52 protein-coding genes and 1 tRNA gene (1 of these 53 running past the window's edge) are annotated in these 57,671 nt (G+C 71.2%); 45 read left to right on the top strand and 8 right to left on the bottom strand.

Features of this window, described 5'->3' with window-relative positions; all coding sequences use genetic code 11:
* A protein-coding gene (gene nusB / locus ABC304_RS13975; RefSeq protein WP_127095430.1) for a transcription antitermination factor NusB crosses the window boundary here: on the top strand, window positions 1-150 show its final stretch. The gene continues 258 nt to the left of window position 1, outside the view; the window shows 150 of its 408 coding nt (coding positions 259-408); its start codon lies off the left edge, out of view; it ends in the stop codon at window positions 148-150.
* A gap of 103 nt (window positions 151-253) precedes the next feature.
* Here the strand turns inward: nusB and ABC304_RS13980 are convergent, their stop codons facing one another.
* On the bottom strand, window positions 254-535 hold the full coding sequence (locus ABC304_RS13980) for a GlsB/YeaQ/YmgE family stress response membrane protein (protein ID WP_412931505.1): 282 nt from the start codon (window positions 533-535) through the stop codon (window positions 254-256).
* Between the two features lie 126 nt (window positions 536-661).
* Between ABC304_RS13980 and ABC304_RS13985 the strand changes: the two genes are divergently transcribed.
* The 10 genes from ABC304_RS13985 to gmk all read left to right on the top strand — a co-directional run bounded on the left by ABC304_RS13985 (window position 662) and on the right by gmk (window position 12,677).
* Window positions 662-1,327, top strand: a complete 666-nt coding sequence (locus tag ABC304_RS13985; RefSeq protein WP_412931506.1) for a response regulator transcription factor — start codon at window positions 662-664, stop codon at window positions 1,325-1,327.
* Window positions 1,328-1,408: 81 nt separating this feature from the next.
* A complete protein-coding gene (locus ABC304_RS13990; RefSeq protein WP_412931507.1) occupies window positions 1,409-2,986 on the top strand; it encodes a Rieske 2Fe-2S domain-containing protein in 1,578 nt (525 codons plus the stop codon).
* 132 nt (window positions 2,987-3,118) lie between these two features.
* Window positions 3,119-3,679: a bifunctional pyr operon transcriptional regulator/uracil phosphoribosyltransferase PyrR gene (pyrR, locus tag ABC304_RS13995; RefSeq protein ID WP_412931508.1), complete on the top strand. Its 561-nt coding sequence runs from the start codon at window positions 3,119-3,121 to the stop codon at window positions 3,677-3,679.
* A complete protein-coding gene (locus ABC304_RS14000; protein WP_412931510.1) occupies window positions 3,676-4,656 on the top strand; it encodes an aspartate carbamoyltransferase catalytic subunit in 981 nt (326 codons plus the stop codon). Before pyrR ends, ABC304_RS14000 begins: the two co-directional genes overlap by 4 nt.
* Window positions 4,653-5,978: a dihydroorotase gene (locus tag ABC304_RS14005; RefSeq protein WP_412931512.1), complete on the top strand. Its 1,326-nt coding sequence runs from the start codon at window positions 4,653-4,655 to the stop codon at window positions 5,976-5,978. The genes ABC304_RS14000 and ABC304_RS14005 overlap by 4 nt, the downstream gene beginning before the upstream one ends.
* Window positions 5,975-6,484, top strand: coding sequence for a PH-like domain-containing protein (locus ABC304_RS14010; protein ID WP_412931513.1), 510 nt, complete (start codon window positions 5,975-5,977; stop codon window positions 6,482-6,484). The genes ABC304_RS14005 and ABC304_RS14010 overlap by 4 nt, the downstream gene beginning before the upstream one ends.
* Window positions 6,481-7,632: a glutamine-hydrolyzing carbamoyl-phosphate synthase small subunit gene (gene carA, locus ABC304_RS14015; protein WP_412931515.1), complete on the top strand. Its 1,152-nt coding sequence runs from the start codon at window positions 6,481-6,483 to the stop codon at window positions 7,630-7,632. Before ABC304_RS14010 ends, carA begins: the two co-directional genes overlap by 4 nt.
* Window positions 7,632-10,919 (top strand): carbamoyl-phosphate synthase large subunit, encoded by a 3,288-nt coding sequence (carB, locus tag ABC304_RS14020; protein ID WP_412931517.1) that lies wholly within the window; start codon window positions 7,632-7,634, stop codon window positions 10,917-10,919. Before carA ends, carB begins: the two co-directional genes overlap by 1 nt.
* Entirely contained in the window at window positions 10,916-11,767 is an 852-nt protein-coding gene (gene pyrF, locus ABC304_RS14025; RefSeq protein WP_412931518.1) for an orotidine-5'-phosphate decarboxylase, read from the top strand. Before carB ends, pyrF begins: the two co-directional genes overlap by 4 nt.
* Complete coding sequence (gene gmk / locus ABC304_RS14030) at window positions 11,760-12,677, top strand: guanylate kinase (RefSeq protein ID WP_412931519.1); 918 nt, start codon at window positions 11,760-11,762, stop codon at window positions 12,675-12,677. Before pyrF ends, gmk begins: the two co-directional genes overlap by 8 nt.
* A 136-nt stretch (window positions 12,678-12,813) precedes the next feature.
* On the opposite strand, the gene ABC304_RS14035 is transcribed toward gmk, so the two are convergent.
* Complete coding sequence (locus ABC304_RS14035; protein WP_412931520.1) at window positions 12,814-13,686, bottom strand: endonuclease domain-containing protein; 873 nt, start codon at window positions 13,684-13,686, stop codon at window positions 12,814-12,816.
* A gap of 308 nt (window positions 13,687-13,994) precedes the next feature.
* Between ABC304_RS14035 and rpoZ the strand changes: the two genes are divergently transcribed.
* From rpoZ to pyk, 19 genes are all read left to right on the top strand, one after another.
* Window positions 13,995-14,249, top strand: a complete 255-nt coding sequence (gene rpoZ / locus ABC304_RS14040; RefSeq protein WP_127095418.1) for a DNA-directed RNA polymerase subunit omega — start codon at window positions 13,995-13,997, stop codon at window positions 14,247-14,249.
* A gap of 107 nt (window positions 14,250-14,356) precedes the next feature.
* Window positions 14,357-15,550 (top strand): methionine adenosyltransferase, encoded by a 1,194-nt coding sequence (gene metK, locus ABC304_RS14045; protein WP_412931522.1) that lies wholly within the window; start codon window positions 14,357-14,359, stop codon window positions 15,548-15,550.
* A 41-nt stretch (window positions 15,551-15,591) separates the two neighbouring features.
* Window positions 15,592-17,634 carry a primosomal protein N' family DNA-binding protein gene (locus tag ABC304_RS14050; RefSeq protein ID WP_412932955.1) on the top strand — a complete coding sequence of 681 codons (2,043 nt, stop codon included), beginning with the start codon at window positions 15,592-15,594 and terminating at the stop codon, window positions 17,632-17,634.
* A gap of 11 nt (window positions 17,635-17,645) precedes the next feature.
* The gene (gene fmt / locus ABC304_RS14055) at window positions 17,646-18,566 is read left to right on the top strand and encodes a methionyl-tRNA formyltransferase (RefSeq protein WP_412931524.1); all 921 of its coding nucleotides are present in this window, start codon (window positions 17,646-17,648) and stop codon (window positions 18,564-18,566) included.
* Entirely contained in the window at window positions 18,563-19,954 is a 1,392-nt protein-coding gene (locus ABC304_RS14060; RefSeq protein ID WP_412931526.1) for an RsmB/NOP family class I SAM-dependent RNA methyltransferase, read from the top strand. The genes fmt and ABC304_RS14060 overlap by 4 nt, the downstream gene beginning before the upstream one ends.
* Before the next feature lie 57 nt (window positions 19,955-20,011).
* The gene (rpe, locus tag ABC304_RS14065; protein ID WP_412932957.1) at window positions 20,012-20,677 is read left to right on the top strand and encodes a ribulose-phosphate 3-epimerase; all 666 of its coding nucleotides are present in this window, start codon (window positions 20,012-20,014) and stop codon (window positions 20,675-20,677) included.
* A 45-nt stretch (window positions 20,678-20,722) separates the two neighbouring features.
* Window positions 20,723-20,986 carry a phosphoribosyl-ATP diphosphatase gene (locus tag ABC304_RS14070; protein WP_412931528.1) on the top strand — a complete coding sequence of 88 codons (264 nt, stop codon included), beginning with the start codon at window positions 20,723-20,725 and terminating at the stop codon, window positions 20,984-20,986.
* A gap of 43 nt (window positions 20,987-21,029) precedes the next feature.
* On the top strand, window positions 21,030-21,872 hold the full coding sequence (hisG, locus tag ABC304_RS14075; RefSeq protein ID WP_412931529.1) for an ATP phosphoribosyltransferase: 843 nt from the start codon (window positions 21,030-21,032) through the stop codon (window positions 21,870-21,872).
* Between the two features lie 2 nt (window positions 21,873-21,874).
* Window positions 21,875-22,639, top strand: a complete 765-nt coding sequence (gene hisF, locus ABC304_RS14080; protein ID WP_412931530.1) for an imidazole glycerol phosphate synthase subunit HisF — start codon at window positions 21,875-21,877, stop codon at window positions 22,637-22,639.
* Window positions 22,636-22,995 (top strand): phosphoribosyl-AMP cyclohydrolase, encoded by a 360-nt coding sequence (gene hisI, locus ABC304_RS14085; protein WP_412931531.1) that lies wholly within the window; start codon window positions 22,636-22,638, stop codon window positions 22,993-22,995. The genes hisF and hisI overlap by 4 nt, the downstream gene beginning before the upstream one ends.
* Window positions 22,992-23,576 (top strand): Trp biosynthesis-associated membrane protein, encoded by a 585-nt coding sequence (locus ABC304_RS14090; RefSeq protein WP_412931532.1) that lies wholly within the window; start codon window positions 22,992-22,994, stop codon window positions 23,574-23,576. Before hisI ends, ABC304_RS14090 begins: the two co-directional genes overlap by 4 nt.
* Before the next feature lie 64 nt (window positions 23,577-23,640).
* Window positions 23,641-23,871 (top strand): DUF6704 family protein, encoded by a 231-nt coding sequence (locus ABC304_RS14095; protein ID WP_127095409.1) that lies wholly within the window; start codon window positions 23,641-23,643, stop codon window positions 23,869-23,871.
* Between the two features lies 1 nt (window position 23,872).
* A complete protein-coding gene (gene trpC, locus ABC304_RS14100) occupies window positions 23,873-24,682 on the top strand; it encodes an indole-3-glycerol phosphate synthase TrpC (RefSeq protein ID WP_412931533.1) in 810 nt (269 codons plus the stop codon).
* The gene (gene trpB / locus ABC304_RS14105; RefSeq protein ID WP_412931535.1) at window positions 24,679-25,941 is read left to right on the top strand and encodes a tryptophan synthase subunit beta; all 1,263 of its coding nucleotides are present in this window, start codon (window positions 24,679-24,681) and stop codon (window positions 25,939-25,941) included. The genes trpC and trpB overlap by 4 nt, the downstream gene beginning before the upstream one ends.
* Window positions 25,938-26,792 carry a tryptophan synthase subunit alpha gene (gene trpA, locus ABC304_RS14110; RefSeq protein WP_412931537.1) on the top strand — a complete coding sequence of 285 codons (855 nt, stop codon included), beginning with the start codon at window positions 25,938-25,940 and terminating at the stop codon, window positions 26,790-26,792. Before trpB ends, trpA begins: the two co-directional genes overlap by 4 nt.
* On the top strand, window positions 26,789-27,793 hold the full coding sequence (lgt, locus tag ABC304_RS14115; RefSeq protein WP_412931539.1) for a prolipoprotein diacylglyceryl transferase: 1,005 nt from the start codon (window positions 26,789-26,791) through the stop codon (window positions 27,791-27,793). Before trpA ends, lgt begins: the two co-directional genes overlap by 4 nt.
* Window positions 27,794-27,860: 67 nt before the next feature.
* Window positions 27,861-32,447: a glutamate synthase large subunit gene (gltB, locus tag ABC304_RS14120; RefSeq protein WP_412931541.1), complete on the top strand. Its 4,587-nt coding sequence runs from the start codon at window positions 27,861-27,863 to the stop codon at window positions 32,445-32,447.
* A complete protein-coding gene (locus ABC304_RS14125; protein WP_412931543.1) occupies window positions 32,440-33,906 on the top strand; it encodes a glutamate synthase subunit beta in 1,467 nt (488 codons plus the stop codon). Before gltB ends, ABC304_RS14125 begins: the two co-directional genes overlap by 8 nt.
* A gap of 57 nt (window positions 33,907-33,963) precedes the next feature.
* A complete protein-coding gene (pyk, locus tag ABC304_RS14130) occupies window positions 33,964-35,415 on the top strand; it encodes a pyruvate kinase (RefSeq protein ID WP_412931545.1) in 1,452 nt (483 codons plus the stop codon).
* A 61-nt stretch (window positions 35,416-35,476) separates the two neighbouring features.
* Here pyk and ABC304_RS14135 read toward each other — a convergent pair whose 3' ends face one another.
* Together ABC304_RS14135 and ABC304_RS14140 are read right to left on the bottom strand one after the other, a co-directional pair.
* Window positions 35,477-37,108, bottom strand: coding sequence for a RecQ family ATP-dependent DNA helicase (locus ABC304_RS14135; protein ID WP_412931547.1), 1,632 nt, complete (start codon window positions 37,106-37,108; stop codon window positions 35,477-35,479).
* Window positions 37,109-37,201: 93 nt separating this feature from the next.
* Window positions 37,202-37,287, bottom strand: a tRNA-Leu gene (locus ABC304_RS14140).
* 168 nt (window positions 37,288-37,455) lie between these two features.
* On the opposite strand from ABC304_RS14140, the gene ABC304_RS14145 reads away from it, so the two are divergent.
* Window positions 37,456-38,076 (top strand): ANTAR domain-containing response regulator, encoded by a 621-nt coding sequence (locus tag ABC304_RS14145; RefSeq protein WP_412931548.1) that lies wholly within the window; start codon window positions 37,456-37,458, stop codon window positions 38,074-38,076.
* Window positions 38,077-38,109: 33 nt separating this feature from the next.
* On the opposite strand, the gene ABC304_RS14150 is transcribed toward ABC304_RS14145, so the two are convergent.
* Entirely contained in the window at window positions 38,110-38,541 is a 432-nt protein-coding gene (locus tag ABC304_RS14150) for a hotdog fold thioesterase (RefSeq protein ID WP_412931549.1), read from the bottom strand.
* Window positions 38,542-38,594: 53 nt separating this feature from the next.
* Here ABC304_RS14150 and polA point away from each other — a divergent pair, with 53 nt between their 5' ends.
* The 12 genes from polA (at window position 38,595) to ABC304_RS14210 (ending at window position 53,107) form a co-directional block, all read left to right on the top strand.
* Entirely contained in the window at window positions 38,595-41,234 is a 2,640-nt protein-coding gene (polA, locus tag ABC304_RS14155) for a DNA polymerase I (RefSeq protein WP_412931551.1), read from the top strand.
* A gap of 40 nt (window positions 41,235-41,274) precedes the next feature.
* The gene (locus tag ABC304_RS14160; protein WP_412931553.1) at window positions 41,275-42,954 is read left to right on the top strand and encodes a DUF885 domain-containing protein; all 1,680 of its coding nucleotides are present in this window, start codon (window positions 41,275-41,277) and stop codon (window positions 42,952-42,954) included.
* A gap of 112 nt (window positions 42,955-43,066) precedes the next feature.
* Window positions 43,067-44,110: an LLM class flavin-dependent oxidoreductase gene (locus ABC304_RS14165; protein WP_412931555.1), complete on the top strand. Its 1,044-nt coding sequence runs from the start codon at window positions 43,067-43,069 to the stop codon at window positions 44,108-44,110.
* A gap of 30 nt (window positions 44,111-44,140) precedes the next feature.
* Window positions 44,141-45,529, top strand: a complete 1,389-nt coding sequence (locus tag ABC304_RS14170; protein ID WP_412931557.1) for an MFS transporter — start codon at window positions 44,141-44,143, stop codon at window positions 45,527-45,529.
* Between the two features lie 15 nt (window positions 45,530-45,544).
* Window positions 45,545-46,306 (top strand): SGNH/GDSL hydrolase family protein, encoded by a 762-nt coding sequence (locus tag ABC304_RS14175; RefSeq protein ID WP_412931559.1) that lies wholly within the window; start codon window positions 45,545-45,547, stop codon window positions 46,304-46,306.
* 92 nt (window positions 46,307-46,398) lie between these two features.
* Window positions 46,399-47,367, top strand: coding sequence for an alpha/beta fold hydrolase (locus ABC304_RS14180; RefSeq protein ID WP_412931562.1), 969 nt, complete (start codon window positions 46,399-46,401; stop codon window positions 47,365-47,367).
* A 91-nt stretch (window positions 47,368-47,458) separates the two neighbouring features.
* Window positions 47,459-47,908 carry an SRPBCC family protein gene (locus ABC304_RS14185; protein ID WP_412931564.1) on the top strand — a complete coding sequence of 150 codons (450 nt, stop codon included), beginning with the start codon at window positions 47,459-47,461 and terminating at the stop codon, window positions 47,906-47,908.
* 68 nt (window positions 47,909-47,976) lie between these two features.
* On the top strand, window positions 47,977-48,876 hold the full coding sequence (locus tag ABC304_RS14190) for an SDR family oxidoreductase (RefSeq protein ID WP_412931567.1): 900 nt from the start codon (window positions 47,977-47,979) through the stop codon (window positions 48,874-48,876).
* Complete coding sequence (locus tag ABC304_RS14195) at window positions 48,873-50,255, top strand: alpha/beta fold hydrolase (protein ID WP_412931570.1); 1,383 nt, start codon at window positions 48,873-48,875, stop codon at window positions 50,253-50,255. Before ABC304_RS14190 ends, ABC304_RS14195 begins: the two co-directional genes overlap by 4 nt.
* Window positions 50,252-51,799, top strand: coding sequence for a GMC oxidoreductase (locus ABC304_RS14200; RefSeq protein WP_412931572.1), 1,548 nt, complete (start codon window positions 50,252-50,254; stop codon window positions 51,797-51,799). Before ABC304_RS14195 ends, ABC304_RS14200 begins: the two co-directional genes overlap by 4 nt.
* 192 nt (window positions 51,800-51,991) lie before the next feature.
* The gene (locus ABC304_RS14205) at window positions 51,992-52,684 is read left to right on the top strand and encodes an alpha/beta fold hydrolase (RefSeq protein WP_412931574.1); all 693 of its coding nucleotides are present in this window, start codon (window positions 51,992-51,994) and stop codon (window positions 52,682-52,684) included.
* 9 nt (window positions 52,685-52,693) lie between these two features.
* The gene (locus ABC304_RS14210) at window positions 52,694-53,107 is read left to right on the top strand and encodes a hypothetical protein (protein WP_412931576.1); all 414 of its coding nucleotides are present in this window, start codon (window positions 52,694-52,696) and stop codon (window positions 53,105-53,107) included.
* A gap of 7 nt (window positions 53,108-53,114) precedes the next feature.
* Here the strand turns inward: ABC304_RS14210 and ABC304_RS14215 are convergent, their stop codons facing one another.
* Window positions 53,115-53,765 (bottom strand): hypothetical protein, encoded by a 651-nt coding sequence (locus tag ABC304_RS14215; protein ID WP_412931578.1) that lies wholly within the window; start codon window positions 53,763-53,765, stop codon window positions 53,115-53,117.
* A gap of 358 nt (window positions 53,766-54,123) precedes the next feature.
* A complete protein-coding gene (locus ABC304_RS14220) occupies window positions 54,124-55,074 on the bottom strand; it encodes an epimerase (protein ID WP_412931580.1) in 951 nt (316 codons plus the stop codon).
* A 91-nt stretch (window positions 55,075-55,165) separates the two neighbouring features.
* Here ABC304_RS14220 and ABC304_RS14225 point away from each other — a divergent pair, with 91 nt between their 5' ends.
* Both ABC304_RS14225 and ABC304_RS14230 read left to right on the top strand, forming a co-directional pair.
* Complete coding sequence (locus tag ABC304_RS14225; RefSeq protein WP_412931581.1) at window positions 55,166-56,086, top strand: AEC family transporter; 921 nt, start codon at window positions 55,166-55,168, stop codon at window positions 56,084-56,086.
* 119 nt (window positions 56,087-56,205) lie between these two features.
* Window positions 56,206-56,772 (top strand): HdeD family acid-resistance protein, encoded by a 567-nt coding sequence (locus ABC304_RS14230; protein WP_412931583.1) that lies wholly within the window; start codon window positions 56,206-56,208, stop codon window positions 56,770-56,772.
* Window positions 56,773-56,853: 81 nt separating this feature from the next.
* On the opposite strand, the gene ABC304_RS14235 is transcribed toward ABC304_RS14230, so the two are convergent.
* The gene (locus ABC304_RS14235) at window positions 56,854-57,618 is read right to left on the bottom strand and encodes an SDR family oxidoreductase (protein ID WP_412931585.1); all 765 of its coding nucleotides are present in this window, start codon (window positions 57,616-57,618) and stop codon (window positions 56,854-56,856) included.
* Window positions 57,619-57,671 lie beyond the last annotated feature (53 nt).

Consider the following 57,671-nt stretch of genomic DNA (forward strand, 5'->3'; position numbering starts at 1 on the left):
CTGCGCATCGGCGTGTGGGAGCTGCTCTACAACGACGAGGTTCCCGCCGGCGTCGCGATCGACGAGGCCGTGGAGCTCGCCAAGGAGTTCAGCACCGACGACTCCGGGTCGTTCGTGCACGGCGTACTCGCCCGCGTGGCCCGCTCCTAGGAGCGGCGACGACGAAGGGCCGGAGGGGTGGATGCCCCGCCGGCCCTTCGTCGTACCGTGCTGCTGTCGCGGGCGGGAGATGACCCCGCCCGTCAGCAGCTGATCAGGAGCGTCCGGCGCCGCGGCGACGGGTGACGGCCACGTAGATGCCGAGGACGATGATCGCGCCGATGATGGAGCCGACGATGCCGGCGGGCTGGAAGAAGCCCTCGGCGGCGTCGCGCTGGAAGATCAGGAACCCGAGGAATCCACCGACGAACGAGCCGACGATTCCCAGGACGATCGTCATGAGGATGCTCATGCTCTGCTTGCCGGGGATGACTGCACGGGCGATGAAGCCGGCGATCAGACCGACGACGATGAGACTGATGATGAGACCGAGCATGGTGTCCTCCTATGGTTGCGCCCGTCGGGTGGGGGTGCCCGATGATGGGCGCTGCGACGGGCAGTGATGCCATACAACCACCCCTGCGGGTGTGCCATCACACCCCTGGGGGTGAAAAGCTGAAGCATGCCCGCGAACGAGCGCCCCATCACCGTGTGCCTGGTCGACGATTACGACGTGGTGCTGAAGGGCCTCGCGCACATGTTCGACGAGTACCGCGACCGTGTCATCGTCGCGGAGATCGATGCGAACGCCGAGATGAGCGACGAGGTCGACGTGGTGCTCTACGACTCCTTCGCGCAGCCCGAGTCCGACCATGTCGAGATCGCGGCGCTGGTGAAGAACCCCCGCGCACGGCACGTGGTCGTCTACACCTGGAACTTCGCTCCGCAGCTCGTGGAGACGGCCCGGGAGCTCGGCGTGCACGGCTACCTCTCGAAGACGCTCACCGCCCGCGAGCTCGTCGAGGCGATCGAGGCGGTGCACGCGGGGGAGGTCGTCTTCACCCCGCAGCAGCGGCGGGCGGCGAGCGCTCCCGGCCTGGACTGGCCCGGCAAGCGCGAGGGCATCACCGACCGCGAGTCGGAGATCCTCGCCCTCATCACACAGGGCAAGAGCAACGCCGAGGTCGCCACGCTCACGTACCTGAGCCCCAACACCGTCAAGTCGTACATCCGCTCCGTCTACCGGAAGATCGGCGTCAGCAGCCGCACCCAGGCGGTGCTCTACGGCACGCAGCACGGTTTCGCCCCCGACACCCACCGCATCGACCACTGGATGGGCGGTCCCTGAGCTCGCCGATCGCCGCCGGGGCGGGTGCGGCTCAGGGCCGTCGCAGGCGCGGCGCGTAGACTCGATCGGGAAGGAGAACGCATGCGGATCACAGGGCTCGGCCACGCCGGGATGTTCATCGAGACGATCGGCGGAAGCATCCTCTGCGACCCCGTGATCGGTCCGAGCTTCTTCGGATCGTGGTTCCCGTTCCCCGACAACCGCGCCCTCGACTGGGAGCGCTTCGGCGCCGCCGACTTCCTCTACATCTCCCACCGCCACCGCGACCACTTCGATCCGGCGCTGCTGGAGCGGTACGTCCGCAAGGACATCCGGGTGCTGCTGCCGGAGTACCCGACCGACGACCTCGAATCCGACCTGCGGGCGCTCGGCTACGAGAACATCATCGCCACGCAGGCCGGCGTGCCCCTGGAGTTCGGCGATCTGAAGCTCATGGTGACGCCCCTGCGGGCGCCCAGCGACGGCCCCATCGGCGACTCCTCGCTGAGCGTCGACGACGGCACCGCGAGCGTCCTGAACCAGAACGACTCGCACCCGCTCGACCTCGAGGCGCTGATGGCGTTCTCCAAGCCCGACGCGTACTTCACCCAGGTGTCGGGCGCGATCTGGTGGCCCATGGTCTACGACCTGCCGCAGGACTCGAAGCAGAACTTCGCCCGCCTCAAGCGCGAGGCGCAGAACAAGCGCGCGATGTACTACATCGAGAAGGTCGACGCGGAGCACGTGTTCCCGATGGCCGGGCCGCCGATGTTCCTGCGCGAGGAGCTCTTCCGCTACAACGGCACGGGCCTGGAGAACGACTCGATCTTCACCGACCAGCGCGAGTTCCTCGCGCACATGGCCGAGGAGCGACCCGATCAGAAGGGCTACCTGTTCCTCCCCGGGACGCAGGTCGACGTCGACCATCAGAACGTCACGGTCACGCAGACCCTCTACACCGACGCCGAGATCGAGCGCGTCTTCGGCGACAAGTGGAACTACCTCGCCGAGCAGCGCGACAGCCGCCAGGACGCGATCGCGGCCGAGGAGGCCTCGCGCGCCGAGGTGCTCGCGCCCGAGCAGATGCTCGCGGCGATCAAGGAGTGGTGGGAGCCCCTGCTGCGCCGCGCGCGCACCATCCGCAACGGCGTCGGCGGCGCCGTGCGCTTCCGCATCGGCGAGCTCGACATGGTCGTGGACTTCCCGAAGGCGAAGGTGCGGGCGTACGAGGGGGAGGAGTGCATCTACTGGTACACGATCCCCGCCGACCTGGTCTCCACCAACATCCGCGACCACGAGATCGACTGGTCGAACTCGATCTTCCTCTCGATGCAGTTCGAGGTCGGCCGCAGCGGCAAGTTCAACGAGTTCCTCACGACCTTCCTCAAGTGCCTCTCGCGCGACCGCATCGAGTACGTCGAGAACTGGTACGCCGAACAGTCCGACCAGACCGAGGACGTGCAGCTGGAGGACTGGGTCGTCCAGCGCCGATGCCCGCACCTCCGCGCCGACCTCACCAAGACCGGCAAGATCGAGGACGGCGTGCTCACGTGCAGCCTCCACGACTGGAAGTGGGACCTCGCGACCGGCCGCTGCCTGACCACCACCGGCCACCCGATGCGCTCGAGCCGCGTCGAGCCGGCCCGGGCCGACGAGCCCGTCGAGGCGCCCGCCGCCTGACCCGCGCGTCACCGTCGCCGCGGCATCCGTCCGAGGCGACCCGGGATGCCGCGGCCTCCGGCTCCGGTAGGCTGGACCGAGCACCACAGCAACCTTTAACACCGTCCCGTGAGGCGGAGAAGGGAGCGGCGGATGAGCACGCCCTCTGCGGTCCCCGGTGTCGGGACCGCCCGTGTCGTCATGACCGGCGCCGACATCACCCGGGCCCTGACTCGGATTTCGCACGAGATCCTCGAGTCCAACCGCGGCCCCGACGGCCTCGTCATCCTGGGCATCCCCACGCGCGGCGTCACGCTGGCCGAGCGGATCGGGGCCCTGCTGTCGCAGTTCTCCGGCACGCCCGTGCCCACAGGAGCGCTGGACGTGACGATGTACCGCGATGACCTGCACCGTCACCCCACCCGCACGCCGCGGCCGACCCAGATCCCGCCGGGCGGCATCGACGGGCGCACCGTCGTGCTGGTGGACGACGTGCTGTTCTCTGGCCGCAGCATCCGCTCCGCCCTCGACGCCCTGCAGGACATCGGCCGCCCCGCGGCCGTGCGCCTCGCGATCCTCGTCGACCGCGGACACCGCGAGCTGCCCATCCGTCCCGACTTCGTCGGCAAGAACCTCCCGAGCTCGCGCGACGAGCGGGTGAACGTGCGCGTGACCGAGGTCGACGGGGCCGAAGAGGTGACGATCGAGTCATGAGGAACCTCCTGGACACCGCGTCCCTCACGCGGGCGGACGCCATCCGCATCCTCGACGTCGCCGAGGACATGGCCGACACGCAGCAGCGCGAGGTCAAGAAGCTCCCGACCCTCCGCGGCAAGACGGTCGTGAACCTCTTCTTCGAAGATTCCACGCGCACCCGCATCTCCTTCGAGGCCGCGGCGAAGCGCCTCAGCGCCGACGTCATCAACTTCTCGGCGAAGGGGTCCAGCGTCTCGAAGGGCGAGTCGCTGCAGGACACCGCGCAGACCCTGCAGGCCATGGGCGCGGACGCGGTGGTGATTCGCCACGGAGCCTCGGGCGCCCCGCGGACGCTCGCGAGCAGCGGCTGGATCACCGCGGGGGTCGTCAACGCCGGCGACGGCACGCACGAGCATCCGACCCAGGCGCTGCTGGACGCGTTCACGATCCGCAAGCGCCGGTTCGGCGACGACAGCCGCGGCCGCGGCCTCGATGGACTGCGCGTCACGATCGTCGGCGATGTGCTGCACTCCCGCGTCGCGCGCTCGAACGTCTGGCTGCTGACGACGCTCGGCGCATCCGTCACCCTCGTCTCGCCGCCGACGCTCGTCCCGCAGGACGTCTCGGGCTGGCCGGTCACGATCCGCTACGACCTCGACGAGGCCATCGCGCACGAGCCGGACGCGCTCATGGTGCTCCGCATCCAGCTGGAGCGCATGAACGCGGCGTATTTCCCCACTGAACGGGAGTATTCCCGGCGCTGGGGTCTCGACGCCGAACGGTTGGCGGCCCTCGCGCCGGGTAGCATGGTGATGCACCCCGGGCCCATGAACCGGGGGCTGGAGATCTCCGCCGACGCCGCCGATTCCCCGCGATCGACCGTGCTCGAGCAGGTCGCCAACGGCGTCTCGGTGCGCATGGCCGTGCTCTACCTGCTGCTGGCGGGGGAGCGGACCGGCGACGACGACCGCGAGACGAAGGACGACGCACGATGAGCCCCGCTTCCGAGTCCCCGGTCCTCCTGCTCCGCGGCGCGCGCCTCGAGGGAGGCGACGCGGCCGACATCCTCATCGACGGCGGACGGATCGCCGAGGTGGGCTCCGGCCTCAGCCGTGCCGGCGCCACGGTCGTGGACGCCGACGGGCTCGTCGCACTCCCCGGTCTGGTCGATCTGCACACGCACCTCCGCGAACCCGGCTACGAGGCATCCGAGACGATCCTCACCGGTTCCCGGGCCGCCGCCGCGGGCGGCTTCACCGCCGTGTTCGCGATGCCGAACACCTCGCCCGTGGCCGACACCGCCGGCGTGGTGGAGCAGGAGCTGGCCCTCGGCGAGGCCGCCGGGTACGTCACCGTGCAGCCCATCGGCGCCGTGACCGTCGGGCAGAAGGGCGACCGCCTCGCCGAGCTCGGCGCCATGGCGTCGTCGCGAGCCCGCGTGCGGGTCTTCAGCGACGACGGGTTCTGCGTCTTCGACCCGCTGATCATGCGCCGCGCGCTGGAGTACGTGAAGGCGTTCGACGGCGTCGTCGCCCAGCACGCCCAGGACCCGCGACTCACCGAAGGGGCGCAGCTCAACGAGGGCGCCGTCTCGGCCGAGCTCGGACTCGCCGGCTGGCCCGCCGTCGCGGAGGAGTCGATCATCGCCCGCGACGTGCTCCTCGCGCAGCACGTCGGCTCGCGTCTGCACGTGTGCCACCTGTCCACCGCCGGCTCGGTCGACATCATCCGCTGGGCCAAGAAGCGCGGCGTGAACGTCACCGCCGAGGTGACGCCCCACCACCTGCTGCTGACCGACGAGCTGGCGCGCGGGTACGACGCGCGCTTCAAGGTCAATCCGCCGCTGCGACGCGAGGAGGACGTGCTCGCCGTCCGCGAGGGCCTCGCCGACGGAACGATCGACATCGTCGCGACCGATCACGCCCCGCACCCGGCCGAGGCGAAGGCGTGCGAATGGCAGGCGGCAGCCAACGGCATGGTCGGGCTCGAGAGCGCCCTCCGCGTCGTGCAGCTCGCGATGGTCGACACCGGACTGCTGCAGTGGGCGGATGTCGCGCGCGTCCTCTCGCGGACGCCCGCCCGCATCGGTCGACTCGAGAGCCACGGCACGCCGCTCGAGGCCGGTCAGCCCGCCTCGGTGACGCTGTACGACCCGGCGCCGGTGCGGACCTTCTCGGCCGACGACCTGCACGGTCGCAGCCGGAACTCGCCGTACCTCGGTCGCGAGCTGCCCGGCGAGGTGCGCTGGACGATCCACCGCGGCCGCGCGACGGTCGCCGACGGCTTGCTGAAGGATGCCGCGGAGGTGTCCGCGTGAGCCGCGAAGGCGCCCTGCTTGTCACCATCCTGTTCGCGCTCGCGGTCCTGGGCGTGCTCGCCTGGGCGTGGTGGCGCCGCACCCGACGCGACGCGGGCCTGGCCGCACCTGTCGGCGAAGCCCCCGCCGGCGCGCAGGTGCTCGCGGAGTTCTCCGGGCTCTACGTGGCGACGACCGTCCACGACGACCCGCTCGAGCGCCTCGCGATCCGCCGCCTCGGCTTCCGCTCGAAGGCCGATCTGACGGTGACCGACGCCGGCGTCGCCCTCGACCTCACCGGGTCGCCGCGGATCTTCCTCCCCGCCGACCGCCTCACCGGCGTCGGCCAGAGCACCGTGGCGATCGACCGCGTGGTCGAGCGCGACGGCCTGGCCCGCCTGTCGTGGCTCATCGACGACGACCGCATCGTCGACACCTACTTCCGCCCGCAGAACGACTCCGCCCGCGCGATCGTCGACGCGGTGCGCCCCCTGGTTCCCTCGACTCCCACAGGAAGCGACGCATGACCGCCCTGATCACGAAAGACCCCGCCGTCCTCGTCCTCGAAGACGGCACCCGCCACCTCGGACGCGCCTACGGCGCCCGCGGCACGACCCTCGGGGAGGTGGTCTTCTCCACCGGCATGACCGGCTACCAGGAGACCCTGACCGACCCGTCGTACGCCGGTCAGATCGTGCTGCAGACCGCACCGCACATCGGCAACACCGGCATGAACGGCGAAGACGTTGAGTCGCGCCGCATCTGGGTGGCCGGCTACATCGTCCGCGACCCCGCGCGCGTCGTGTCGAACTGGCGCTCCGAGCAGTCGCTCGACGACGCGCTGGACGCCGACGGCATCGTCGGCATCAGCGGCATCGACACCCGTTCGATCACCCGCCACATCCGCTCCGCCGGCAGCATGCGCGGGGGGATCTTCTCGGGGGATGCCGCGGCCCTTCCCGTCGACGAGCAGCTGCGCATCGTGCGCGAGGCGCCGCAGATGGCGGGGCAGAACCTGTCGGCCGAGGTGTCGGTGGACTCCGTGCAGGTCACCCCGGCGACGGGGGAGCGGATCGGCAACCTCGCCGTGCTCGACCTGGGCGTCAAGCAGGCGACGATCGACAACCTCGCCGCCCGCGGCTTCGACGTGCACGTGCTGCCGCAGGACGTCACGATCGACGACATCCGGGCGATCGACCCCGTCGCGGTGTTCTACTCCAACGGACCGGGCGACCCCGCGGCATCCGGCGATCACGTCGAGCTGCTGCGCGCGGTGCTCGATGACCGCCTGCCCTTCTTCGGGATCTGCTTCGGCAACCAGCTGCTCGGACGCGCCCTGGGCCTGGGCACCTACAAGCTGCCGTTCGGCCACCGCGGCATCAACCAGCCGGTGCTCGACAAGACCACCGGCCGGGTGGAGATCACCGCGCACAACCACGGCTTCGCCGTCGAAGCGCCCCTGGAGGGCAGCTTCGAGAGCCCGAACGGCTACGGCGCGGTCGAGGTCAGCCACGTCGGCCTCAACGACCAGGTCGTCGAGGGACTCCGCGCCCTGGACATCCCCGCCTTCTCGGTGCAGTACCACCCCGAGGCGGCGGCCGGTCCGCACGACGCCAACTACCTCTTCGACCGCTTCCGCGACCTCGTCGTGACCACCCTGGAGGAAAAGAAGTAATGCCGAAGCGCGACGACATCCACTCCGTCCTGGTGATCGGCTCCGGCCCGATCGTCATCGGCCAGGCCTGCGAGTTCGACTACTCCGGCACCCAGGCGTGCCGTGTGCTGCGCGAGGAGGGCGTGCGCGTCATCCTCGTCAACTCGAACCCTGCGACGATCATGACCGACCCCGACTTCGCCGACGCGACCTACATCGAGCCCATCAACTGGCAGGTGATCGAGACGATCATCGCCAAGGAGAAGCCCGACGCGATCCTCCCGACGCTGGGCGGTCAGACCGCGCTCAACGCGGCGATCGACCTCCACAAGAACGGCATCCTCGAGAAGTACGACGTCGAGCTCATCGGCGCCGACTTCGAGGCGATCAACCGCGGCGAGGACCGGCAGATCTTCAAGCAGCTCGTGCTGGACGCGGGGGCGGACGTCGCGGCATCCGTCATCTGCCACTCGATGACCGAGCTCATCGAGGGCGCCGAGAAGCTGGGCTACCCCCTCGTCGTGCGCCCCTCGTTCACGATGGGCGGCCTCGGATCGGGCTTCGCCTACGACGAGGACGACCTCCGCCGCATCGGCGGCGCCGGCCTGCACGACTCGCCGACGCACGAGGTTCTGCTCGAGGAGTCCATCCTCGGGTGGAAGGAGTACGAGCTCGAGCTCATGCGCGACACGGCGGACAACACCGTCGTGGTGTGCTCGATCGAGAACGTCGACCCCGTCGGCGTGCACACCGGCGACTCGATCACCGTCGCCCCGGCGCTCACGCTGACCGACCGCGAATACCAGAAGCTGCGCGACATCGGCATCGACATCATCCGCGCCGTGGGCGTGGACACCGGCGGCTGCAACATCCAGTTCGCCGTCGACCCCGCCACCGGCCGCATCATCGTCATCGAGATGAACCCGCGCGTCTCGCGGTCCTCGGCGCTGGCCTCCAAGGCCACGGGCTTTCCGATCGCGAAGATCGCCGCGAAGCTCGCCATCGGCTACCGCCTCGACGAGATCCCCAACGACATCACCGGCGTGACGCCGGCGAGCTTCGAGCCGACGCTCGACTACGTCGTGGTGAAGGTGCCGCGCTTCAACTTCGAGAAGTTCCCGGCCGCCGACACGACCCTGACGACGACCATGAAGTCGGTCGGTGAGGCGATGGCCATCGGCCGCAACTACTCCACCGCCCTCCAGAAGGCGCTGCGCTCGCTCGAGAAGCGCGGATCGAGCTTCCACTGGGGCGAGGAGGACCGCTCGGTCGACGAGCTGCTGCGCATCGCCGCCGTGCCCACCGACGGCCGCATCGTGGTGCTCCAGCAGGCCCTCCGCCTCGGCGCCACCCCGGAGCAGGCCTTCGAGTCGACCAAGATCGACCCCTGGTTCATCGACCAGATCGTGCTCATCAACGAGGTCGCCGACACCGTCCGCGCCGCCGACGAGCTCGACGCCGACACGCTACTGCTGGCCAAGGAGCACGGCTTCAGCGACGTGCAGATCGGGCAGCTGCGGGGCATCCCCGAGACCGAGGTCCGCGGCATCCGCACGGCCATGCGGCTGCGTCCCGTCTACAAGACGGTCGACACGTGCGCGGGGGAGTTCCCGGCGCTGACGCCCTACCACTACTCGAGCTACGACTTCGAGACCGAGGTCACGCCCTCCGACCGCTCGAAGGTGGTGATCATCGGCTCGGGCCCCAACCGCATCGGGCAGGGCGTCGAGTTCGACTACTCCTGCGTGCACGCCTCGTTCGCGCTGGCGGATGCCGGATACGAGACCGTCATGGTCAACTGCAACCCCGAGACCGTCTCGACCGACTACGACACCAGCGACCGGCTGTACTTCGAGCCGCTCACCCTGGAGGACGTGCTCGAGGTGCTCCACGCGGAGTCGCAGTCGGGGGAGATCCTCGGTGTGATCTGCCAGCTGGGCGGCCAGACGCCGCTGGGGCTCGCGAAGGGCATCGAGGAGGCGGGCTACCGCATCCTCGGCACCAGCCCCGCCGCCATCGACCTCGCCGAGGAGCGCGAGCTGTTCTCGCGCCTGCTCGACACCGCCGGGCTCGTCGCCCCGCGCAACGGCACGGCGATCGACGTGGACGGCGCCGTCGCGGTGGCCGAGGAGATCGGCTACCCGGTGCTCGTGCGGCCGAGCTTCGTGCTCGGCGGACGCGGCATGGAGATCGTCTACTCGACCGAGGCGCTGCGCGACTACTTCGTGCGCATCGCCGACCAGGCCATCATCGGCCCCGGCCTGCCGCTCCTGGTCGACCGCTTCCTCGACGACGCGATCGAGATCGACGTCGACGCGCTGTACGACGGCGAGCAGCTCTACATCGGCGGCGTCATGGAGCACCTCGAGGAGGCCGGCATCCACTCCGGCGACTCCAGCTGCACCCTGCCGCCCGTGAGCCTCGGCCGCAGCGACATCGACCGCGTGCGCGAGGCCACAGAGCTCATCGCCGCGGGCGTGGGCGTGCGCGGACTCCTCAACGTGCAGTTCGCCATCAGCGCCGGCGTGCTCTACGTCATCGAGGCGAACCCCCGCGCGAGCCGCACGGTGCCCTTCGTCTCGAAGGCCCTGGGCATCCCGCTCGCGAAGGCCGCCAGCCGCATCATGACCGGTGCGCGCATCGCCGATCTGGTCGCGGAGGGCCTCCTGCCCGAGCGCGACGGCTCGCGCGTGCCGCTGGGCGCACCCGTCGCCGTCAAGGAGGCCGTGCTGCCCTTCAAGCGCTTCCGCACCCGCGAAGGCGACACGGTCGATTCCGTGCTCGGTCCGGAGATGCGCTCCACCGGCGAGGTCATGGGCATCGACCGCGACTTCCCGACCGCGTTCGCCAAGAGCCAGTCGGCGGCGTACGGCGGCATGCCCCTGTCGGGCACCGTGTTCATCTCGGTCGCCGACAGCGACAAGCGCGCCGTCATCCTGCCCGCCCACCGTCTGCAGCAGCTCGGCTTCACGCTGGTCGCGACCGAGGGCACCGCGGAGATCCTCAGCCGCAACGGCATCGACGTGACCGTGGTGAGCAAGTACAGCGAGACGCAGGACAGCGGCGAGCGCAACATCGTCGACCTGATCAACGCGGGGGAGATCGACATCGTCGTGAACACCCCGTCGGGCGGCTCGGCGCGTGCGGACGGCTACGAGATCCGCGCGGCGGCCGTGGCCGGCGACAAGGCGCTGTTCACCACGATGGCCGTGCTCGGTGCGGCGGTGAGCGCGATGGACGCGATGCACGACGGCTTCAAGGTGCGCAGCCTGCAGGAGTACGCGCTGGACCGGGCGGAGCGCGGATGACGACATTCGGGCAGCGCCTGAGCGCCGCACTCGACGAGCACGGTCCGCTCTGCGTCGGGATCGACCCGCATCAGGGCCTGCTGGACTCCTGGAGACTGGATGCCTCGGCCTCCGGTGTGCGGGAGTTCGGGCTGCGCGTGGTCGAGGCCGCCGCCGGGCGTGTCGGGATCGTCAAGCCGCAGGTGGCGTTCTTCGAGCGCTGGGGCTCCGCGGGCTTCGCGGCGCTCGAAGACGTCCAGACGGCCGCGCGCGAGGCCGGGCTGCTCGTGATCGCCGACGCGAAGCGCGGCGACATCGGCACGACGATGGAGGGCTACACGGCCGCCTGGCTCATGCCCGGCGCGCCGCTCGAGGCCGACGCCGTCACGCTCTCGCCCTACCTCGGCCCCGACTCCCTGCACGGAGCGCTCACCGCGGCGCTCCGGCACGGGAAAGGCGCGTTCGTGCTCACCGCGACGAGCAACCCCGAGGCATCCGTCCTCCAGTCCGCCGCCGTCTCCGACGCGGAAGGCGACGGCGAGTCCGTCGCCGAGCGCGTCGCGCGCGACGTCGGCTCGCACAACGTCGGGCTGCCGGGGGCCCTCGGCTCGATCGGCCTGGTCGTCGGCGCGACCGTCGATCGCCGCTCCTACGGTCTGAGCGACGTCGTGCTGGCCGGGACGCCCGTGCTCGCTCCGGGATTCGGGGCGCAGGGCGCCGAGCCGCGCGATCTGAAGCGCCTGTTCGGGTACGTCGCGTCGGGCGTCGTCGCCAACGAGAGCCGCAGCATCCTCGCCGTCGGCCCCGACCGCGTCGCCGCGCGCATTCAGGAGCGCGCCGAGCTGTACCGGGAGGCCCTGCGTGGCTGACGAGACACCCCGACCGGCCACGAGCACGCGGCCTCCCGAGGTCGACCGCGCCGCGGCATCCCGTCGCGCCGTCGCCGCCCGCCGGGAGCGCGCCGCACTCAAGCGCGACGTGACGATGCGCGTCATCGCGCCGCAGGAGCTGCTGCGCCGGGCGCTCGAGCACCCGGAGTCGCCCGCCGGAGCGATGCGCGTCACGGAGTTCCTCACCGCGATCCCCGCGATCGGCGAGGGCAAGCGCGACCGCATCCTGACCCAGCTCGCCATCTCGCCGGTCAAGCGCCTCGGCGGCCTCGGCATCCGCCAGCGCGACGCCCTGCTGCACTTCCTCGACGAGCGGATGCCGCAGCCCGCCCCCCGCGAGGGCCGCAGCAACCTCGTGGTGCTGGCCGGACCCACCGCCGTCGGCAAGGGGACGGTGGCCGCGCACATCCGCGAGCACCACCCGGAGATCCTGCTGTCGGTGTCGGCGACGACGCGCGCGCCGCGCCCCGGGGAGGTCGACGGCGAGCACTACTACTTCGTCGACGACGCCGAGTTCGACCGCATGGTCGCGGACGGCGAGCTGCTCGAGCACGCCACGGTGCACAACCGGTTCCGATACGGCACACCGCGCGGTCCGATCGACGCCGCGCTCGCCGAGGGACGCACGGTGCTGCTGGAGATCGACCTGCAGGGCGCCCGCCAGGTGCTCGCGGCCGAGCCGAGCGCGACGCTGGTGTTCCTCCTCCCCCCGAGCTGGGACGAGCTCGTCCACCGTCTCGTCGGCCGGGGGACCGAAGACGCGGAGGAGCGCGCCCGGCGCCTGCGCACCGCGAAGGTGGAGCTCGCCGCTCAGGGGGAGTTCGACTACCGCGTGGTGAACGACGACGTGGCGCGAGCCGCGGCCGAGGTCGTGTCGCTCGCGGGCTGAGCTGCGCGGGGTGTTCTCCGAGGGCGTCGTCGTCGGCGGCGTCGTGCCGTCTGAGCGCAGGATCGCGCGTGAGCGAAGGACCGAATCGGGGCATCTCATCCTTTCCTCACGCGAGACCCTCTGCTCGACCGCGTCGTCACCGGCCTGAGCGGGCCTGGTCCCGGCGGTGGAACCCCTGGGCGACGGCTCGCATGATCACGTCCTGCACAGCTGGCCAGTCGTCGACGACCTGGTGGTAGCCCACGCGGACGACGCGGTATCCCATGAGCAGGAGCTGCGCGTCGTGACGGACGTCCTGCTCGCGCTGCGCCCCCACATGCGTGCCTCCGTCGATCTGGAGGACGAGCCGGTCACCGATCAGGAAGTCCACCCGGCGGCCGGCGATCAAGGCCTGCGGAACGATGCGGACCCGCATCCATGCGAGCCTCATCGGGACGAATGTCTCAAGACCCGAATCGGCGAACGGATTCGCCTGCTCGAGCAGCCTGAGCGCTCTTCTCGGCAGAGGGAGACCGCGGAGGACGAGCGGATCGACCAGGCGCTTGTTCAGCGCCGACTCCCACACTGCCAGCGCCGCCTCGAACGGCTGACACATCGCGACGTTCACGAGCGTGTTCTCGAGCGCATCGAACAGAGCATCCGGATGCCGCGGCACGAGCGGGCGACGCCAGTGCACGACAGATCCCGGGTCGAGCTGGGGCGTCGCGGAGTGCACGTGCGCCGCGACGTGAAGGCCCGACGGCGACAGCACCCACAGCCCGCGTCGCCGCGCGTCCGTGACGCAGGTGATGAGCACCCCGCGCGCAGCCGCCTGGGCGGCGAGAAGATCCGCGTCGGCCGCGGCGACCCACGTGCGGCGGATCCTCGACAGCGTCCCGTCCCGCACGAGCTCGGCGATGACGTGCGGGCTGTGACCGTCGCGCACGAGCCGCTGCCGGCGCACGACGCCCCCGCCCGCGCGCACGGCGACGAGAACGGCCGAGCGGCGGGAGTCTTTCAGAGAGTGCACGGTCGAACTCTGCCGCCGCGCGCCGGCCCGGGGCCGCAGCATCCCCGAATTCGCCGTCCCGGCGCCGAGAACTGAGCCTGGGGAGGAACCGTGACCGGCCGGAAGCGCGACCGAGCGCAGGATCTTGCATGAGAAGAGGACGGATGCCGCGGGTGCGGTCCTGCGCCCGCGCCAGATCCTGCGTTCAAGCAGACGATCAAGGCGTCGGCACGGGGAGGGCGGGCTCGCAACCGGGACGCGCTAGAATGGGGAAATTGCGTGCCTGCGCCTCGCGCGGCCGCTCATCGACACCGAACCAGGAGGTTCCCATGGCCGGAACGAATCAGGGCATCATCGACCCGCCCATCGACAGCCTGCTCGACAAGGTCGACTCCAAGTACCAGCTCGTGATCTACGCATCCAAGCGCGCGCGTCAGATCAACGACTACTACTCCGACCTGCACGAGGGGAACCTCTTCGACAACGTGGGCCCGCTCGTGGACTCCACCGTCGAGGACAAGCCCCTCACCATCGCGATGCACGAGATCCACGAGGACAAGCTGCGCCTGCGCAGCGCCGAGTGAGTCGACCCCTTTTGTGACGGACCGTTGCGGTCCGTCCTGATGCCCCGGACGGCTGTCGGCTGTCCGGGGCATACTCGTGCCCACCCCCGTTCCGACCTGGAGACCCGATGACCGAGCTGCGTCTGTTCACCTCCGAATCCGTCACCGAGGGGCATCCCGACAAGATCTGCGACCAGATCTCCGACAGCATCCTCGACGCGATCCTCACCGAGGACCCGAACGGACGCGTCGCGGTCGAGACCCTCGTCACCACCGGCCTCGTGCACGTCGCGGGGGAGGTCTCCACGTCGGCCTACGTCGAGATCCCGGCGATCGTCCGCTCTGTGGTGAACCGCATCGGCTACACCTCCAGCGACACCGGCTTCGACGGCGACTCGTGCGGGGTGAGCGTGTCGATCGGCGCGCAGTCCTCCGACATCGCCGCCGGCGTCGACCGCGCATTCGAGCGGCGCGAGGGCGGCTCCGTCGACCCCCGCGACGAGCAGGGCGCCGGCGACCAGGGCATCATGTTCGGCTACGCCACCACCGAGACGCCGCAGCTCATGCCGATGGCCGCGTGGACCGCGCACCGGATGGCCGAGCGCCTCGCCGAGGTGCGCCGCAGCGGCGAGCTGCCGTTCCTGCGGCCGGACGGGAAGACGCAGGTGACCCTCGGGTACGAGGGCGCGATCCCGCGCACCGTGGAGTCGGTGGTGCTGTCGACCCAGCATCAGCCCGACATCTCGCAGAAGGCCCTCCGCGCGGCCGTGCGGGCCGAGGTCATCGAACCCGTGCTCGAAGCCACCGGGCTCGAGCACGGCGACGTCAAGTTCTACATCAACCCCGCCGGGCCCTTCGTCATCGGCGGACCCAAGGGCGATGCCGGCCTGACCGGCCGGAAGATCATCATCGACACCTACGGCGGCGCGGCGCGCCACGGCGGCGGCGCGTTCAGCGGCAAGGACCCGTCGAAGGTCGACCGCTCCGCGGCGTACGCCATGCGCTGGGTCGCGAAGAACGCCGTCGCGGCCGGCCTCGCCGAGCGCGTCGAGGTGCAGGTCGCCTACGCGATCGGCAAGGCCAAGCCCGTCGGCATCTATGTCGAGACGTTCGGCACCGGCACTGTGTCGGACGAGGTCATCACCGCCGCGATCCGCGACGTCTTCGACCTGCGCCCGAAGGCCATCATCGACAGCCTCGACCTGCTGCGTCCGATCTACGCGAAGACCGCGGCCTACGGGCACTTCGGCCGCGAGCTCGACGAGTTCACCTGGGAGCGACTCGACCGCGTCGACGAGCTGCGCGCCGCCGCCGGCCTGTGACGCCACCGCCGGAGCCGACGGACGGCGGGCGGATCCCCGACATCCCGGCGACCGCTCCGGCGCCGCCCGCCGGCACCCGACGCCGTGTCGCGCGCGTGCTCCTGGACTCGCCGCTGCCGCAGCTCGACCGGCTGTTCGACTACGCGGTGCCCGCACAGTGGCACGCGGATGCCGCACCCGGCGTCCGCGTGAAGGTGCCGCTGCGCTCGGCCGGGCGCACGGTCGAGGGCTTCATCGTCGAGCTCGCCGACGAGGAGCCGAGCGACCGGCCGCTGTCGGAGCTCGACACCGTCGTCTCACCGATGCCCGTGCTCACGCCCGGCCTCTACCGCCTCGCACGCCGTGCGGCCGATCGGGCCGCCGGCGGAGCATCCGACATCCTCCGCCTCGCCATCCCCAAGCGCATGGTCCGCGTCGAGAAAGTCTGGACGGCGGCGGCCCCGCCCGCCGTCCCCGTCATCGCGCCCGACACGCAGGCGTGGGCCGACGACGTGCTCGGCGTCTTCCCGCGGCTCGCACCCGCCCTGGCCGCGAACGAGCGGGTGGCGGTGGACGCCCCGCCGCACACCGGGCCGGCCGCGCGCCGGCCGACCGAGGGCGAAGAACCCGTTGAGGTCGGCGCCTGGGCGCATCTGCTCGTCGCGGCGGCCGCCCGCACGCTCGCCGACGGCCGCAGCGCCATCATCGTCGTGCCCGACCACCGCGATCAGGCGCAGGTGCAGCACGTCATCGACGCGCAGGGACTGACGGATGCCGCGGTGCCCGTCGACGCGCGCCGCAGCGGCCCCGAGCGCTACGCCTCGTTCCTGCGCACGCTCGCCGCCGCGCCCTGCATCGTCGTCGGCAACCGCTCGGCCGTCTACGCCCCCGTCGCGCGGCTCGGGCTCATCGCGATGTGGGACGACGGCGACGCCCTGCTCGCCGAGCCGCTCAGCCCCGGGGTGCACGCGCGCGACGCCGCGCTCATCCGACAGGAGCTCGACGACTGCGCGCTGCTGTTCGCCGGCCACACGCGCTCCGCCGACGTCGAGCGGCTGGTCGGACTGGGCTGGGTGCACGAGGTGACCTCCGCCCGGCGCGAGTCGCCGCGCGTGGTGCTGAGCGCCACGCGCGAGGGGGAAGCGCGCTCCGCCCGCGTGCCGTCCGCCGCCTTCGCCTCCGCGCGCGAAGCGCTCGCCCTCGGCCCCGTGCTCGTGCAGGTGTCGCGTCCGGGCTACGCCCCCGTGCTGGTCTGCGCGGAGTGCCGCAAGCCGGCGCGCTGCCTGCACTGCGCCGGGCCGCTGCACGCCACACGGCCGGGAGCGGTCCCCGAGTGCGGCTGGTGCGGTCGCGCCGCCGTCGGGTGGCACTGCATCCACTGCGAGTCCACACGCGTGCGCATGGCCTCGTCCGGAAGCGAGCGCACCGCCGACGAGCTGGGCCGTGCGTTCCCCGGCGTGCGGGTCATCGTCGCCGACGGTCAGCACCCGGTCACGCAGGTCGACGCGCGTCCGGCGCTGGTGGTGGCCACCCGCGGGGCCGAGCCCCTCGCCGTCGGCGGCTACCGCGCCGTCGTGCTGCTGGACGGCGACCGGATGCTGATGGCCGACGATCTGCGCATCGGCGAGGCATGCCTGCGCTGGTGGTCCAATGCCGCCGCCCTCGCCGCGCCCGGGGCGCCCGTGCACCTCGTCGGTGTCACGGGCGGCGTCGCGCGCGCCCTCGCGACCTGGACGCAGCCCGCCTACGCGCGCGCGGAGCTCGCCGACCGCGCACCGCTGCGGATGCCGCCGTCGGTGCGGGTCGCCGCCGTCGAGGGCACGGTCGCCGCGGTCGACACCGCGCTCGCCACGCTGCGCACCGACGTGCCCGCTCTCGACGACGAGGCGGTGCTCGGCCCGCTCACGGGGCCCGCCGACACCGACGGCCCCGCCTCCCGCGCCTTCGTCCGCTTCGACTACTCCCACGGCGGCGCCGTCACCGCAAGCCTCCGCGCCTCCGTCGTCGCGGAGGCCCTGCGCTCGCGCCGCCCGGTGAAAGGGCGCCCGCCCGGACCCCGCAATACACTCAGAGTCCGGGTCGACGTGCCCGACCTCGACCTGTGAGGAACCCGTCCATGCGTCTCGTCTTCGCCGGCACCCCCGATGCCGCCGTCCCCTCCCTGCGCGCCCTCGCTGCCTCCGCGCACGTCGTCGTCGGCGTCGTCACGCGCAGCGACGCGCCGCTCGGCCGCAAGCGCGTCCTGACCCCGTCGCCCGTCGCGCAGGCCGCGGAGGAGCTGGGTCTGCCGGTCATCAAGGCCGACCGATTGGATGCCGCGGCCACCGCCGCGATCACCGCCCTGGAGCCGGAGCTCGGCGTGATCGTCGCCTACGGCGGACTGGTCCGCGAGCCCCTCCTGTCGGCCCCCGACCACGGCTGGATCAATCTCCACTTCTCGCTGCTCCCGGCCTGGCGTGGCGCCGCGCCCGTGCAGCGCGCGCTCATCGCCGGCGACCGCGTCACCGGCGCGAGCGTGTTCCAGCTCGTGCCCGAACTGGACGCGGGCGACGTATACGGCGAGCTGCAGCATCCGATCGCCGACGGCACCACGGCCGGCGACCTTCTGGCAGCACTGTCCGTCTCCGGCGCGACGCTGCTGGAGGAGGTGGTCGACGCGATCGCGGCGGGCACCGCCACCGCCATGCCGCAGCAGGGCGAGCCCACTCTCGCGCCCAAGCTGGTGCTGGAGGACGGCCGCATCCCCTGGACCGACGACGCCGAGGCCGTGCTCGCGCGGATCCACGGCGTCACCCCCGAGCCGGGCGCGTGGACGATCCTGGACGGCGCCCGTCTCAAGGTGCACCGCGCCCGACGCCAGCAGGTCGCGGAGGTGCTCCCACCCGGGCGCTTCGCCGCACCGGGGGGCGATGTGCTCGTCGGCACCGGCACCGACCCCGTGGTGCTCGAGACCGTGCAGCCGGCCGGTCGCGGCACGATGTCGGCGGCGGACTGGTGGCGGGGCCTGCGGATCGAGTCGCTGGAGGCGGACGCGTGAGCGCCGTCCAGCCGGCACGGATCGTCGCATACGAGACCCTGCGTGCGGTGCACGAGTCGGATGCCTACGCCAACCTGCTGCTCCCGCGTGCGATCGAGCGCGCGCGACTGAACACCGCCGACGCGGGTCTCGCGACGGAGCTGACGTACGGCACCCTGCGCCGCCAGGGCACCTATGACGCGATCATCACCGTCGCCGCCGACCGCGCCGCCGCCGACATCGATCCGCCGGTGCGCGACGCCCTGCGCCTCGGCGTGCATCAGCTGCTCTCGACCCGCGTCGCCTCGCACGCGGCCGTCAACGAGTCGGTGCAGCTGGCACGGGATGCCGCGGGCCGGGGCGCGGCGGGATTCGTCAACGCCGTGCTCCGCCGCGTGTCCCGCGACACCCCGGAGGAGTGGATGGCCCGCGTCGAGCAGCAGGCCCGCTCCGATGACGAGCGCCTCGGACTCGTCACGTCCCACCCGGTGTGGGTGGTGCGCGCCTTCCGTCGCGCGCTGGCCGCCGAGGGCCGGGCCGACGAGCTGGCCGCCCTGCTGGAGTCCGACAACGCCTCGCCGAGCGTCACGATGGCCGCCCTGCCGGGACTCGCCGAGCCGCCGGCCGACGCGCGCCGCACGCCGTTCTCGCCCATCGGATTCCGGCTCGGCGGCGGAGACCCGGAGGGCGCGATCGTCGCCTCCGAGGGCCGTGTGCGGGTGCAGGACGAGGGCTCGCAGCTGGCCGCCCTCGCCCTCAGCCGCGCCGTGCCGGTGCGCGACGGCGAGCGCTGGCTCGACCTGTGCGCCGGCCCCGGCGGCAAGACCGCGATCCTGGCCGCGGAGGCCCTCGCGGGCGGCGCGCACCTCGACGCCAACGAGATCTCCCCGACCCGCGCCGGACTGGTGCGCCGGTCCATCGCCGGGGTGCCCGGCGAGGTCGACGTCCGGGAGGAGGACGGCCGCGCGCTGGCGTCCGAGAACCCGGGCCGCTACGACCGCATCCTCGTGGACGCCCCGTGCACGGGGCTGGGGGCGCTGCGGCGTCGCCCCGAGGCGCGCTGGCGCAAGTCGCCCGCCGACGTGCCGGAGCTGACGCAGCTGCAGCGCGAGCTGCTGGAATCGGCCGTCGTGGCCCTCCGGCCGGGTGGCATCGTCGCCTACGTGACGTGCTCGCCGCATCTCGCCGAGACGGCCGGCGTGGTCGCCGAGGTGCGCCGCGCGTTCGGCGACCGACTCGAGGAGCTCGACACCCGCGAGGTGCTCCGCCGCGTCGCCCAGCGCGACATCGACCTGCCGGAGCCGGTCCGCTCGCCGGGGGAGACCGGAGCCCCCTCCGGCCGGGCGCAGCTGTGGCCGCACCGCCACGGCACCGACGCGATGTCGATCACCCTCCTGCGCCGGCGCTGAGACGGCCGCGACCATAATGGAGCCGTGACCCCCTCCGACGCGGCCGGCGCCAGCGACATGCGCATCAACCCCAGCATCCTCGCGGCGGATTTCGTGAACATGCAGTCCGAACTGGCGCGCATAGCCTCCGCGGACTTCGTGCACGTCGACGTCATGGACAACCACTTCGTGCCGAACCTCACGTTCGGTCCGCAGATGGTCGAGCGCATCCAGGCCACCAGCCCGGTGCCGCTGGACGTGCACCTGATGATCGAGGACCCCGAGCGCTGGGCCCCCGGCTACGCCGAGCTCGGCGCGGCATCCGTCACGTTCCATCTCGAGGCCTCGACCGAGCCGGTCTCGCTCGCCCGGCGCCTCCGGTCGATCGGGGCCCGCGCGGGCGTCGCCATCAAGCCCGACACCCCGGTCGAGTCGCTCTTCGAGGTGCTCAACGAGTTCGACCAGATCCTCATCATGACCGTCGAGCCCGGCTTCGGCGGCCAGTCGTTCCGCCACGACACCGTCCCGAAGATCGCCGCGCTGTCGGCCGAGGCCCGCCGGCGCGGCAGCAGCGTCTGGCTGCAGGTCGACGGGGGAGTGAGCGCCTCGACGCTGGAGCACGCCGCGCGGGCGGGCGCCGACACGTTCGTCGCCGGATCCGCGGTCTTCGGCGCCGACGACCCCGACGAGGCCATCGCGACGCTGCGGGCCCTCGCGCACCGTCACTCCCACGCCCACCGCTGAACCGCCCGTCACCGTGAGCACGGCGATGCCCGGTACCCTGGCAGGGTGAAGACGTTCGACTCCCTGTTCGCCGAGCTCACCGCGAAGGCGGCCGAGCGACCCGAGGGGTCGAAGACCATCGCCGAGCTCGACGCCGGCGTCCACGCCATCGGCAAGAAGGTCGTCGAAGAGGCCGCCGAGGTCTGGATGGCCGCGGAGTACGAGCCCGACGAGGCCGCGGCGGAGGAGATCTCCCAGCTGCTGTACCACCTGCAGGTGCTCATGCTCGCGAAGGGGCTGTCGCTGGAGGATGTCTACCGACATCTGTGAGCGCGCCTCCACCGCCCCGCCCACGACCCTGAAAGCCCCTCCCATGCTGCGTATCGCCGTGCCCAACAAGGGCTCGCTCGCCGAGACCGCGACCGAGATGCTCGCCGAAGCCGGCTACGTCGGCCGCCGCGACCCCAAAGACCTGCACGTCATCGACCCGGTCAACGAGGTCGAGTTCTTCTACCTGCGCCCGAAGGACATCGCCACCTACGTCGGCTCGGGCGCGCTGGACGTCGGCATCACCGGCCGTGACCTTCTCAAGGACGCGCGGATGCCGGGGGCACAGGAGGTCGAGGCGCTCGGCTTCGGCGGCTCGACGTTCCGCTTCGCGGGCCGGCCCGGTCGCTTCTCCGATCTCGCCGACCTCGACGGCGTGCGCGTGGCGACCTCCTACCCGGGGCTCGTCGACGCCTTCCTCGACGCGCACGGCGTCGCGGTCGACCTCGTGCCGCTGGACGGCGCCGTCGAGTCGGCCGTCCAGCTCGGCGTCGCCGACGCGGTGGCCGACGTGGTCTCCACCGGGACGACCCTGCGCCAGGCCGGCCTGGAGATCTTCGGTCCCGTGATCCTGCAGTCCGAGGCCGTCCTCATCACCGGCCCGTCGCCGGCCGAGGGCGCGGACACCCTGCTCCGCCGTCTCCGCGGCATCATGGTGGCCCGCCGCTACGTGATGGTCGACTACGACCTCCCCGCCGACCTCGTCGACGCGGCGGTCGCCATCGCCGGCGGCGTGGAGTCGCCCACGATCTCGCCGCTGCGCGACCCCGCCTGGGTCGCCGTGCGCGTCATGGTCGCCCGCGGCGAGGTCAACCAGGTCATGGACGCCCTCTACGCGCTCGGCGCCCGGGCCATCCTCGTCACGGCGATCCACAACGCGAGGCTGTAGCGATGAGCCTCGCCTGCCGCGTCATCCCGTGCCTGGACGTCGCCGCCGGTCGCGTGGTGAAGGGCGTCAACTTCCAGAACCTCCGCGACATGGGCGACCCCGTCGAGCTCGCCCGCCTGTACTTCGAGCAGGGCGCCGACGAGCTGACCTTCCTCGACGTCACCGCGACCGTCCAAGCGCGCGACACGACCTACGACGTCGTGCGGCGCACCGCTGAGCAGGTCTTCATCCCGCTCACGGTCGGCGGCGGTGTGCGCAGCGCCGAGGACGTCGCGCGGCTGCTGGCCGTCGGCGCCGACAAGGCCGGCGTGAACTCGGCGGCGATCGCCCGGCCCGCGCTCATCGACGAGATCGCCGACCGCTTCGGCGCGCAGGTGCTGGTGCTGTCGCTCGACGTGAAGCGCTCCGACACCACCCCCTCCGGCTTCGTCGTCACCACGCACGGCGGACGCACCGAGACGACCCTCGACGCCCTCGCGTGGGCGCGGGAGGCCATCGAGCGCGGTGCGGGGGAGCTGCTGGTCAACTCCATCGACGCCGACGGCACGAAGGAGGGCTTCGACCTCGAGCTCGTCGGCCTCATGCGCGAGATCTCCCACGCGCCCGTGATCGCCTCCGGCGGCGCGGGCGCCGTGACGGACTTCGCCCCCGCCATCCGGGCCGGCGCGGACGCGGTGCTCGCGGCATCCGTCTTCCACTCCGGGCAGCTCACCATCGGCGACGTCAAGGCCGCCATGATCGCCGACGGACTGGACGTGCGCGCATGAGCGACACCGTGGAGGAGCGCATCGCGCGCGTCACCTTCGACGACCGCGGACTCGTCGCCGCCGTCATCCAGCAGTGGGACACGCGCGAGGTGCACATGCTCGGCTGGATGGACGCGGAGGCGCTCCGTCGCACCCTCACCAGCGGTCGCGTGACCTTCTGGTCGCGCTCGCGCCAGGAGTACTGGCGCAAGGGCGACACCTCCGGGCACATCCAGCTCGTACGCGGCGCGCGCCTCGACTGCGACGGCGACACCGTGCTGGTCGAGGTCGAGCAGGTGGGTGCGGCGTGCCACACCGGCGACCGCACGTGCTTCGACGCCGACGACCTGCAGCCCGTCGAGGGGCCTCAGCCGTGATTACCCGCGCACGGCTCCTAGCGGTCGTCGCCACGGCGCTGGTCGGCGCGCTCGGCGTGATCTCCTCCACGCAGACCTGGCTCACCGTCACCCTCGCCGACGGCGCCGAGCACCAGCTTCCCGTGGCGGGTGCGGCCGCCGTGCCGGTGCTGGCGCCCCTGTGCCTGGCGGTGCTCGCCCTCGGCGGCGCTCTCTCGATCGCGGGAGTGGTGCTGCGTCACGTCTTCGGCGCGCTCACGGTGCTCATCGCGGTGGCCCTCGCCGTCGTGACCGTGCCGGTGGCGTTCACGCTGCCCTCATCGGCTGTCGCCTCCACCGTCACCACCGCCACGGGCATCACCGGCGCCGACGCGGTGGCGGAGCTCGTCGAGTCCATCGCCCCGTCGCCGTGGCCCTACATCACGGTGCTGCTGTCCGCGCTCCTGCTCGCGGTCGGGGTGTTCGTCCTCCTCACCGCGCGACGGTGGCGGGGGAGTGGACGCCGTTACGAGGCGGAGGATGCCGCGTCCGCTCCGGCGCGGCCGCGAGACGCCGTCGACAGCTGGGACGACCTCTCCCGCGGCACGGATCCGACGGGATGACCCCGCTAGACTGGACAGGCGTGCGGCATGCCGCGCGGGCAACGATCCCCCTCGGAGGAAACCCATGAGCAACTCCATCGCCGACCCGGGCCACGGACACTCCCCGGCCGCCTGGACGGCCGTGATCATCATGCTCGTCGCCATCGCGATCGGCACCCTGTTCTTCGTCCTGGACATCCCGGCCGTCGTCTGGGCCTCCGCCGGTCTGGTCGTCGTGGGCCTGCTCGTCGGCTGGATCATGAAGCGCGCCGGCTACGGCGCCGGGGGTTCCAAGACCGTTCCGAAAGAGCACTGACGTGCTCGCCGACCTCACGGCCGGCGCGGTGCAGGACGCAGAGGCACGGGCGTCGTCGCGCCCGACCGCAGAGGTCGAAGCAGCTGCGCTGGCGCAGCCGTCCGCGCGTGACGCCCTGGCCGCCCTCGCCCCCGCCGACCGCGTGAAGATCATCGCCGAGGTGAAGCGCGCGAGCCCCTCGCGCGGCGATCTCGCCGACATCCCCGACCCCGCGCTGCAGGCGCTGCGGTACGAGGAGGGCGGCGCGTCCGCCATCTCCGTGCTCACCGAGGGCCGCAAGTTCAAGGGCAGCCTCGCCGACCTGGAGGCCGTCCGCGCGGCCGTCTCGCTGCCCGTGCTGCGCAAGGACTTCATCGCGACGCCCTACCAGGTGCTGGAGGCCCGCGCGTCCGGCGCCGACCTCGTGCTCCTCATCGTCGCGGCCCTCGATCAGCCCGTCCTGAGCGAGCTGTTCGGCCTCGTCGGCGAGCTGGGCATGACAGCGCTCGTCGAGGCGCACTCGGCCGACGAGGTCGACCGCGCCGTCGACGTCGGCGCCCGGCTGATCGGCGTCAACGCGCGCGACCTCACCACCTTCGACCTCGACCGCGACCTCTTCGGTCGCGTCGCCGAGCGCATCCCCGCCGGTGTCGTCAAGGTCGCCGAGTCGGCGGTGCTCACGCCCGCCGATGTCACCCACTACCGCTCGGCCGGAGCCGATGTCGTGCTGATCGGGGAGGCGCTGGTCACCGGCGACCCCGTGGCGACGCTCCGCAGCTTCCTGGGACACGGTTCCCCCGAGGCGTCGAGTCTTCGATCGGAGTCGAGATGACCCTCCTGCGCGAGGCCAAAGGCCCCTTTTTCGGCGAATTCGGCGGGCGGTACATGCCCGAGTCGCTCATCGCCGCCATCGACGAGCTCACCGCCGTCTACGAGGAGGCGATCGTCGACCCGGCCTTCCAGGCCGAGCTGACGCACCTGCTGCACAGCTACGCCGGCCGGCCCTCCGCCATCACGGAGGTGCCGCGCTTCGCCGCCCACGCCGGCGGCGGGCGCATCTTCCTCAAGCGCGAAGACCTGAACCACACCGGTTCGCACAAGATCAACAACGTCCTCGGCCAGGCGCTGCTGACCCAGCGCCTCGGCAAGACGCGGGTCATCGCCGAGACCGGCGCGGGCCAGCACGGGGTCGCGACCGCCACCGCGGCCGCCCTCTTCGGCTTCGAGTGCACCATTTACATGGGCGAGGTCGACACCGAGCGCCAGGCGCTCAACGTCGCGCGCATGCGCCTCCTCGGCGCCGAGGTGGTGCCGGTCACGACCGGCAGCCGCACCCTGAAGGACGCGATCAACGAGGCGTACCGCGACTGGGTCGCGAGCGTCGACACCACCAACTACATCTTCGGCACCGCTGCCGGCCCGCACCCGTTCCCGGCGATGGTGCGCGACTTCCAGAAGATCATCGGCGAAGAGGCCCGCGCGCAGCTGCTCGAGGAGGCCGGCAGGCTCCCCGACGCGGTGTTCGCGTGCGTGGGCGGCGGCTCGAACGCCATCGGCATGTTTGACGCGTTCCTCGACGACGAAGGAGTGAAGCTCTACGGCGTGGAGGCCGCCGGCGACGGCGTCGACACCGAGCGGCACGCCGCGTCGATCGAGCGCGGCCGACCCGGCGTGCTGCACGGCGCGAAGACCTACGTGCTGCAGGACGAGGACGGCCAGACCATCGAGTCGCACTCGATCTCCGCGGGTCTCGACTACCCCGGCGTCGGACCCGAGCACTCCTGGCTCGCCTCCATCGGCCGCGCCGACTACATCCCGGCGACCGACGACGAGGCCATGCAGGCCCTGCGCCTGCTGTCGGAGACCGAGGGCATCATCCCCGCGATCGAGACCGCGCACGCCCTGGCCGGCGCGCTGCGCATCGGCCGCGAGCTCGGACCCGACGCCGTCATGGCGATCTGCCTGTCCGGGCGCGGCGACAAGGACATGGACACGGCGGCGCGCTACTTCGAGCTCTACGACGCGCAGCAGAGCCCGGTCGACACGCCGCCCGCCGAGGATGCCGCCAAGGGCGAGGGGACCGAGCTGTGACGTCCCGCGTCGCCGCAGCCATCGACGCGGCCCGCGCGGAGGGCCGAGGGGCTTTCGTCGCCTACCTGCCCATCGGCTACCCCGACGTCGCGACCAGCATCGAGGCGGCCGTCACCCTCGCCGAGAACGGCGCCGACGTCCTCGAGCTCGGCCCGCCTTACTCCGATCCGGTGATGGACGGCCTCGTCATCCAGGAGGCGACCCAGCAGGTGCTCGCGAGCGGCTTCCGCCTGCGCGACATGTTCCCCGCCATCCGCGAGATCACCTCGCGCGTCGACATCCCCGTCGTGGTGATGACGTACTGGAACCCGGTGCTGCAGTACGGCGTCGACCGCTACGCCGACGACCTGCTCGCCGCCGGGGGAGCGGGCCTCATCACGCCCGACATCACTCCTGAATCGGCCGCCGAGTGGATCGACGCCAGCCGCCGCACGGGCCTGGACCGCATCTTCCTCGCCGCACCCACATCCAGCGACGAGCGCCTCGACCTCGTCGTGGAGAACTCCACCGGCTTCGTGTACACCGTCTCCACGATGGGCATCACGGGCGAGCGTGCCGAATTGGATGCTGCGGCCCGCACCCTCGTCGACCGTCTCCGTGCGCGCGGCGCGGAGAACGCCTGCGTCGGCATCGGCATCTCCAGCGCCGATCAGGTCGCCGGCGTGCTCGAGTACGCCGACGGCGCGATCGTCGGCACCGCCCTGGTGAAGGCGCTCCGCGACGGCGGGCTCGAGCAGCTCGCCGCGACGGCACGAGCGCTGACCGCCGGCACGTCCGCGGACGCGCCCGCCGGCACCTCTTCCCCGGGCGCAGAGCCCGCTCCGCACTCCCAGCAAGGATCACCCTCATGATGAACGCGGCCTCCGGCGTCCTCGCCAGCATCCCCAGCCCGCCGGTCAACGAGTTCTTCCTCGGCCCGATCCCGATCCGTTACTACGCGCTGTGCATCATCGCGGGGATCATCGTCGCCGTCCTGCTCACGAACCACCGCCTCACCAAGCGCGGTGCCGAGCCATGGGTTGTCATCGACATCGCCCTGATCGCCGTCCCGCTCGGCATCATCGGCGCGCGCATCTTCCACGTCCTCACGCACCCGGGGTTCTACTTCGGGGCGGGATCGAACCCGTGGAACCCGTTCGAGCCCGGCTCGGTGTGGGCGATCTGGGAGGGCGGCATCGCGATCTTCGGCGCCCTGCTCGGCGGTGCGGTCGGCGCGTGGCTCGGCTGCCGCTGGACCGGCATCCGGTTCTGGACCTTCGCCGACGCCCTGGCCCCCGGCATCCTGCTCGCCCAGGCCTTCGGCCGCTTCGGGAACTGGTTCAACCAGGAGCTCTTCGGCCTGCCGACCGATCTGCCGTGGGGTCTGGAGATCGCACCGGGCAACCCCGCACTGCCCGTCGGCCTGGCCCCGGGCACCCTCTTCCACCCGACGTTCCTCTACGAGGTCATCTGGAACACCATGGGCGTCTGCGTGCTCCTGTGGGTCGGCCACCGCTTCCGCCTGCAGTGGGGACGCCTGTTCGGGCTCTACCTCGTCTGGTACGGCGCCGGTCGCATCGTGTGGGAGTCGATCCGCATCGACCCCAGCGAGATCTACTTCGGCCTGCGCACGAACGTGTGGGCCGCCATCATCGGCGTCATCGTCGGCCTGGCGATCTTCTTCGTGCAGCGACGGCGCCACCCCGGCATCGAGCCGTCGCCCTACGTGCCCGGACGCGAATGGTCCCCGCAGGGGACTGTACAATCGCAGGACACCGAAGACTTCGTCGACGTGAGCGCACCCCCGGCCTCCGAGGGCACCACGACCGAAGTCCGTGAGGCCACCGCCACAAGCACCGCCGCCACGAAGTAGCGCTTCCCTCCGCGAGTCCCCGGGCCGACGTCGTCCCCTCCTGACCATGAATGTGAGGACGGCTGGTATGGCACCGAGTCCCCGTCTCCCCGTCTCGTCCGCCGGCTTCGACGCCTTCCCGCCGAAGCAGGGGATGTACAACCCTGCCTTCGAGAAGGACGCCTGCGGCCTGGCCATGGTCGCCACGCTCCGCGGCACGCCCGGTCACGACATCATCGACCTGGCGCTCACCGCGCTGCGCAACCTCGAGCACCGCGGCGCCATCGGCTCCGACGCCGGCACCGGCGACGGCGCGGGCATCCTGACGCAGATGCCCGACGCGTTCCTGCGCGCCGTCGTGGAGGCGGAGCTGCCTCCCGTCGGGGAGTACGCCGCCGGCATGATCTTCCTGCCGCTCGACGCCGAGGAGAGGCAGGCCCAGAAGGACGGGATCGAGCGGATCGCGGCCTCCGAGGGTCTGACGGTGCTCGCGTGGCGCGAGGTGCCCACGGCGCCCGACAACCTCGGCAAGCTGGCCCACGCCGCCCGCCCCGCCTTCGAGCAGCTGTTCGTCTCCTGCCCGGCGACCGACCAGACCCCGGCTCTGTCGGGCATCGAGCTGGACCGCCGCACGTTCCGCCTGCGTAAGCGCAGCCGGACCGAGCTCGGGGCTTACTTCGTGTCGCTGTCCTCGCGCACCCTCGGGTACAAAGGCATGGTCACGACCCTGCAGCTCGAGCCGTTCTACCCCGACCTGCAGGACGAGCGCTTCGCCTCGGAGCTCGCGGTCGTGCACTCGCGCTACTCCACCAACACCTTCCCGTCGTGGCCGCTCGCGCAGCCGCTGCGCATGCTCGCGCACAACGGCGAGATCAACACCGTCAACGGCAACCGCAACTGGATGCGCGCGCGGCAGTCGCAGCTCGAGTCCGAGCTCATCGGCGACATCCGCCCGCTGCTTCCCATCTGCACCGACGGCGCCAGCGACTCCGCCTCGTTCGACGAGGTGCTCGAGCTCCTCACCCTCACCGGCCGCAGCCTGCCGCACGCCGTGATGATGATGGTGCCCGAGGCCTACGAGAAGCAGCCCGACATCGACCCGAAGGTGCGGGCGTTCTACGAGTTCCACTCCATGCAGATGGAGCCCTGGGACGGCCCGGCCGCGCTCATCTTCACGGACGGCACGCTGGTCGGCGCGACGCTCGACCGCAACGGCCTGCGCCCCGGCCGCTGGACGGAGACCACCGACGGCCTCGTCGTCATCGGCAGCGAGACCGGCGTGCTCGACATCGCGCCCGAGCGCATCAAGCGCCGCGGTCGACTGCGCCCCGGCCGCATGTTCCTCGTCGACACCGCACAGGGCCGCCTGATCGAGGACGACGAGATCAAGCAGCAGCTGGCCGACCTGCACCCGTGGCAGGAGTGGCTCGACGCGGGCCGCGTGCGCCTCGCCGACCTCCCCGAGCGCGAGCACATCGTGCACCCCATCGCCTCGATAACGCGTCGCCAGCGCACCTTCGGCTACACCGAGGAGGAGGTGCGCGTGCTGCTGACCCCGATGGGGCAGAACGGTGCGGAGCCCCTCGGCGCCATGGGCAGCGACACGCCCGTCGCGGTGCTCAGCGAGCGCCCGCGCCTGCTGTTCGACTACTTCACCCAGCAGTTCGCCCAGGTCACGAACCCGCCCCTGGACTCGATCCGCGAAGAGGTCGTCACCTCTCTCGCGCTCGGCCTCGGCCCGGAGCGCAACCTGCTCGACTGGGGTCCGGAGCATACCCGCACCGTCACGCTCGACTTCCCGGTGATCGACAACGACGAGCTGGCGAAGATCCAGCACATCGACACCGCGCTGCCCGGACGCACGTCGGTGACGATCCGCGGCCTGTACCGCGTGGAGGCCGGCCACAAGGGCATGCAGAAGCGCATCACGCAGATGTGCAACGAGGTGGACCAGGCCATCGAGGACGGCGCCGAGTTCATCGTGCTCAGCGATCGCGACTCCAACAAGGACCTCGCGCCCATCCCGTCGCTGCTCATGCTGGCCGCGGTCCACCATCACCTCATCCGCCGCGAGACCCGCATGAAGGTGGGTCTCGTCGTCGAGGCCGGCGACGTCCGCGAGGTGCATCACGTCGCGACGCTGATCGGCTACGGCGCCTCGGCGGTGAACCCCTACCTGGCCATGGAGACCGCCGAGTACCTCGTGCGCGCCGGCTACATCACCGGGATCACCCCCGAGAGGGCGGTCAAGAACCTGATCTACGCGCTCGGCAAGGGCGTGCTGAAGATCATGTCGAAGATGGGCATCTCCACGGTGTCCTCCTACGCGGGCGCCCAGGTGTTCGAGGCCGTCGGCCTGTCCGACGCGTTCATCGACGCGTACTTCACCGGCACCGAGTCCAAGCTCGGCGGCGTCGGCATCGAGGTCATCGCCGCCGAGAACGCCGCGCGCCACGCCTACGCCTATCCGGAGGATGCCGCGGCCCGGGCGCACGAGCGGCTGTGGACCGGCGGCGAGTACCAATGGCGCCGCGACGGATCGCCGCACCTGTTCAACCCCGACACGGTCTTCCGGCTGCAGCACTCCACGCGCGCCCGCCGCTACGACATCTTCCGCGAGTACACGAAGCTCGTGGACGACCAGGCCAACGAGCTGAAGACCCTCCGGGGACTCTTCCGCCTGCGCACCGACGGGCGCCACCCGGTGCCCCTCGACGAGGTCGAGTCGGTCGCCTCGATCGTCAAGCGCTTCTCCACCGGTGCGATGAGCTACGGCTCCATCTCGCAGGAGGCCCACGAGGTGCTGGCCGTCGCGATGAACTCCATCGGGGCGAAGTCGAACACCGGCGAGGGCGGCGAGGACGTCGACCGCCTCCTCGACCCGGTGCGCCGGAGCGCGATCAAGCAGGTCGCCTCGGGTCGCTTCGGGGTCACGAGCCTGTACCTCACTCAGGCCGACGACATCCAAATCAAGCTCGCCCAGGGCGCCAAGCCTGGCGAGGGTGGGCAGCTGCCGCCGACCAAGGTGTACCCGTGGGTGGCGCGCACGCGTCACGCGACCGCCGGCGTCGGGCTGATCTCGCCGCCGCCGCACCACGACATCTACTCGATCGAAGACCTCAAGCAGCTCATCTTCGACCTCAAGCGCTCCAACCCGAAGGCCCGCGTGCACACCAAGCTGGTGAGCCAGTCGGGCATCGGCGCGGTCGCGGCGGGTGTCGCGAAGGCGCTGAGCGATGTCATCCTCGTCTCCGGCCATGACGGCGGAACGGGCGCGAGCCCGCTCAACTCGCTCAAGCACGCCGGCACGCCGTGGGAGCTCGGCCTGGCCGAGACGCAGCAGACGCTCATGCTCAACGGCATGCGCGACCGCGTGGTGGTGCAGGTCGACGGTCAGCTGAAGACGGGCCGCGACGTCATCATCGGCGCGCTGCTGGGCGCCGAGGAGTTCGGCTTCGCCACCGCGCCGCTCGTCGTGTCGGGCTGCATCATGATGCGCGTCTGCCACCTCGACACCTGCCCGGTGGGGGTTGCGACGCAGAACCCCGTGCTGCGCGAGCGCTTCACGGGCAAGCCCGAGTTCATCGTCACCTTCATGGAGTACATCGCCGAGGAGGTGCGGGAGTACCTCGCGGCACTCGGCTTCCGCTCCCTCGACGAGGCGATCGGCCACAACGAGCTCCTCGACGTCGGGGGCGCCGTGGAGCACTGGAAGACGAGCGGACTCAACCTGCGGCCGATCCTCGAGGGCCCCGCCTTCGCCGACGACGTCCCGCGTCGCAACCTGCGCGGACAGCTGCACGAGCTGGAGGAGCACTTCGACGTGGGCCTCATCGGGCGCGCGCAGCACGTCATCAACCACGGCGGCTCCGTCACCATCGACCTGCCCATCCGCAACACCGAGCGCGCCGTGGGCACCATGCTCGGCAACCGCGTGACGCTGGCGCACGGCCAGAACGGACTGCCGTCGGGCTCGATCACCGTCAACCTCACCGGCTCCGCGGGGCAGTCGTTCGGCGCGTTCATGCCCGCCGGCATCACGCTCCGGCTCGAGGGCGACTCGAACGACTACGTCGGCAAGGGCCTGTCGGGCGGCCAGATCGTCGTCCGCCCGCCGCGCGCCGCCACCTTCGACGCCTCGCAGAACGTCATCGCCGGCAACGTCATCGGCTACGGCGCCACGCAGGGGACGATGTTCCTGCGCGGCGTGGTGGGGGAGCGGTTCTTCGTCCGCAACTCCGGCGCGACGGCGGTCGTCGAGGGCGTGGGCGACCACGCGCTCGAGTACATGACCGGCGGCCTGGCCGTCATCCTCGGCGACACCGGGCGCAACCTCGGCGCAGGCATGTCGGGCGGGACCGCGTACGTCTACCGGCTCGACCCGGCCAAGGTCAACCGCGAGGCGCTCGCCGGCGGCGAGCTGGTGCTCGGCGAGCTCGGAGCCGGCGACGCGGAGATCCTCCGCGATCTGCTGGAGCGCCACGTCGCCGAGACCGAGTCGGAGCTCGCCGCTGACCTGCTCCGCGACTTCGACGCGCAGCTCGCGTCGTTCACGAGAGTGCTGCCGCGCGACTACGCGGCCGTGCTGGAGACCCGTCGGACCGCGCTCGCCGAGGGGCTCGACCCCGACGGCGACGTCGTCTGGAGCCGCATCCTGGAGGTGACCGGTGGCTGATCCCAAAGGCTTCCTGAAGATCACGGAGCGCGAGCTCCCGCCCCGTCGGCCCGTGCCCGTCCGCATCATGGACTGGCGCGAGGTCTACGAGAACGTCGACGGCGCGGTCATCCGCCGCCAGGCCGGACGCTGCATGGACTGCGGCATCCCGTTCTGCCACAAGGGCTGCCCGCTGGGCAACCTGATCCCCGAGTGGAACGACCTCACCTGGCGAGGCGAGGGCCGGTCGGCCCTCGAGCGGCTGCACGCGACGAACAACTTCCCGGAGTTCACCGGCCGGCTCTGCCCCGCGCCCTGCGAGAGCTCCTGCGTACTGGGCATCAACCAGCCCGCGGTCACGATCAAGCAGATCGAGGTCTCGATCATCGACGAGGCCTTCGCCAACGGCTGGGTCGAGGCGGAGCCCCCCGGGCGCCTGACCGGCAAGACGGTCGCCGTGGTGGGGTCGGGCCCCGCCGGGCTCGCGGCCGCGCAGCAGCTGACCCGCGCCGGCCACACCGTCGCGGTCTACGAGCGCGACGATCGCATCGGCGGCCTCATGCGCTACGGCATCCCCGACTTCAAGATGGAGAAGCGTCAGCTCGAGCTGCGGCTCAAGCAGATGCGCGACGAGGGCACCCGCTTCCGCGCGGGCGTCGAGATCGGCGTCGACATCGCGTGGGACGACCTGCGCAACCGCTACGACGCCGTCGTGGTGGCCACCGGCGCCACGGTGCCGCGTGAGCTGCCCATCCCCGGACGCGACCTCGCCGGCATCCACTTCGCCATGGAGTACCTGACGGAGTCGAACAAGGCGACCGCCGGCGACCGCGTGCCCAACCAGATCACCGCGGAGGGCAAGCACGTCGTCGTCATCGGCGGCGGCGACACCGGCGCGGACTGCATCGGCACCGCGCACCGGCAGGGCGCGCTGAGCGTCACCAACCTCGCCATCGGCAAGCAGCCCCCGGAGGAGCGCCCCGAGCACCAGCCGTGGCCGATGACCCCGACGCTGTTCGAGATCGCGTCCGCGCACGAGGAGGGCGGAGAGCGCACCTACCTCGCCTCCACGGTGGAGTTCCTCGGCAACGACGGCGGCGAGGTCCGCGCGCTGCGCGTGGCGGAGACCGCATTCGTCGACGGCCGCCGCGTGCCCCGCAGCGGCACGGAGCGGGAGATCCCCGCCGACCTGATCCTCATCGCGATGGGCTTCACCGGCCCTGAGCAGGAGTCGGTCGCCGCGCAGCTGTCGGCGCAGTTCACCGACCGCGGCAACATCGCCCGCGCGGACGACTACCAGACCTCGGCGCCGGGCGTCTTCGTCGCCGGCGACGCGGGCCGCGGACAGTCGCTCATCGTGTGGGCCATCGCCGAGGGTCGCGCGGTCGCCGCGAGCGTCGACGAGTACCTCATGGGCGAGACCGCCCTGCCCGCCCCCGTGCGTCCGCACGATGTCGCGATCGGTCTGCTGCCCGCGTAGTCTGACTGACGTCGATCGACACCCCCCACCCCTTCCCGGAACCCGGAGAACACACGGATGAGACGCGCCAAGATCGTCGCCACGCTCGGGCCCGCCACCTCGTCATATGACCAGGTGCGAGCCATCATCGATGCCGGCGTCGACGTCGCCCGCCTGAACCTCAGCCACGGCGACTACTCGGTCCACGAGGCCAACTTCGCCAACGTCCGCAAGGCCGCCGACGACGCGGGTCGCCCCGTCGCCGTCCTGGTCGACCTGCAGGGCCCGAAGATCCGCCTCGGCAAGTTCGAGAACGGACCGCACGACCTCGCCGCCGGCGACATCTTCAAGATCACCACCGAGGAGATCCTCGGCACGAAGGAGATCGTCGGCACCACGTTCAAGGGTCTGCCGAACGACGTCAAGCCCGGCGACTTCCTCCTCATCGACGACGGCAAGGTGCGCGTGGAGGTCGTCGAGACCGACGGCACGGTCGTCACCACCCGCGTCATCGTGGGCGGACCGGTGTCCAACAACAAGGGCATCAACCTCCCCGGCGTGGCCGTCAACGTCCCGGCGCTGAGCCAGAAGGACGAGGAGGACCTCCGCTGGGGCCTCAACATCGGAGCCGACCTCATCGCGCTGTCGTTCGTGCGCGACGCGAAGGACGTCCAGCGCGTGCACGTCATCATGGCGGAGGAGGGGCGTCACGTCCCGGTCATCGCCAAGATCGAGAAGCCGCAGGCCGTCGACAACCTCGAGCAGATCATCGACGCCTTCGACGGCATCATGGTCGCTCGCGGCGACCTCGGCGTCGAGCTGCCCCTCGAGGCCGTGCCCATCGTCCAGAAGCGCGCCGTCGAGCTCTGCCGCCGCATGGCGAAGCCCGTCATCGTCGCCACGCAGATGCTCGAGTCGATGATCGAGAACCCGGTGCCCACCCGCGCCGAGACCAGCGACGTCGCCAACGCCGTCCTCGACGGCGCGGACGCGGTCATGCTCTCGGGCGAGACCAGCGTCGGCAAGTACCCGGTCGTCGTGGTCGAGACCATGGCCCGCATCGTGGACTCGACCGAGGAGCACGGCCTGGAGCGCATTCAGCCCCTCACCACCAAGCCCCGCACGCAGGGCGGCGCCATCACGCTGGCCGCGCTCGAGGTGGCCGAGTTCGTGGAGGCCAAGTTCCTCTGCATCTTCACCGAGTCGGGCGACACTGCCCGCCGCATGTCGCGCCTGCGTCCCCGCATCCCCATGATCGGGTTCACCCCCGACCCGGCGATCCGACGCCGCATGGCGCTGACCTGGGGCGTGAAGTCGACGCTGGTGGAGCACGTCGTGCACACCGACCGCATGTTCATCCAGGTCGACGACTACTTCCTCTCCAACGACCTGGCCGAGGTCGGGGACAAGGTCGTCGTGATCTCCGGATCCCCTCCCGGAATCATCGGCTCGACGAATGACATCCGCATCCACAAGATCGGCGACGCCCTGCACGGCAAGGCTCCGATCTACCAGGCGGTGCAGCAGTAGGCACAGCCTTCACTGCAACGGCGACGGCCGCGTTCCCCCGGGAACGCGGCCGTCGCCGTCGTCACGCCACCCGTCGCAGCAGATCGCCCTCCTGCACGACGTCCAGGGCGAGCACCTTGTACCCCTCCGACGGGAAGAACACGGTCAGGCGGTCGGGGTCGACCTCTACGACGCTGCCCTCGCCCCACGCGGCGTGCCGCACCGTCGAACCCGACGGGAACGGGGCGGGCGCGGCATCCGGCTCCTCCTCGTGGGCGGATGCGGTGCCTGCGCGGCACGTGTCGCAGTGACCGCAGGGCTCGTCGAGCTCGTCGCCGAAGTACGACAGCAGCACGCGGCGCCGGCAGTCGCGCGTCTCGGCGTAGCGGCGCATGACCTCGAGTCGCGACACCTCGATGCGCTCCCGGCGATCGGAGGCCTCCACGGAGCGCGCGACGACCTGTCGCGTGGTGAGCGCTCCGACCGCCTCGATGCCCGCGCGCGTCATGCGCACCGCGCCCGCCTCGACGAGGAGGTTGACCACGCCCGTGATCGCGCGAGAGGACACCCGCACCGCCAGCGCCAGCGCGGCGGCGCGGATCGGCACGCGCGCGGCCACCACCGCCTTGTACGCGGCTTTCAGTCGCGCGCGGTCGACGCTGCGGGAGGTGAAGTACTTGCGGATGCCGAGGTCCTCGGAGCGGTAGAACAGCACGGCCCGCGCCGCCTCGCCGTCGCGGCCGGCGCGACCGACCTCCTGGTAGTAGGCGTCGAGCGATTCGGGCACCGAGGCGTGCACGACGAAGCGGACGTCGGGCTTGTCGATGCCCATCCCGAAGGCGCTGGTGGCCACGACCACGTCGACGTCGCCGTCGTGGAACGCCTGCTGGACCGCACGACGATCCTTCGCCGGGAGTCCTGCGTGGTAGGCGAGGGAGCGGATGCCGCGCTCGGCCAGCGCGGAGGCGTACTCCTCGGTCTCGCGCCGCGTGGCCGCGTAGACGAGCCCGCAGCCGCCGAGCTCCACCACCAGGTCGAGCAGGTGCTGCCGTTTCTCGTTCTCGTCGGCGTGCCGGCGCACCTCGAGGTCGATGTTGGGGCGGTCGACGCCCTGCACCACGAGCAGCGGATCATCGAGCGACAGACGCCGGGCGATCTCCTCGCGAACGGGCTCGGCCGCCGTCGCGGTGAGCGCGACGGTCGGCGGTCCGCCGAGGCGTTCGCGCGCGTCGCCGAGCCGCAGGTAGTCGGGCCGGAAGTCATGGCCCCATGAGGCCACGCAGTGCGCCTCGTCGACGACGAGCAGCCCGACGTCGAGACCGGCCAGCCGATCGAGCACCTCGTCCTTCGCCAGCTGCTCGGGCGCGAGGAACAGGAACCTGATGTCGCCCGACTCCGCCTGCACCCAGGCGTCCTCGATCGCCCGCGCGCCGAGCGACGAGTTGACCGCCGCTCCCCGCGGGGCGGCCGGCGCCGCGGACAGCTGCTCGAGCTGATCCATCTGCAGCGCGATGAGGGGCGAGACCACGAGCGTGAGCCCGTCCCGCAGCGCCCCCGCGAGCTGATACACCGCGGACTTGCCGGCGCCGGTCGGCATCACCGCGACGACGTCGCGGCCTTCCAGCAGCGCCTCGACGCTGCGCCGCTGCCCGTCCCGCACCGATTCCCACCCGAACAGCTCCCGTGCCGCCCGGTCGATCCTGTCTGCGCTCAACGCGTCCTCCGCTCGATGAGCATTCAGTCTCATCGAGCCTCCGGACACCGGCCGGAGGGATTGACAGCGCGGCGAAGATGGTCTTCCGCCAGGTGGTACCGGTGGTGGGACTCGAACCCACATGCCCTCACGGACAACCGATTTTGAGTCGGTCGCGTCTGCCATTCCGCCACACCGGCCCGCACACTCGCGGAACGACCCTACCGCAGAGACCCGCGCCGTCCGGGGCTCGACCCCAGGGCGCCCGTCACCGGTGGATGGTGCCCCCGTGCTCCCGGGACGCCTCCGTCGTACGTCGTCGACGGGTCCGTTGGGATGTCGCGCCTTTGTGGCCGTAGGATTCAATCGTGACTGACCAAGAGCCGACGGCAGAATCCTCGTCCACCGCCCCTCGTCGCGTGGTGGTCGCCGAGGACGAATCGCTGATCCGTCTCGACATCGTCGAGATCCTCCGCGACAACGGCTTCGACGTCGTGGGCGAGGCCGGCGACGGCGAGACCGCCGTGCAGCTGGCCACCGAGCTCCGCCCGGACCTGGTCATCATGGACGTCAAGATGCCCCAGCTCGACGGCATCTCGGCGGCCGAGAAGCTCAGCAAGAACCACATCGCGCCCGTCGTCCTGCTCACCGCCTTCAGCCAGAAGGAGCTCGTGGAGCGCGCGAGCGAGGCCGGTGCGCTGGCGTACGTCGTCAAGCCGTTCACGCCGAACGACCTCCTGCCCGCGATCGAGATCGCGCTGGCCCGCTACGAGCAGATCATCACGCTCGAGGCCGAGGTCGCCGACATGGTCGAGCGCTTCGAGACGCGCAAGCTCGTCGACCGGGCCAAGGGCCTCCTCAACGAGAAGATGGGGCTCAGCGAGCCCGAAGCGTTCCGCTGGATCCAGAAGGCGTCGATGGACCGCCGCCTCACCATGCAGGACGTCGCCAAGGCGATCATCGAGCAGCTCGCGCCGAAGAAGGCCTGACACCTCTCGATGACCGGATGCCGCGGCATCCGGTCAGCCGGCGGGCGCGTCCTTGATGAGGTTCGTGATGCGGATCGTGCTGCACCGGCGGCCCTGATCGTCGGAGCAGACGATCTCGTGGACGGTCATGCTCCGCCCGAGGTGGATCGGCGTGCACACGCCCGTCACGAGGCCCGACGTCGCCGACCGGGTGTGGGTCGCGTTGATGTCGACGCCCACGGCGAGGCGTCCGGGACCGGCGTGCAGGTTCGCGGCCATCGAGCCGAGCGATTCGCCCAGCACCACGTAGGCACCGCCGTGGAGCAGACCCACCGGCTGGGTGTTGCCCTCGACCGGCATGGTGGCGACGCAGCGCTCCAGGGTGAACTCCACCCATTGGAAGCCCATCTTCTCCGCGAGGGTGCCCATGCCGCGGCGGGCCGCCCATTCGAGTCCGTTCATGTCGGCGGGGGGCTGGTCGCTCATAGGTCGCTCTCGACGTCGGGATTCGTGTCGGCACCGCTGGCTAGGCTGGGACGGTGACGGATCCTTCGAAGCCTACCCTTCTGGTCGTCGACGGCCATTCGCTGGCCTACCGGGCGTTCTACGCCCTCCCGGTCGACAACTTCTCCACGAAAGACGGGCAGCACACGAACGGGATCTACGGGTTCCTCGCGATGCTGATCAACCTCATCAAGGCCGAGAAGCCGACGCACATGGCGGTGGCCTTCGACACGTCGCGGCAGTCGTTCCGCACGCGCGCCTACACGGAGTACAAGGCGAACCGCTCCGAGACGCCGAAGGAGTTCCAGGGCCAGATCCCGCTCCTGAAGGAGTGCCTCGCGGCGATGAGCATCCACGTGCTGGCCAAGGAGGACTTCGAGGCCGACGACATCCTGGCGACCCTCGCCACGCAGGGCGCGGAGGCCGGCTACGACGTGCTCGTCTGCTCCGGCGACCGCGACACGATCCAGCTCGTCAACGACCGCGTGACGCTGCTCTACCCGAACGTGCAGGGCGTCTCGCAGCTGAAGCGCTACGACGCGGCGGCCGTGCGCGAGCGCTACGGCGTGGAGCCGGAGCAGTATCCCGACATCGCCGCCCTGGTCGGCGAGACGAGCGACAACCTCCCCGGCGTGCCGAAGGTGGGGGAGAAGACCGCCGTCAAGTGGCTGAACCAGTTCGGCTCGCTCGAGGCGCTGCTGGAGAACGCCGACAAGGTCACCGGCGTCGTGGGCAACAACCTGCGCGAGCACCTCGACGACGTGCGCCGCAACCGCACCCTGAATCGCCTGCTCACCGACGTCGAGCTGCCGGTCACGCCCGAGCAGCTCGAGGTGCAGCCCATCGATGCGCAGGCCGTGCGCGAGATCTTCGCGCAGCTCGAGTTTCGCACGCTGCTGCCTCGCGTCTTCGAGGCCGCGGGCATCGACCAGGCGATGGCCGCACAGCCCTCCGCCCCCGGGCAGGCCGCACCCGCGCCGACCGAGCCGACGCCCGCCGAGCTCGTGCGCTGGGTCGAGGAGGCCGAGGGCGAGGTCGCCGTCACCCTCACCACCCACAGCGGCCACCCGCAGCGCATCGGACTGGCCGTGCCGACCGCGGTGGTCGAGGCCGAGTGGAGCGACGAGCTCGCCGACGCCCTCCGCCCCTGGCTGGAGTCGGATGCCCCGAAGGTGTTCACCGACGCGAAGGTGCAGGTCAAGGCGCTCCGCCGCGAGGGCGTGCGCCTCGACGGTCTCGTCTTCGACACGATCCTCGCGGGCTGGCTGCAGCGCCCGAGCTTCCCCGACAAGACGCTCGCCGACCTCGTCGACCGCTACCTCGGCGAGAAGCTCCCGGAGGCCGACCCCCAGCAGCTCGTGCCCGAGGACGACGGCGCCTCCCTCGGCCAGCTGTCCTGGTACACCCTCCGCGTCGCCGAGGCGCAGCGCGCCGAGCTCGCAGAATCCGTGGCATCCGTGCTGCGCGACATCGAGCTGCCGACCCTGCATACCCTCGCGGACATGGAGCTGGCGGGCGTCGCCGTCTCCCATGAGAAGCTGTCCGGCTTCTCCGCCGAGCTGGCCGCGCGCGCCGACGCGATCGCGCAGGACGCCTACGCCGCCATCGGCCGCGAGGTAAACCTCGGCTCGCCCAAGCAGCTGCAGGAGGTGCTCTTCGAGGAGCTCGCGCTGCCGAAGACCCGCAAGACCAAGACCGGGTACTCCACGGATGCCGCCGTCCTGGCCGATCTGCAGGAGAGCAGCCCGCACCCGTTCCTGAACCTGCTGCTGCAGCACCGCGAGGCCACCAAGCTCCGCCAGATCATCGAGTCGCTCGACACCGCGATCGTCGCCGACGGGCGCATCCGCACCACGTACGTGCAGACGGGCAGCCAGACCGGCCGGCTCTCGAGCACCGATCCCAACCTGCAGAACATCCCGATCCGCAACGAGGAGAGCCGCCGCATCCGCTCGGCGTTCGAAGTGGGCGAGGGCTACGAGGCCCTGCTGACGGCCGACTACTCGCAGATCGAGATGCGCATCATGGCGCACCTCTCGGAAGACCCCGGGCTCATCGAGGCCTTCAACTCGGGGGAGGACACGCACCGCTTCGTCGGCTCGCGCGTCTTCAACGTCGACCCCGCCGACGTCACGCCCCCCATGCGCACGAAGGTGAAGGCGATGTCGTACGGCCTCGTCTACGGCCTGTCGGCGTTCGGGCTGTCCAAGCAGCTGCGCATCGACCAGTCCGAGGCGAAGCAGCTCATGATGGAGTACTTCTCGCGCTTCGGCGCCGTGCGCGACTACCTGCGGTCGTCGGTCGAGCAGGCGCGCATCGACGGCTACACCGAGACGATCTTCGGCCGCCGCCGCCCGTTCCCCGATCTCACCAGCCCCAACCGGGTGCTGCGCGAGAACGCCGAGCGCGCCGCGCTGAACGCTCCCATCCAGGGAAGCGCCGCCGACATCATGAAGGTCGCGCTGTTCAACATCCACCAGGAGTTCACGGCGCAAGAGCTGTCGTCGCGGGTGCTGCTGCAGATCCACGACGAGCTCGTCGTGGAGGTGGCGCCCGGGGAGTGGGATGCCGCGGAGCGCATCGTGCGGGATCGCATGGGCGATGCGGCGTCCCTCACCGTTCCCCTCGACGTGCAGATCGGCCGCGGCGCGGACTGGAACGAAGCCGGGCACTGACCTGATTGTCGGGAACGGGACGCGCTCCTAGGCTCAAACCATGACGGATGCATCACGCACACCCACCCCGGTCGACACGATCGCCGACGCGTGGGTCGATACCCTGGCCGAGCTCGCGCCCACCCTGGCGACCTACATCGGGCGCAACGAGCACAACGACCGCTTCGGCGACTACTCCCCGGAAGGCGCGGACCGGATGGCGGAGGCCGCCCGCCGCGCGCTGACGGCGCTCGAGGCCGCCGACCCCGTCGATGACATCGACCGGGTCACGCAGGAGGACCTGAGCCGCGAGCTGCGCCTCGACCTCGCCGTGCACGAGGCCGGCTGGCACCTGCGCGACGTCAACGTCATCGCCTCTCCCGCGCAGGACATCCGCGCCGTCTTCGACCTCATGCCCACCGACACCTCCGACGACTGGAAGGTCATCTCCACCCGCCTCTCGGCGCTGCCCGACGCCGTCGACGGCTACATCGCGACGCTGCGCGAAGGCATCTCCCGCGGTGTCGTACCCGCACGCCGCCAGGTGTCGGAGGTGGCCACCCAGATCGGCCGCTACACCGCCGACACCGGGTTCTTCGCCGAGTTCGCCGGCGGTGCCGCTCCTGCGGAGGGTCAGCTGCCGGCATCCCTCGCCCGCGAGCTCTCCGACAACGCCAACGCCGCCCGCGTCGCCTACGACCGTCTCGCCGGCTTCCTGCAGCGCGAGCTGGCGCCCGCCGCGGGGGAGGAGGACGCGGTCGGCCGCGAGCACTACGCCCTGCAGTCGCAGCGCTTCCTCGGGGCCGTCATCGACCTCGACGAGACGTACGAGTGGGGCGTCGAGGAGCTCGCGCGCATGGTCGCCGAGCAGGAGTCGATCGCCGATGAGATCAAGGCCGGCGCCTCCGTCGAGGAGGCCGTCGGCTTCCTCGAGTCCGACCCGGCGCGACGCCTGCACGGCACCGAGGCGCTGCAGGAGTGGATGCAGCGCACGAGCGACCGCGCCATCGAGGAGCTCGGCCGCACGCACTTCGACATCCCCGAGCCGATCCGCCGGCTCGAGTGCATGATCGCGCCCACCCAGGAGGGCGGGATCTACTACACCGGCCCGACCGACGACTTCTCGCGGCCCGGCCGCATGTGGTGGTCCGTGCCCGAGGGCGTGACCGAGTTCGACGCCTGGCGGGAGCTCACCACCGTCTACCACGAGGGCGTTCCCGGCCACCACCTGCAGATCGCGCAGGCCGTCTACAACCGCGGGGAGCTCAACTCGTGGCGCCGGCTGCTGGCCGGCACGTCGGGCCACGCCGAGGGATGGGCCCTGTACGCCGAGCGCCTGATGGAGCAGCTGGGCTTCCTCGACGACCCGGCCGACCGGCTCGGCATGCTCGACGGCCAGCGCATGCGCGCCGCGCGTGTCGTGCTCGACATCGGAGTGCACCTGAAGAAGCCGCGCCCCGACGGCCAGGGCAACTGGGACGCCGACTACGCGCTGCAGTTCATGCGCCGCAACGTCAACATGTCCGACGAGTTCGTGCGCTTCGAGGTCAACCGCTACCTCGGCTGGCCCGGCCAGGCGCCGTCGTACAAGGTCGGGCAGCGCATCTGGGAGCAGGCGCGCGACGACTACGCGGCGGCCCGGGGTGACGCCTTCTCGATCAAGGAGTTCCACAAGAAGGCGCTCGACATCGGGGGCGTCGGTCTCGACACCCTGCGCACCGCGCTCGAGCGCGCCGTCTGACCGGTTCCCGGGGCGGGTCCTCCCCGCCCCGGGAATAGCCGCGCCCCGTGCGCGTTTGTATGCATGCGCATAGACACGCCTCGTCGGGAGGCGCCGCGCCGAGGAGAGAACGATGACCGAGCACGATGCATCCGCGGTGGAGCTGGGCCTGGACACCTTCGGAGACGTGACCGTGGATTCCACGGGCACCCGCGTCAGCGACGCGCAGACCGTGCGCAACGTCGTGTCGCAGGCGGTGCTCGCCGACGAGGTGGGTGTCGACTTCTTCGGGGTGGGGGAGCACCACCGCAAGGAGTTCGCGATCTCCAGTCCCGAGGTGGTGCTGGCTGCGATCGCCGCCCGGACCGAGCGGCTGAAGGTCGGCACCTCGGTGACGGTCCTGTCGTCGGATGACCCGGTGCGTCTGTTCGAGCGCTTCGCGACGCTCGACGCGCTCTCGGAGGGACGCGCCGAGGTCACCCTCGGGCGCGGGTCGTTCATCGAGTCCTTCCCCCTCTTCGGCTACGACCTGCGCGACTACGAGGCACTGTTCGAGGAGAAGCTCGACCTGTTCACGAAGCTCCTCGACGAGGAGCCCGTGACCTGGAACGGCACGACGCGGGCATCGCTGGACGCGGCCGACGTGTATCCGAAGACCGGATCGCGCCTGAAGGCCTGGGTCGGCGTCGGCGGATCTCCCGAGTCCGTCGTGCGCACCGCGCGGCACGGCCTGGGCCTGCTGCTCGCCATCATCGGCGGGCCGGCCGAGCGGTTCCGCCCGTACGTCGACCTCTTCCACCGGTCCGTCGACAGCTTCGGCCATGACGCGCTCCCGATCGGCGTGCACTCGCCGGGGCACATCGCCGAGACCGACCAGCAGGCGTGGCACGAGGCGTACGCCGGCTTCGAGGCGATGAACAACACGATCGGCCGCGAGCGCGGATGGCCTCCCTACAGCCGCATGCGCTTCCAGCACGACGTCGGACCCGAGGGAGCCATCTACTCCGGCTCGCCCGAGACCGTCGCGCACAAGATCGCGCACACGGTGCAGCTGCTGGGTCTGGACCGCTTCGACCTCAAGTTCTCGACGGGCACGCTGTCGCACGAGCACATGATGCGTTCCATCGAGCTGTACGGCACGAAGGTCATCCCGCTCGTGCGCGACATGCTGGCCTGAGCCCGGCGCGCCGACGCCTACGATGACCACATGACGGATGCCGCGCCCGCGACCGCGACCGACGACTCGCCCGCCGACCGGCTCGACCGCCTTCCCCTGAACCGGAAGCACCTGAAGGTGCTCACCGGCTCGGGGCTCGGCTGGGCGCTGGACGCGATGGACGTCGGCCTGATCTCGTTCATCATCGCGGCACTCGCCGTGCAGTGGCAGCTGGTGCCGGGTCAGACCGCGTGGATCGCCTCCGTCGGCTTCATCGGCATGGCGATCGGCGCCACGCTCGGCGGGCTGCTGGCCGACCGCTTCGGGCGCCGCCAGGTCTTCGCCCTCACGCTCATCGTCTATGGCGTCGCGACGGGGGCGAGCGCCCTCGTCGGCGGACTCGCACTCCTGCTCGTCTTCCGCTTCTTCGTCGGGCTCGGCCTCGGCGCCGAGCTCCCGGTCGCCTCCACCTACGTCAGCGAGTTCGCGCCGGCGCGCATCCGGGGGCGGCTCATCGTCATCCTGGAGGCGTTCTGGGCCATCGGGTGGACCGCGGCCGCGCTCATCGGCTACCTCGTGATCCCCGGCTCCGCCGACGGCTGGCGCTGGGCCTTCGCGCTCGGAGCCGTTCCCGCCGTCTATGCGCTCGTCGTCCGCTGGGGGCTCCCCGAATCCGCGCGCTGGCTCGCGGGACGCGGCCGCGTCGTCGAGGCGGACGCCGTGGTGCGGGAATTCGAGGCCGCAGCCCCCGTCGGCAGCCGGCGAGCGGATGCCGCAACCGCGCCCGAGCGGATGCCGGTGGCCGCAGCATCCGTCGCCCCGGTCGTCGCTCCGACCACCCGCCAGCGCCTGGCGGCGCTGTGGTCCGCGGAGTTCCGCGCACGCACGGGCAGCCTCTGGCTCGTGTGGTTCTGCGTCAACTTCTCGTACTACGGCGCGTTCATCTGGATCCCGACGATCCTGGTGTCGCAGGGATACGACCTGGTCCGCTCGTTCGGCTTCACGCTCATCATCACGCTCGCGCAGCTGCCCGGCTACGCGGTGGCCGCGTGGCTGATCGAGGTGTGGGGCCGACGGCTGACGCTGTCGGTCTTCCTCGCCGGATCGGCCGTCGCCGCCGTCCTGTTCGGCACGGCGGGCTCCGAGGCCATGATCATCGGCACGGGGATGGCGCTGTCGTTCTTCAACCTCGGCGCGTGGGGCGCACTGTACGCGGTGACCCCCGAGATGTATCCGACCTCGATGCGGGCCACGGGCTCGGGCTGGGCGGCCGGCGTCGGGCGTCTCGCGTCCATCGCCGCACCTCTCACCGTGCCGCCTCTGCTGGCCCTCGGCGGCGCGCCCGCGCTCTTCGTGGTGTTCGCCGCGTTCTTCGCCGTCGCCGCGCTCGCCGCCTGGGGACTCGCCGACCGACGGGGTGCCGCGCTCGACGACCGCTGAGCCTAGGCTGGGCCGGTGCCGTCCATCCGCTTCGTCGCCATCGGCGACTCCTTCACCGAGGGCGTCGGCGACGACCTGCCCGACGGCCACGTGCGCGGATGGGCCGACCTCGTCGCCCAGGGCTGGGCGGCCTCCTCGAGCGCCCCCGTCGACTACGCCAACCTCGCGATCCGCGGCCGGCTGGTCTGGCCCATCGTCGAGCAGCAGCTGGAACCCGCGCTGGCGCTCGGCCCCACGCACCTGTCGTTCAACGGCGGCGGCAACGACATCCTCCGTCCGCGCGCGTCGGTGACGCGCATCGTCGACGCGTTCTCGCACGTGCTGCGCCGCTGCGACGAGGAGGGCGTGCAGCTCATCCTGCTGTCGGGCGCGAACCCCTCGGCGCAGCTGCCGCTCGGTCGCGTCTTCCAGCGCCGCGGCGACCTGCTCAGCGCCGCCGTCGAGCAGCGCATCGCCGACCGGCCCGATGTGATCCGCGCGTACAACTGGCCCGACGCCGAATTGTCGCGCCCCGCCTACTGGTCGGAGGACCGACTGCACATGAACGCCCGTGGGCATCACCGGGTGGCCGCGCGCGTGCTCGAGGCGCTCGGCGAGACGCCGCCGAAGGAGTGGTGGTCGCTGCCGGAGATCGACGCCGCGCGTCCGACCGGTCGGCAGTACTATCGCGAGTACGTCGGACCGTGGGTGCGTCGCCGCCTCACGGGCACGTCGTCCGGCGATGACCGGCACGCGAAGTACGCCGCCTGGACGCGCGTCGAGCCCTTCGTGGCCTGAGCGGGCGCGTCAGGCCTCGCCGGCAGACATCCATGCCCCCCAGGCTAGAGCGCCGGGTCGGTGGCGACGTGATGACCTGACATCCTGGGGAGATGCCCGATGACCGCTCGCCCATTCGGATCGACGTCGATCTCGTCCGGTGCGACGACGCCGTCACCCGGGTGACCCACGTCGCCATGACCGAACCGGGCCCGTCGCGCCCGTTCGTGCTGGTCGCAGGGCTCGGGGTGGCCTCGACGTACTTCGAGTTCCTCGCCCCCACCCTGGCGCACCGCGGCGACGTGTACTCGCTCGACCTCCCCGGCTTCGGCGGTCTGCCGAAGCCGTCCGCGCAGCCCGACACCGCGTTCTTCGCCGACCAGGTCGAGGCCGTCCTCGACCGCTTCGACCTGGCGAACCCGGTGCTGCTCGGACACTCGATGGGCACGCAGGTCGTCGTCGAGGTGCTGCGGCGGCGTCCGCACATCAGCCACGCCATCCTCGTCGGGCCCGTGGTCGACGACAGGGAGCCGGGAGCGCTCATCCAGGCCGTGCGCTTCGCGCAGTCGTCTCTGCACGAGTCGCTCCACCTCGCCATGACGGCACTGGCCGCCTACCTGCTCTGCGGCACCGGCTACTTCCTGCGCACGCTGCCGGCGATGCTGCGCTTCCGGATGCTGGAGCAGATCGCGCCCGTCACGGCGAAGGTGCTCCTCATCCGCGGGGAGTTCGACCGCTCGTCGCCGCGGCGCTTCCATTCGCGGATCGTCGCGGCCGCGCAGGACGCGTGGCGCTGGGAGATCGAGGGCGCGGCCCACTCCGTGATCAACGGCCATGCGATCGGCGTCGCGCGCCTGGCCGTCCGGCACCTCGACGGCCAGCTGCCGCGGAAGGGGCGGATGCCGGAGGCGCAGGCCGCCCTGCCGCCCGCCCGCCACGCCGATGTGCGCATGGTGCTCGCCGCGGTCGGAGCCCGGGTCCGCGAGTGGTTCAGCGCGCTCCGGCAGGACCCGCGCGGAGTCGAGGCCTCCAAGCGGCTGCACGCGCGCATCCTGTGGGAGGCGTACGACCCGGATCGGTGACGCGGCACTGCACGATCGCCGCCGCCGCGCCACCCTTTGCGTCCGACAGGATCGCCATGGTCTGATCGCACGACGACCCGCGAGGAGCCCGATGTTCACCGTCATCGAAACCGCCGTGATCGACCACCCCGTCGACGAGGTGTTCGCCTTTGTGAGCGACGGCGCCAGCCGCCCGCTCTGGGACCCCTCGGTCATCTCCGAGGAGCTGCTGTCGCCGCCGCCCATCGGTGTCGGCAGCCGCCTTCGCTCGCGCATGACGGCCGTCGGTCGCGAAGTGGAGTTCCAGTTCCGGGTCACGGACTTCGACGCCCCGCGGCGCATGCGCATCACCAGCGAATCGGGCCCGCTGCCGACCACGGTCACCTTCGACCTCACGCCGGACGGCGAGCGCACACGGCTGGTGGCGCGCATCGACGGCGAGCCGACCGGCATGATGCGCCTGGTCGAGCCGATGATCGAGCAGGGCGTGCGCAGCAACCTCTCCACCGGCGTCGCGCGCATCCAGGCGCTCCTGGAAGCCCGCACCGCGCGCGGACGATGACGGCATAGCGGATCCGCGGACGAGCGCAAGCCCCCGGTCGTATCGATCGCGCCTTCTAGCGTGGCGGTATGCCGCAGGAGGATCAGTACAGTCTCGTCAACCCGGTGACCCGATACGACCGTGTCGAGCCGCCCATCCAGCACCAGCCCGAGCCCGGCGTGCAGGCACGCATGACTCCCGTGCCCGACCTCGGCGAGGCCACGTATCGCGGGACCGGCCGTCTCGACGGCCGCCGCGCGCTCATCACGGGCGGCGACTCCGGCATCGGGGGAGCGGTGGCCATCGCCTTCGCCCGCGAGGGCGCCGACGTCGTGATCACCCACCTCCCGGGCGAGGAGGAGGATGCCGCGCACATCCTCTCGCTCGTCGAGGACGCCGGTCGCCGCGGCCGGGCCATCGTGGCCGACATCTCGGACGCAGAGACGTGCCGCCGTCTCGTGGCCGATGCGGCCGACTTCCTCGGGGGACTGGACATCCTGGTCAACAACGCCGGCAAGCAGGTCGCCGTCGACCGGCTGGAGGACCTGAGTGACGAGCAGTTCGAATCGACGTTCCGCACGAACGTGTTCGCCAACTTCTGGATCACCAAGGCGGCCATGGCGCACCTCCGCGAGGGCGCGAGCATCATCAGCACCGCCTCCCTCGAGGCGTACAAGCCCGCGCCCGATCGCCTCGACTACGCCGCCACCAAGGCGGCGATCAACAACCTGTCGAAGGGGCTCGCCCAGCAGCTCGCGCCGCGCGGCATCCGCGTGAACGTGGTGGCGCCGGGACCCGTCTGGACGGCACTGCAGGTGTCGGGAGGGGTCTCGGACGAGCAGATGGCCGCCTTCGACGACGAGAACACCTATCAGCGGTCGGGCCAGCCGGCCGAGCTCGCCCCCGCGTACGTGTACCTCGCGTCGGCGGAGTCCGGCTACGTCTCCGGCGCCACGCTGAACGTCAACGGCGGCATGGTCACGCCGTGACGGCGCCGGCCTGCACCGTCTTCTTCCTCCCCGGGCTCGGCCTCGACGCCGCCGCCGCTCTGCCGCTCATCGCGGAGCTCGACGCCCGCTTCCGTGTGATCGGCATAGACCTGCCCGGCCAGGGCGGGTCGGAGGACGCTCCCGACGGCTCCGTCGACGCCCAGGTGGATGCGGCCGTCGCGGTCATCGAGCGTGACGCCGACGGCGGTCCGTGGCTGCTGTGCGCGCACAGCATGGGCGGCAAGATCGCCGCGCGCATCGCCCAGCGCGTGCGCGACGGCGAGGTCGCGGCCTTCGGCCTGATGGGTCTCGTGCTGCTCGCGCCGTCGCCGCCGCGACCGGAGCCCCTGCCCGATGAGAAGCGGGTCGAGATGCTCTCCTGGGTCGCAGACGGGCCCATCTCCGAGGACGACGCCCGCACGTTCGTCCAGGACAACGTCGGAGCGTCGCTGCCCGAGGTGTGGGAGCGCGACGTCGTCGACACGGTCCGCACGATGTCGCCGGTCGCCTGGCGCCGCTGGCTCGAGCAGGGGAGCAAGGAGGATCTCGCAGCATCCATCGGCGTGCTGGATCTCCCGTGCGTCGTGCTCGGCGGCGACGCGGACGAGCTGCTGGGCGCGTCCGCACAGCCGACGCTGCTCGCGGACGTCTACCCGCGCGCCCGGTTCGTCACGCTGCCGGGCGCCGGACACCTCCTCTCGTACGAGCGGCCGGAGGCGGTCGCCGCGGCGATCTCCGAGATATGGGAGGGCATCGAAGAGCAGCGCGCGCCCGTGCCCGCCGAGTGGGGAAGACTCATCGCCTCGCCGCGCACCACACCGCGGGTGCGCAGCACCCTCGCCCGGCGCGCACTGGCCGACGCGCCCGACTACGAGCCCCGGGCGCTGACGAGGACCCAGCTCGACCTGCTGCGGTCGATCGCCGACCGCCTCGTGCCGCAGCCTGACAGCGGTCGCGTCGACATCGCCGCCCGGGTCGACGCCGAGCTCGCCGCCGGCGGCGGAGACGGGTGGCGACCCACCGACGCCCTCTCCGATGACGAGGCCTACCGCCAGGGCCTCGACGACCTCGCGGCCTCCTGGGACGAGGATCCGGATGCTGCGCTGGAGGCCGTGCTCGCGGGCGAAGGCGTTGCCGGAGGCGCCGGCGACGGCGAGTCGCTGCGACGCTGGTTTCAGGACGTGCGCGTCGATCTCACGCGGGAATGGCTGATCCACCCCGCCTCGCTGGCGCGCATCGGCTATGACGGCTTCGCGACCGGCGCGGAAGACGTCGCCTTCGCCGGCTACCGCACGCTGAAGGCCGGCGTGCGCGACGACTGGGAGCCGTCCGACCTCGGGCGACCCGCACCCCACGAGCAGACCGGAAGCGACGCATGAACCTCGACGGGATGAAGACCTACGACGACGATGAGAGCGTCGACGTCGTGGTGGTCGGCACCGGCGCCGGAGGAGCCCCGCTCCTCGCCCGGCTCGCCGAGCGCGGCCTGCGCGTGGTCGCACTCGAGGCGGGCCCGAATCACGACCCCGCCGAGTCCACACCCGACGAGATCGACGCGACCGCGATCAACTGGATGTCCAGCCGCTTCAGCGGCGGAGATGCGCCCACCGCGTTCGGTCCGAACAACAGCGGGTTCGGCGTGGGCGGCGGCACCGTGCACTGGGGCGCGTTCACGCCGCGGCCCGACGCGCGCGATCTTCGGCTCCGCACCGAGACCGGGCTCGGCGCCGACTGGCCCGTCGATCCGGACGAGCTCACGCGGTATCTCGTCGAGGTCGAGGCGTACATCGGCGTGTCCGGTCCGACGCCGTATCCGTGGGATCCGTCGCGGACCTACCTGTACGCACCCCCGCAGCGCAACGCGCCGGCCGACCTCATGGCCGTCGGCACCGCCGCGCTGGGCATCCGCGCCACCGATGCCCCCGCCGCGATCATCACGCGAGACCGCGACCAGCCGTACCATGGTCTGCGCCACGCCACGACGAACGTGGGCTCGATCCACCAGGGCGAGCGGCACGGCTCGAAGGCGACCACCGCGATCACCTACCTGCCCGCCGCCGTCGCCGCGGGTGCCGAGATCCGGCCGGAGTCCGTCGCCATCGGCATCGAGCAGGACGGGCGCGGACGGGTCACCGCCGTGATCTACCGTCGCGACGGCGTCGAGCGCCGCCAGCGATGCGAGGCTCTCGTGCTCGCCGGCGGGGGAGTGGAGACACCCCGCCTGCTGCTCCACGCCGGCATCGCGAACTCCAGCGGCATGGTCGGCCGCAACTTCCTCGCGCACGGCGCGGTGCAGGTATGGGGCCGCTTCGACGAACAGATCCGCGGGTACCGCGGCTATCCGTCCGCCCTCATCACCGAGGACTTCCTCCGGCCCGCCGACGCCGACTTCGCCGGCGGCTACCTCCTGCAGAGCCTCGGCGTGATGCCGTTCACCTACGCGACCTCGCTCGTGCGCGGCGGCGACCTCTGGGGGCAGGAGCTGATGGACGAGCTGGATGCAGGCCGCTACAGCGCCGGCATCGGCATGAACGCCGAATGCCTCCCCGCCGACGGGAATCGCCTCGAACTCTCGACCGAACTCGATGAATGGGAGCTCCCCAGGGCGACCATCACCTTCTCGCCGGGCGCGAACGAGAAGGCGATCGACACCCATGCCGTGCGGACGATGACGAGCATCCTCGAGGCGGCCGGCGCGCGCTCCACCCGCGTCCTCGCGCGCAGCGCGCACACGCTGGGCACCTGCCGGATGAGCGATGACCCGGGGGAGGGGGTCGTCGACGGCGAGGGACGCGCGCACGACATCGACAACCTGTGGATCTGCGACAACTCGACGTTCCCCAGCGCGCTCGCCGCCAACCCGGGCCTCACACAGATGGCGCTGTCGCTGCGCACCGCGGATCGGATGCTCGCCGGACGGTGAGGACGGTTGCCGGCGCATCGCTCGCCGGCAACAGCACGGCGGCTCGTCGGTCGTTCGGCGTGCGCGAACGCCTCTAGCGTTCCCTTGTCATATGCAATATATTGCGTATCGCAGGAGTCGTCGGGTGCCGTGCCGCCACACCCGTCGAGGGAGTGGTGGGCGCGGCATCCGCACATCGAATGAGGAGACTCCATGAACACCGACATCACCAACGTCGTGCTGGTGCACGGCGCTTTCGCCGACGGCTCGGGCTGGCGCAGCGTGTACGACCGACTGACCGCGCGAGGCATGCGCGTCTCGATCGTGCAGAATCCACTGACGTCGCTCGAGGACGATGTGGCGGCCACCACCCGCGTGCTCGACCAGCAGGACGGGCCGACAGTGCTCGTCGGACACTCCTGGGGTGGCACGGTGATCACCGAGGCCGGACTCCATCAGAACGTCGCCGCGCTCGTCTACGTCGCCGCGCTGGCGCCCGATACGGGGGAGACCAGCGCCCAGCAGTACGCGGGCTTCGCCGCGACGCCCGAGTTCGTGATCGACATCGGGGAGGACGGATATGGCTTCCTCGCGCGCGACAGCTTCGCGCGTGGCTTCGCGGCGGATCTCGACGAGGACGAGGCGGCGTTCCTGCGGGACTCGCAGGTGCCCGTCAACATGTCGGTGTTCGCCGCGCCCGTGACCCACGCGGCGTGGAGGGAACGGCCGACGTGGGCGGTGATCGGCAGCGACGACAAGGCGTTCGACCAGGCGATGCTCCAGCACATGGCCACGCGCATGGGCGCCGAGATCACCACCGTCCCGGGGAGTCACGCGGTCTACGTCTCGCAGGCCGACGTCGTCGCTGACGTGATCGCCGAGGCCGCGGGGGCCGCCACGGCCTAAGGTGTCGTCATGAGACGTGCGGGCCTGGCGGTGGCGATCGCGGGAGCTCTGCTGCTCGCGGGCTGCACCGCCGGTCCCGAAGTGTCCGCCGACGGTTCATCGCCGATCTTCGATCGTCCGCGCGCAGCCGATGACGCCCTGCCGGAGGGCTACTGGGGCAGCGTCGCCGAAGACACCAGCAGGTACGTGGGGGAGGACTCCGCGGGAAACGCCTATTGGGCGGTGCGGAATGGGGATGACGCGGAGTGCATCGTCGACCTCCCCGTGGACCACGCCGGCCCGTCCGTCTTCTGCGGCGGTCCCGGTGTGACCGGAACGACGACGGACGGCCGGGTGATCGAATTCGCGTCGTCTCCGAGCCGGCTCACCCCGGCGATAGCGGAGCTCGTCGGGGACACGCTGCTCGTGAAGGCGTCGAGGTAGGGGCCGCTCACGAGCCCTCGTCGAGGGCCGTCGGTGTCGCGGTCGGCCAGAGCGGACGAGACGCCTGCGCCGCGTCGAGCAGCGGCTGGACATCGATCGCCGTCAGGGTTTCGAGCACATCGCGCGCAGGCCACTCGACCGCCACCTGCAGGGTAGACAACGGGGGGAGTGGCCAGACCCAGAAGTCACGCGTCCAGGAGTCCGCGAACACGGCGGGGCGTCCCGCGCCCTCCAGCACAGGTCCGGCGACGTCCATCTCCTCGATGTCCTGCGCGCCGGCCCACGGCGACTCGTCCTGGGTCGTGATGCGCCTGCCGTCGGAGTAGGCGATGCCCCAGCGGAACCCTGCCGGTGCGAAGCGGTCATCCAGCTGGCCCCGTCCGTGCGCACGGTCGAGATAGTCCCAGACTCGATTCCGCGCACGCCGCCCGGTGTCGGAGATTCGGATGACGATGCGCAGCAGCATCCCTCGGGGGAACACGCGCACGGAGTCGAGAAGGATCACGGTCGTGTCCGACCGTCCGAGCTCCCGGTTGATCAGGATGGGCACAGCCGCCCAGTGCCAGGGCGGTCCCGTCCACTCGGGGAGAAAGGTCGGCAGGTGATCGTCGTCGTCGTACGGCGGCACCTCGACATCGCGGAAGAAGGAGTCCGTCACGTTCGCCTCATCGATCGGTGGTGAGAGTCAGGTCGACGACGGAACGGCAGTCGCTCCGACCATCGGGAGCATCCATGGAAACGACTCGGCGGAACGTCATCGACCCAGTGTGCCCCCACAGGGTCGTGCGTGACACAGCCAGCACCAGTCGGGTCGTCGACCGCCGCTGACTCCGTGACGCCGAAGAAGGGACTGCGGGGAGCGGGGCGGGGCCCGCCTCAATCGCCAAGCTGACATAATGTGCATTATCGGCAATTGGCGGTAGTGACCGGAACCGCGAGAGCGAAACCCTCCAAAATCCGAAACACGGCTCGGCAGCTCGCAACGGCAATCCTGACGTCGCCAAACAAGAGCCCGCTCAGACGGCGTCCTCCAGGCGCGGGCGGGTGAAGCGGTACCCGGCGTCCGTCAGCACCTCCGGCACCGCCCACCGGCTCTTCAGCACCAGCTCGGGCTCGGTGCGGAGCACCCACATGGCGGGCTCCAGCATCCATCTCCACGCCGGCAGCCCGACCGGCATGCCGACCGCCTCCCGGAGGGTGCGCATGAGCGTGCGGTTGTCGACCGGATGCGGCGACGCGAGGTTCACCGGACCCGAGATGTCGTCGCGCTCGATGAGAAAACGCACCGAGCCGACGACGTCGTCGATGTGGATCCAGCTGAACTTCTGCCGACCCCGGGTGCGGTGCCAGGTCGAGCGCTCGAGACCGCTCGCGTGCTCGCCGATGCCGCGGTACCGCCGGTGCGGGAACCACCAGGAGTCGATCTGCGGCCCGCCCACGCCGAGCCGTGCCAGCCGGCGCAGGATGTTCGGCGCGGGACCGTCGCCCAGCACGATGGCCATGCGCAGTGCGACGCGACGCGTACCCGGCAGGTCGCCCTCGAACAGCTCCGCCTCCCACGCCCGCGCCACGTCGACCGAGAACCCCGACCCGATGGTGCCTGACGACTCCGTGTTCGCGCGCCGCATCTCGTGACGGTAGATCGTCGAGGTCGAGGCGTTGAGCCAGACGGGCGGAGGGGATGCCGCGGCCTGCACCGCCTCGCGGAGGGCACGCGTCGTCTCGACCCGCGATCTCAGCAGCTCGCGCCGGTTCGCATCGGAGTACCGGCAGTTCACCGACTTGCCGGCCAGGTTGATGAGCACGGCCGCGCCGTCGACGGCCCGCGCGAGGAGCTCCGGGTCATCCCATGTCACGGCCTCGCGGCGACCGATGCGGCGGATCTCGAAGCCGTCGTCCGCCAGGGCGCGCGCCAAAGCCTTCCCCACGAAGCCCGATGCTCCGGCGATCACTGCGACACGTGACATCGACATCTCCCCCATGGCCGTCGGCATGACCGCTCCCCTTCACGCTAGCGGCGCGTCGGCGGCGCGGGAGCACGCACCATAGGCTCGAACAGTGCTGGATGCGCTGACGGGCTTCGTGGTGGTGGGCGTCGCCATCCTCGTCGGCTGGATCATCGGGCGCATCGACCTCCTCGGCGAGCACGCCCGCCCGGTCCTCAGCCGCCTCACCTTCTTCGTGCTCTCGCCGTTCCTCCTCTTCGTCGTGCTCTCGCAGGCCAACGTGCAGACGCTCTTCTCGTCTCTGCTGCCCGTCTCGGGCATCGCCGCGGTCGTGGTGATCGCGCTGTACACCCTCATCGCGCGCCTCGTCTGGCGCCGGGACACGGCCGAGACGGTCATCGGCGCGCTGTCGGCGGGGCAGGTGAACTCGAACAACATCGGCATCCCGCTGTCGCTCTACCTGCTCGGCAGCGCCGCCTTCCCCGCGCCGGTCATCCTGCTGCAGCTGCTCATCTTCACGCCGGTGACGCTTGCGATCCTGGATGCCGTCACCTCTGGTCAGCGCGCCTTCTTCCCCGTGCTGCGGCGCACGGCGACGAACCCGATCCTGATCGGCTCCGTGTTGGGCACCCTCGTCGCCGTCACCGGCATCGACCTGCCGCACGTCGTCATGGACCCCGCCCAGCTCATCGCCGACGCGTGCGTGCCGGTGCTCCTCATCAGCTACGGGATCTCCCTGCACGGACAGCGGGTGCTCGGCGCGCACGGCCGTCGCCGCGACGTGCTCGTCGCGTCCGCGCTGAAGCTCCTCGTCATGCCCGTCATCGCGTGGGCGGTGGCGACGTTCCTCTTCCGCCTGGCCCCGTCCGAGGTGCTCGTCGTCGTCGTGCTGGCGGCCCTGCCGACCGCGCAGAACGTCTTCAACTACTCGCAGCGCTACGGCGTGGGCGAGGCGATCTCACGCGACACCGTCTTCGTGACCACCCTCGGCTGCTTCCCGGTGCTGCTGGCAGCGGTCGCTCTGCTGAGCTGACCCACGGTCCGCTCAACCAGCGGAGCCGCGCCGCCGCTGAGCGCCTCCCTCGCGGAGTACGTCGCAGGCTCTACCCTGGGGCCGGGGTCCTCCCAGGTGACTCCCAGAAAGGACGTGTCATGTCCACGGCAACCCCCACCTCCTCGCCCATCGTGAACGGCATTCGCACCGCGCTCGGCATCGGCGGCGTGCTCGCCCTCCTCGCCGGCATTCTGATCGTCTGGCAGCCTGCGGCCGCCGCGGTCTTCGTCACGATCGTCATCGCCGTCTACGCCATCGCCGGCGGCATCGTCTATGCGGCCCTCGGCGTCTTCTCCAAGACCATGACCGGCGCCTCGCGCGCCTTCCACATCATCCTCGGGCTTCTGTTCGTCATCGCCGGCGTCGTGGCGTTCGCGAATCTACAGGCCACCGCGGCGACGCTGGCGGTCTTCGTGGCCGCGCTCATCGGCATCATGTGGATCGTCGAAGGCGTCGTCGCCCTCACCACGCTCGGCGGCTCCGGCTCCGGCTCCGGCTCGCGCATCTGGACGATCCTCTTCGCGGTCATCAGCATCATCGCGGGCATCTACCTGCTGGTGAACGCGCTGCTCGGGGCGCTCGTGCTCTGGCTGCTGCTGGGCATCATGCTCATCGTGCTCGGCGTCGTCCAGATCGTCCGCGCGTTCACCTTCGGGCGCGCCTGACCCGCACCGCTCCCCCGCACGACGAAGCCCCCGGTCACCGACCGGGGGCTTCGTCGCGCAGAGCAGAGGATGCCGCGGCGCCTACTCCGCGCCGAACGATCCGGTGTCGCCGACCAGACGCGTGTGATCGGCGGGGATGGGGTCGACCGCGGCCTGCGCGACCTCGGCCGCGAACTCGGCGACGTCGTAGAGCTTGCCCGCCGACTCGCGACGCTCCGCGATCGCACCGGGGTTGGCGCGCTCCAGCAGTGTGGCCGTGATGGTGCCCTCGATCATGTCGCCGGACACGACGACGAAGCCGATGCCGCGCTCCTCGAGCTGCGGGATCATGTCGCGGAGGGCGTCCTCACCCGCGCGCTTGGAGAGCGCCACGGGCTCGTACTCGGGCATCGTCGGGGTCGTCCGGATGAAGTGGGCCTGGTGGCTCGTGACGAACACGACCCGCGAGCCCTCGCCGAGGAGCGGCAGCGCCGTCTCGAGCACCCGCACCTGCGCGTCGCGGTTGAGCTGCAGGGCGTAGTCCTCGGCCATGCCGGCCTCCATGCCGCCGGACGCGTTCAGCACGAGGATGTCGAGCGACCCGAAGGCTCGCCGCACCTCGTCCATCAGCGCCTGCACGGAATCCGCGTCGGTCAGGTCGGCGCCGACGACGAGCGCCTCGACGCCCAGTTCGCGAAGCTGCGCGCCGAGCTTCTCGGCACGCGGCGCCTTGTTGCGGTAGTTGACGACGACGTTCGCGCCCGCTTCGGCGAAGTACCGCACGGTGTCGGCGCCGATCCCGCGGGACGAGCCGGTGACGAGGGCGGAGCGGCCGGCGAGCGACCCGGCCGGAAGGATCTGGGACACGAGGTGACTCCCGTCGAGAAGAACATTGTGAGCTGCCTCCGAACATGTCCGGG

It is taken from the genome of Microbacterium jepli (genome assembly GCF_047237905.1).
In the GTDB taxonomy this organism is placed as follows: Bacteria; Actinomycetota; Actinomycetes; order Actinomycetales; family Microbacteriaceae; genus Microbacterium.

What these genes read in the sequence shown, in the direction of transcription:
- ABC304_RS14220 (WP_412931580.1), bottom strand. Translation starts at nt 55,074, where the DNA reads ATGTCACGTGTCGCAGTGATCGCCGGAGCATCGGGCTTCGTGGGGAAG.
- ABC304_RS14005 (WP_412931512.1), top strand. Translation starts at nt 4,653, where the DNA reads ATGAGCCCCGCTTCCGAGTCCCCGGTCCTCCTGCTCCGCGGCGCGCGC.
- pyrR (WP_412931508.1), top strand. Translation starts at nt 3,119, where the DNA reads ATGAGCACGCCCTCTGCGGTCCCCGGTGTCGGGACCGCCCGTGTCGTC.
- hisI (WP_412931531.1), top strand. Translation starts at nt 22,636, where the DNA reads ATGAGCGACACCGTGGAGGAGCGCATCGCGCGCGTCACCTTCGACGAC.
- rpe (WP_412932957.1), top strand. Translation starts at nt 20,012, where the DNA reads ATGCGCATCAACCCCAGCATCCTCGCGGCGGATTTCGTGAACATGCAG.
- ABC304_RS14095 (WP_127095409.1), top strand. Translation starts at nt 23,641, where the DNA reads ATGAGCAACTCCATCGCCGACCCGGGCCACGGACACTCCCCGGCCGCC.
- trpB (WP_412931535.1), top strand. Translation starts at nt 24,679, where the DNA reads ATGACCCTCCTGCGCGAGGCCAAAGGCCCCTTTTTCGGCGAATTCGGC.
- ABC304_RS13990 (WP_412931507.1), top strand. Translation starts at nt 1,409, where the DNA reads ATGCGGATCACAGGGCTCGGCCACGCCGGGATGTTCATCGAGACGATC.
- ABC304_RS14165 (WP_412931555.1), top strand. Translation starts at nt 43,067, where the DNA reads ATGACCGAGCACGATGCATCCGCGGTGGAGCTGGGCCTGGACACCTTC.
- ABC304_RS14185 (WP_412931564.1), top strand. Translation starts at nt 47,459, where the DNA reads ATGTTCACCGTCATCGAAACCGCCGTGATCGACCACCCCGTCGACGAG.
- pyk (WP_412931545.1), top strand. Translation starts at nt 33,964, where the DNA reads ATGAGACGCGCCAAGATCGTCGCCACGCTCGGGCCCGCCACCTCGTCA.
- ABC304_RS14180 (WP_412931562.1), top strand. Translation starts at nt 46,399, where the DNA reads ATGCCCGATGACCGCTCGCCCATTCGGATCGACGTCGATCTCGTCCGG.
- lgt (WP_412931539.1), top strand. Translation starts at nt 26,789, where the DNA reads ATGATGAACGCGGCCTCCGGCGTCCTCGCCAGCATCCCCAGCCCGCCG.
- ABC304_RS14200 (WP_412931572.1), top strand. Translation starts at nt 50,252, where the DNA reads ATGAACCTCGACGGGATGAAGACCTACGACGACGATGAGAGCGTCGAC.
- ABC304_RS14210 (WP_412931576.1), top strand. Translation starts at nt 52,694, where the DNA reads ATGAGACGTGCGGGCCTGGCGGTGGCGATCGCGGGAGCTCTGCTGCTC.
- hisF (WP_412931530.1), top strand. Translation starts at nt 21,875, where the DNA reads ATGAGCCTCGCCTGCCGCGTCATCCCGTGCCTGGACGTCGCCGCCGGT.
- ABC304_RS14190 (WP_412931567.1), top strand. Translation starts at nt 47,977, where the DNA reads ATGCCGCAGGAGGATCAGTACAGTCTCGTCAACCCGGTGACCCGATAC.
- ABC304_RS13985 (WP_412931506.1), top strand. Translation starts at nt 662, where the DNA reads ATGCCCGCGAACGAGCGCCCCATCACCGTGTGCCTGGTCGACGATTAC.
- carA (WP_412931515.1), top strand. Translation starts at nt 6,481, where the DNA reads ATGACCGCCCTGATCACGAAAGACCCCGCCGTCCTCGTCCTCGAAGAC.
- ABC304_RS14150 (WP_412931549.1), bottom strand. Translation starts at nt 38,541, where the DNA reads ATGAGCGACCAGCCCCCCGCCGACATGAACGGACTCGAATGGGCGGCC.
- ABC304_RS14160 (WP_412931553.1), top strand. Translation starts at nt 41,275, where the DNA reads ATGACGGATGCATCACGCACACCCACCCCGGTCGACACGATCGCCGAC.
- rpoZ (WP_127095418.1), top strand. Translation starts at nt 13,995, where the DNA reads ATGGCCGGAACGAATCAGGGCATCATCGACCCGCCCATCGACAGCCTG.
- pyrF (WP_412931518.1), top strand. Translation starts at nt 10,916, where the DNA reads ATGACGACATTCGGGCAGCGCCTGAGCGCCGCACTCGACGAGCACGGT.
- carB (WP_412931517.1), top strand. Translation starts at nt 7,632, where the DNA reads ATGCCGAAGCGCGACGACATCCACTCCGTCCTGGTGATCGGCTCCGGC.
- fmt (WP_412931524.1), top strand. Translation starts at nt 17,646, where the DNA reads ATGCGTCTCGTCTTCGCCGGCACCCCCGATGCCGCCGTCCCCTCCCTG.
- ABC304_RS14230 (WP_412931583.1), top strand. Translation starts at nt 56,206, where the DNA reads ATGTCCACGGCAACCCCCACCTCCTCGCCCATCGTGAACGGCATTCGC.
- ABC304_RS13980 (WP_412931505.1), bottom strand. Translation starts at nt 535, where the DNA reads ATGCTCGGTCTCATCATCAGTCTCATCGTCGTCGGTCTGATCGCCGGC.
- ABC304_RS14170 (WP_412931557.1), top strand. Translation starts at nt 44,141, where the DNA reads ATGACGGATGCCGCGCCCGCGACCGCGACCGACGACTCGCCCGCCGAC.
- ABC304_RS14205 (WP_412931574.1), top strand. Translation starts at nt 51,992, where the DNA reads ATGAACACCGACATCACCAACGTCGTGCTGGTGCACGGCGCTTTCGCC.
- hisG (WP_412931529.1), top strand. Translation starts at nt 21,030, where the DNA reads ATGCTGCGTATCGCCGTGCCCAACAAGGGCTCGCTCGCCGAGACCGCG.
- metK (WP_412931522.1), top strand. Translation starts at nt 14,357, where the DNA reads ATGACCGAGCTGCGTCTGTTCACCTCCGAATCCGTCACCGAGGGGCAT.
- ABC304_RS14000 (WP_412931510.1), top strand. Translation starts at nt 3,676, where the DNA reads ATGAGGAACCTCCTGGACACCGCGTCCCTCACGCGGGCGGACGCCATC.
- gltB (WP_412931541.1), top strand. Translation starts at nt 27,861, where the DNA reads ATGGCACCGAGTCCCCGTCTCCCCGTCTCGTCCGCCGGCTTCGACGCC.